The following is a 56,747-nucleotide window of genomic DNA, read 5'->3' on the forward strand; positions in this document are numbered from 1 at the left end:
TCCGCACCTTGGCCTGGGACGCGGGACGCGATGGGGTGCTGGTGAACGCGATCAGCACCGGGCTCACGCTGACCGATGCGACGCTGTCCCGGCTGGACGAGGCGGCGCTCGAAGGAATCGCCCGCCAGCTTCCCCAGCAACGGATCTCGCGGCCGGAGGATGTCGCCCGCCTGGCGGTGTTCCTGGGCTCGGCCGCGAACACGAGCGTGACCGGCGAAGTGATCCGCGACGGCACGTCGAACGCCAGGACCTCGCTGGTGGTCATGAACACCGATGACCTACGCGAGCAGTAATGACTGTGCCGCCAACGAATGCGAAGGAGATGACAGGATGTCCCAGACGACGGACCCGGTGAGCTACGACTGGCTCCCCGAAGGCTTCCAGGTACGGGAAATCCAGACCAACGGCGTGACGATTTCCTGCGCCTGGGGCGGTAGCGGGGCGCCCATGGTGCTGCTCCACGGGTGGCCCCAGACCGGCCGGATCTGGCGTCATGTCATGCCCGAACTGGCTGAGAACTACACCGTCGTCGTGCCCGATCTTCGCGGGTCGGGCGCCAGTGAGCGGCCCGCGGACGGTTATCAGAAAACCAACCAGGCCAGGGATATGCGCGGTGTGCTCGCCGCGCTCGGGCTCACCGGCCCGGCGGTCGTCGTCGGGCACGACATCGGTGCGATGGTCGCCAGCGCCTGGGCGGCGAAGTACCCGGAGGACGTGGCCGCGCTCGTCCTGCTCGACTGCCCGTTACTGGGCGAGGGGCTACGCGGGCTGATGGACGTGACCTCGGGTGGCATGTGGCACTTCGGGTTCTTCGCGGCGCCCGAAATCCCGGAAATGCTTTTCGACGGGCACGAGCTCGAATTCTTCCGATGGGCATTCCCCGCCATGGCCGGAAAACCGGACGCGTTCTCCGATGACGAGGTCGCGCTCTATGCGAGGGCGTACACTGGACGGGACCGGCTGCGCGGCGGTTTCGGGCATTACCGCACGCTGCTGGAGGACTGCGACGAAGTCGGCAAGTTACTGGAAAACCCGCTGGAAATGCCGGTGCTCGCGGTCGGCGGGGTGCATTGGGAAAACCGTTTCGGAGACGAAATGGAGCCCTACGTCAAGCGGCTCACGAAGATCGTCGCGCCGAGCGGCCATTTCGTCGCGGAAGAGGTTCCCGGGTGGTTCCTCGAGAACATCGCTCGTTTCCTGGCGGCCGAGACCGCGAACTCACACCAGTAAGAATTACGGAGAGGAAGACCAGATGACCCGCGTGCCACAGACCGATCATGAGGGCGCCGAACTCGTACGGATTCTCGCCCACCGGCCCGAGATCATGTCGAAATGGCTGGAATTCGACTCGCAGCTGATGAACACCGGAACCCTTCCGCCGAAGCTGAAGTACAAGGTGCAGATGGCGATGGCGGCCGGCGGTGGCTGCGAATTCTGCCGCTCGATGATCGTGCCGACGGGTGACGACGACCGCAAGGAATCCCTGGCCATCGCGTTCGCGGAATTCTTCCAGGCCGACCCCGGGAGCATCACGGACGGGCATTTCGAGGCCCTGTACGAGGAATTCACGGTGGAGCAGGTGGTCGAGCTGTGCACCGTCGTCACGATGCGCAACGCGGGGCTCCAGCTCGGCCACATCTGGGGCCTGACGCCAGCTCCCGACGAGGTGCGCGACGCCTACGCGGCGGTCATCGACGAGGCACAGAAACGCTGGGAGTCCGGCGACGTCGATAGTGGCACCGCATCACTCTGGCAGCGCCAGACGGCTTGAATCTGGTGTGAAAGCGGCTTGCGTGGCGGTGCGGGTGGCGATGTTCTGTTTCCTGAGCGGCGGAGCCGCTTGCTGTCGGCCGTGCGCTTGCACCGCCACCCTCACCGCTCAGCAAGCCATTTCAAACACTCGTCAGTCCGATCAGGACCTGCGGGAGTGGACCCTGATGGAGAACCCCTAGGCGCTGCGTGGCGCGGGTGAGCGCGACATACAGCTCGGCCGCGCCACGGGGGCCGTCGGCAAGGATTTGGTCCGGTGCCACGACGAGGACGGCGTCGAACTCCAGGCCTTTCGTCTCCGACGGCGCCACCGCACCCGGCACCCCCGGCGGTCCGATCACGACACCGGTGCCTTCGCGCCCCGCCTCGTCGTGGACGAATTCCTCGATGGCAGAAGGAAGTTCATCCTCCGTGACCTGTTTCGACCACGGCCGTACACCGCTCGCGCGCACTGATTCCGGGGGCTGGACGTCCGGTGCGAACTCGGCGAGCAACGCGGCGGCGACGGTCATGATCTCCGCCGGGGTACGGTAGTTCACCGACAGCGACCGGTACACCCAGCGGCTCGGCACATACGGCGCCAGCATCGCGTCCCATGACGTGGCACCGGCCACCGACCGCCGCTGGGCGAGATCGCTGACCACGGTGAACGACCGGCCGGGGCAGCGCCGCATCAGCACCCGCCAGTCCATTTCGGACAGTTCCTGCGCCTCGTCGACCACGACATGCCGGTACGTCCATTCCCGGTCCGCGGCGGCCCGTTCGGCGAGATCCCGGGTGTCGCGCTCGTCGAAGCGTTCCGCGAGATCCTCGGCGTAAAGCAGATCCGTGGCGAACAGGTGGTCCTCGTCGTCCATCGAATCCTTGCGGCTCACCAGGTTGTCCAGCACGTCGGCGGCATAGGCGGCCTGCGCCTTCCGTTCCTTCTCCGCGGCCCGGTCGTCCTGCTTTTCGCGGCCCAGCAGTTCGCTCAGCTCGTCGAGCAGCGGTACGTCCGACACCGTCCAGGCATCCCCATCGGCACGCCACAACGCCTCGCCGGCACCGGCCGCACGCAACCGCCCGGCCGAGGAGAACAGTTGGGCCAGCAGCGTTTCCGGGATCAGGATCGGCCACAGTTCGTCGAGCGCGGCGGTGAACTTCGCCTCGTTCGTCAGGTCCCTCCGCAGCTCCGTGCGCAGTTTCTCCCAGGTTTCCCGGTCTTCCCTGGTCAGCCAGCCCCGGCCGATGCGGGCGATGGCCCGTTCGGTCAGCACATAGCCGACGATATCGGCGAACACCGCGCGGGCCTCGTTGTGCGGCAACCCGCTTTGCCGCGCTTCGTCCCGGGCCCATTCGGCGGTCTCGGCGTCGATCCGCACCGTGACACCACCCACGTCGATCGGCAGCGGCTGTTCGGGAAGCCGTTGCCGGTCCGCGATCGCCGCCGCAAGAACATCCACAATAGACAGCGAGCCCTTGAGCCGCGCGGCTTCCGGGGTGTCCTCGGCGGTGACGCGCAGACCGGGCACGAGATCGCCGGTGGTCATGAACACGACGTCGGACTCGCCGAGCGACGGCAGCACCCGGCTGATGTGGTTCAGGAACGCCGGATTGGGCCCGACCACGAGCACCCCGTGGCGTTCCATCCGCTCCCGCTGCGTGTACAGCAGATACGCGACGCGATGCAGCGCCACCACCGTCTTCCCGGTGCCGGGACCACCCTCGATCACGAGCACCCCAGGGTGGTCGAGCCGGATGATCTCGTCCTGCTCGGCCTGGATGGTCGCCACGATGTCGCGCATACCCTCGCCGCGTGGTGCGCTGACCGCCGCGAGCAGCGCCGCGTCCCCGCGTCCGCCCGCGCCGGGGCGGCCGAACACTTCATCGGTGAAATCGACGACCTGACGGCCGCGGGTGTGGAACTGCCGGCGCCGCAGCATGTTCTCCGGGTTCGCGCCGGTGGCGACATAGAACGGACGCGCCGCCGGGGCACGCCAGTCCAGCAGCATCGGGCGGTAGGAGTCCTCCTCGTCGAACAGTCCGATCCGGCCGACATAGCACCGCTCGCCGGAAACGCCATCCAGCCGCCCGAAACACAGCCCGTTGTCGGCCACGTTGAGCCGCTTCACTTCTCTGCCCAGCGCGCGCACCTCGACGTCGCGTTCCATGGCGGTACCGGCGTCGTCCCGCAACGCCGCCTCGTATTCCCCCTTCACCCGCGCGCGCTCGGCGTCGAGCCGCGCGTACAGCCCGGCCACGTAGCTACGCTCGGACCGCAGTTCCTCTTCGTACCCCTGAGCTGACACATTCCCCTCACACCGGCTGAACCGACCCCGGATTTCCGCTGGTCGTGGCTTCGGCCGGTGATTGTGCGGCATGACCCGGGTCTTGCCGCAAGCCCCCCGTGCGCTATATGTTGAAAGTGGCAGGGGGGTCAGTCCTGACTGTGCCGTTCGTTACCAATCCGACCACAGTCACGGCTATCCGGCTTGCGTGGCGACGGTTACGTGCTGCTCGGGGTCTGGCTACTTTTGGCCGGATTAGTAACCGACGCGCGAAGCGTCGCCACTGCCGCCTCCAGCAGTTCCAGCACCCGCTGATTCGCCGCCCCGGGATGTTCCTTGCCGATTTCGCCTTCGGCGGTCGGGATGATCAGCTCGGTCGAGGGCCCCGTGCCGGCCGGCACGGCGGCGGTGCTCACGGCGCCCGGGTTCCGTCCATTGTCGACGGTCGGGGACACCAGCTCGTGCCCAGGGCCGGTCTGGATCAGGCCGGCGAGGTTGCCGATGAACCCGGGTGTGACCAGGCCGCCGGCGTCGTCGTACGCCGGCATCGACACCAGGCCGTAGGAACCCGGGCCGAACTGGGCGAGCAGAGCGTCCAAACCGGACCCTTGCGGCAGAAAGCTCCATGCGGAGCCGAAACCGTCGGGGTTCGAGCCGCCGCCGGTCCCGTCATCGACCGGCATCCCGGTGCCGCTGTCGTCGGCGACGAGGCACTTGCGCTGGTCCCCGCCTGTCCCGGACGACCCGGTCGAGCCGGCCGGGGCCGTGCCGCCATTGCTCGCGGGAGTCCCCGGCGTGCCCGAAGTCCCGGTGGTCCCGGTCGTTCCCGAAGTGCCCGTGGTCCCCGAGGTGCCTGGGGTGCCTGGGGTACCGGAACTCCCGCTGCTGCCCGAGCCGCTCGGCGCCGGCGTCGACACCTGGTCCTTGACCCAGCCGACGACCCACCCGGCCGCCTCGCCGAGCCGCTCACCGATCGACCCGCCCGCGGACCCGCCGGCGAGCGCTCCGGCTGTCGCGCCCCCGGCCGTCGCGGCCGGGATCACCGGCGCCGCAAGGCCGTCGGTGGCGACGGTCAGCCCGGCACCGGCGAGGAACCCGGTGATGGCACCGGCGCCACCGCCTTCGTAGGTGCCGATCAACGTGCCGGCCACACCACCGATCTTCTTGCCCGCGGCGGCGTATTCGTCGGCCGAACCGGTGATCAGGGACAGCCCGCCGGAAATGTCCACAGAGGACTTTCCGGAACCGTTGCCGAGATCGACCCCGAGACCGGTGAGCAGGGTGCCGAGATTGCCGAACACGTTCGTGGCCGGACCCTTCCCGAGTGCCGCGAGCGCCGGGCTGACGTCACCACCGGCGCCCAGCGCGAACAGGTCACCGGCGACGTCCCCGAACGCCGCGCGAATCGTTGCGGTATTGGGAAAACCGAGCTGGCCGGTGACCGGGTTGAGCACCACGCCGACGTCGGCACCACCGTCGCGAATGGACGGAAGCCCGAGACCGAGGAGCGTGTTCGCGGCGATGTTCAGCGTATCCGTCGCGCCGGTCTGCTGGACGCCGAGCAGCCCGGAGAAGAACAGCCCTTCCAGACCGGCGAGCGAACCCGCGTCGAGCGCCGCGTCACACACGGCACGGGTGATGACGTCGATCCCGCCGTTCGTGGCGATGGTGATCTGGGCGAGCGCGGCTACCGCGGCATTGCTGTACGCGGCGAACGCGGCATCCGGTTCGAGCGCGCTGATCGACGGCGTCGCGAACGCCGAGGACGCGCCGAGCGATTTCGCGTGCAGCGCCGACATGCGCCGCGCACCGGCTTCCGGGGTGGTCCAGTAGACCGTGACGGGTGCCAGTTCGATCTCCCCGGACACGGTGCGGGCCACGGCTCGCGGCGCTTTGAGGCGGATGTCCGCCGTGGCGGCGAGTAGCTCACGAGCGCGGATGGCCGCGCTGTTCCAGTTCCGAGGCATCGCTGGCCCCTTCCGGTCTCCGCTGGTCGCCCCCTAGGTCGCGCAGCCGCCGCGCGTGTATCGCGAATCAGGACATCTTCATCCAAACGGATTACATCTGACATTGCGCCACCAGCCCGTCGAGATAGCCATCCAGCAGGCCGGCCGCGGTGGCCGGGTCACGCAGGTCAGTGGCGTATTCGAGCCACGCCGCGGTGGGCCCGAGCCCGAGCGTCAGTTCCGCCCGCGCCGCGGCGGCGGCGACGTCCTCGATCCGTGTCGCCAACCCGGCGAAGGTCACCTCGGGACCGGGCAGCTGCTGGTAGGCGAACGCGAGCTGCGGTGCGCGGCCTGCGCCGAGTACGTCCTCCAGCGGCAGCGCATTGTCGATGGCGGCAGGCAGATGACGGCCCACCTGCTCGACGAGCTCACCGAACGGAACCCGGCCCGCATCGCGCATCAGCACGCCGAGCCCGATCCGCGAGCAGCTGACGAGGGACTCGAGTTCCCGGTGTTCCCGGTTCGCATAAGACAGCTTGAGCAGGATGTCGCCGCCACCGGAAAGGCCGGCCAGCCACCGGCCCAGCGCCGCGACGGCGACGGCGCAAGGCGTGACCTCGTGCGATCGGGCGAACGCCTCGACCGCGGCCCGTGTCGAGCGGGGGACGGCTCGCCGCACGGTGTCGCCGGCACCCGTGCTCCGGGCCGGGGCCGGCCGGTCGGTGGGCAACTGCGCGAGAGACGCGCCGTCCAGATGCGCCCGCCAGAACGGGAGTTTGCGTTCGGTGCCGGTCTGGCCGCGTTGCCGGCGCGCGTAATCCGCCGGCTGGGCGCTGGGCGCGGCCAGCCTCGGTTCGGTCCCGCCGGCTGCCGCGCGGTAGAGCTCGGCCAGTTCCCGCAACACCACCGACAGTGCCCACCCGTCGGTGGCGATATGGTGCGTCACCAGCATCAACGCCCAGCGGTCATCGTCCACTTGGAACAGACGGCACACCGGAACGGTGCTGCGGCGAAGATCGAACGGGGTGTCGGCCAGCGCCTGGCAAGCCTGCTCGACGTCCTGCGGGGGACGGCCGCGCAGATCCTCGACGGGCAGCGGAACCGGTTGGGGCGCAAGGGCTTGCTGCACCCAGTTGCCAGTGTGGTCGCGGACGAACCGGGACCTGAGCCCCGCATGTCTGCGGACCAGGGCGTCGATCGCGGTCCCGAGCGCGGTGACGTCGAGCCTGCCGGTCAGCCAGATCCTGGTGGGAACATTGAACACTTCGGGCCGCGGCGCCTGCATGACGGCCGACAGCATGGTCTCCTGTTGCGCGGAAACCGGTGCCACACCGAGGATTCCGCTCAGGTGCGCAAGCAGCGCGGGTTTGTGGTGCCTCAGCTCGGTGAGCAGGCCGGGGGACAGGGTGCCGGACGGCGCGTCGTAACGCAGGGCGTCACCGGCCGCGGCGAGCCGCACGTCGAGGGTGCGCAACTTGCCGAGCAGGGCGTCGATCGCGGTCACAGCTCGCCCCTTTCCCGGGCGCCCAGACGAGTCGCCATGCCGCGCACAGTCGGATCGGCGAAGAACTCGGTGAAGGTGTACTCGGCTGCCAGCCGCTCCCGGATCCGGTTGAGCAGCGCCACCACGGTCAGTGAGTGCCCGCCGAGGTCGAAGAACCGGGCGTCGTCCGCGAACCCGTCGACGCCGAGCACTTCGGCCCACAGCTCGCGGATGGTCCCGGCGACCGGTGTGCTCGCGTGCCGGTCCCACTTTCCGTTGCCGGACAACGGAAGTTCATCGACCACCTGCCATCGCTCCGGCACCATCGGCCGGGGCAGCAGCTCGGCCAGCGCCGCCCGCCAGCGCCGGACGAGCTCGGTCTCGTCGGTGTCCCGGTCGGCGAGCACCTGGCACACCAGCAACTCGCGCCCGCTCGCCTCGTCCACCCTCGGCAGCACGCGCGCGTCCCGCACCCCGGGCAGCGTGCGCACGGCGCGGGTCACCTCCGCCGGTTCGACGCGCACACCCCGGATCTGCACCTGATCGTCGACGCGGCCGGCGAAATCCAGTTCGCCGTCGGTGCGCCAGCGCACCAAGTCGCCCGTGCGGTACCAGCGGCGACCGGCGGTGTCGGTGCGGAACCGGCGGTCGGTCGTGTCCCTGTGATAGCCGCGGGCCACCTGCGGACCGCCGACGTGCAGTTCTCCGATCGCACCCGGCGGCAGCAGCCGTCCGGCGGCGTCGCGGACTTCGAACACCAGCCCGGGGTTCGGTGCGCCCAGCGACGGATCGCCGGATCCCTCCGGAGAAACCTTGTTCCAGCAACAGAAAATCGAGCATTCGGTCGGACCGTAGATGTTGTGCACGGTGAACGGAAGGTCCGCCCGTGGCCGGGCGTGCAGCCGCTCGCCACCGACGCACAGCACTCGCAACGCCGCGTCGGGGGGCCACGGCTGGTCCAGGACCGCTTCCCCGACCGCCGTCGGCAGGAAGGCGACCGTGATCCGTTGCCGGACCAGCCAGGTCACCAAGGCCTGCGGGTCGAGCCGCACCTCGTCGGGGACCACGTGCAGCTCGGCGCCGGTCAGCAAGGCCGGCCACAGTTCGAGGTTGCCGGCGTCGAACCCCGGCGCGCTGTACCAGGACAGCCTGTCGTCCGCGGTGAGGCGCATTTCCGCGAGAAACACCGCCAGGGTGGCCGCGACGTTGCCGTGCTCGAGCAGAACCCCCTTCGGGCTCCCGGTCGAGCCGGACGTGTAGAGCAGGCACAGTAAGTCCTCGGCGGCCACGGAGACTGTCCGAAGTGGACCCTCTTTGGGCATCTGGATACGCGGAACCTCGGGTGCCAGCCTGAGATCCGGGGCGCCGATCAGTGCCACCGGTTGGGCATTAGCGACCATTGTGGACAGTCGTGGCAACGGCTGGCTGGGATCCAGCGGGAGGTATGCCGCTCCGGCGGCGACGGTGCCGAGGATGGCGGCGGCGAGTTCGTGGCCTCGGGGCAAGACAATCGCCACTACGTCCCCTCGCCGCGCACCCAGCTCGGTCAGCCGGGCCGCGATCCCGTTCGCCGCGGCGAGTATCGCAGTTCCGGTGTGCCGCCCGGTTTCGTCGATCACGTCACCTGCCGGGCGGATGTCGTCGAGCGTGCGACGGCCGGGCGACGGTGGTTTGCCGCCACTGAGCGCCCGGAGTTGCTCCTCGTCTCCGGGAGTGCACGGCGGCAGATCGCCGATCCGGTCCGTACCGGCGGCCATGGCGTCCAGAACCAGCTGGAGGTGATCGAGGTAGCGGCGCGCGGTCGCCTCGTCGTACAGGCCGGCGTCGTACCGGATGGTCAGGCGCAGCCCGGTTCCGCTGCGCACCGCGGCCAGCGACAGTTCCAGCGGCGCCGATTCCGCGCCGGTCCCGATCGGTTCCGCCCGCAGGCCGGGAAGTTCCATGGCGGGTAAGGCTTCGGTATCCAGGTCCACCGACACCGGCACGAGCGGCTGCCCCGGGGACGCGCCGAGCGCCTCCGGATCGACGTCGAGATGGGCGCTCGCGGCGAGCACCGTGTCCCGTGCCTCCCGCACCGCGTCGCCGATGCCCATCTCGTCGGTCAGCCTGCCGCGCAACGGCAGCAATGACACGAAAAAGCCCACGGTCGCACCGGTTTCCTCGCCGCGACGGCCGAAGGTGGTGCCCACGACGAACTCGTCCTGCCCGGAAAAGCGCCGCAGCACCACGCGCCAGGCGGTGAGCAGCCCGGCGTGCAGCGTGGCACCTTGGTCGCTGCACCACCGGCGCAGCGCCGCCGTCTGATCCGCGGTGAACCACGCGGTCACCGACGCGCCCTTTCCTTGCATGGCGCCGTCGCGGGGCCGGTCGGTGGGCTGGCGGGGCATGGGCGGTTCCGCCCCGAGATGCCTGCGCCACCAATCGAGATGAGCCGGATCAGCCTTCGGTTCCGGAGCGTCCAAGGGGGAACCGCCCGGTGCGTCGAACCGGGGCGCGCGCCCGGCCACCGAAGCCCGGTACAGCTCCTGGAGATCGGCGGCGATGAGCCCTGCGGAATGCCCGTCGGTGATCAGGTGGTGGATGCCGAGCACGAAGGCGTGGTCATCGGTGCCCAGCCGCAGCAGGCGAGGCGTGCACAGCGGGCCGTGCGTCAGATCGTAGGCACGACGGCTTTCTTCGTGCACCACAGCGGCGATGGCCGTTTCGGCCTCCTCGCCGTGATGGTCGCTGACCTGCAGCGGCACGTCGATACCGTCCACTTCGAACTGTCGCAGCTCGTGATCACCATCGTCCTGGCGGAACACCATGCGAAGCCCGGGATGCCGTTCGACGAGACCACGCACGGCGGCGTGTAGTGCCTGTTCGTCGAGCTTGCCGCGCAGCCGCACCGCCTGGATCTCGTTGTACGCGGCGGCACCGGTGAACTGACAGGCCAGCCAGATCCGGCGCTGCGCCGCCGTGGCCGGCCCGCTGCGCTCGGGCGTCGGACCACTTACCTTGCGCCGCAGACGATCCAGCCGTTCGAGACTCGCGGAGACCTGTTCGGCGGACAGGCCGAAATCGACGAGTGCCGCGATCTCGTCCACCCCGGCCGCGTCCAGTTTCGCCACCAGGCCCGTGCACGTTTCCGGAGTACCGATCAGGGCGCGTTGATCGCAATAGCGGTCATAGGCGCGGCGGAACAACGTATCCAGATCAGCCGGGCTCGCGGCCGAAAGATCGTCGGCGGTGACTCCGGCGGCGGCCGAGCGCATCAGCAAGGAGGAACGCAGATACCGGATCATCGGCTCCAGCGCGTCGGCGCGGGCGATGGCGTGCTCGTCGGCGAGATACGTGTGCAGCAGCACGGTGACCCGGCCGCCATCGGGGTCAAGCCCGGCGGCTTGCCGTGCGGCGCGGTAATGCCCGATGTTTTCGGCGAGGTCCTCGACCGTCTGGTGCATCAGGTTCGTCAGCACACCCAGCCCGAGCCGGCCGGCATCCACATAGGACTCCACGCGGCCCGTGGTGGCCAGCCACATCGGCGGCTCCTGCTGCACCGGGTAGGGCAGCGCCCGCACCTCGATCTCGGCTCCCGTGCCGGAGCGGCGCCGCACCGGTTCCCCCCGCCACAGGCGTTTGAGTTCGGCAAAGTGGTCGAAGGCGATGTCCCGGCGCCGGTCGAACCGGTCTGGGTGCAACGCGAAATCCTCGCTGTGCCAGCCGGTGCCGAAGCCGAGCCCTACCCGGCCGTCCGAGAGATTGTCCACTATGGACCATTCTTCGGCGACCCGGATCGGATCGTGTAACGGCAACACCACCGAACCGGCGTTGAGCCGGATCCGGCTGGTCCGTTGCGTCAGTGCCGCCGCGAGCACCGACGGGTTGGGGAACAAGCCGCCGAAGGAGTGGAAATGCCGCTCCGGCAACCACAACGCGTGGAAACCGTGTTCGTCGGCGAACCGCGCGGTGTCCAGGACAAGGCGGTACTTGTCCGATGTGGACCCGTCCGAGTCGCCGAAGAAGTAGATGCTGAACTCCGGCGCGGGCCGGGCCCGCTCGACCGGCACCGGCCTCGGTCGCGGCCGGATGGCCGGGAAGAAGCCGGCCGCACGCAGCTCCCGTAGCGAGTCGCGCACGGCGTCGGCGACGTAGGCCACGTCCGCGTCGGTGTGTGCGGTGGACAGGTAGAAACTGCGCCATTCCCACACGTGCACCCCGCGCAGCAGCAGATGGTGGTAGAGCAGCTCCAGATCCGCGCGGTGGGTGAACCGGAACATCGAGCCGAAGTGGTCCAGGCGCAGCGGGAATTCCTCGTCGGTGAAGAAGCGGTTCAGCTCATCGGCGAGCCGGCCGGTTCTCGCGTTGACCGCCGCCTGCAGGGCCGGCCCCTCCTGCTTGAGGTGGGTGAGCACAGCTCGCGCGGCAGCCATCGACACGGGATGCTGCAGATGGGTACCACCGAAGAACACCGTCTCGCGGTGTGGCCCGCTTTCGTCGCCGTAGCGCCAGAATCCACCGTCCACATAGTCCATCACATCGGCGCGGCCGGCGATCGCCCCGATGGGGAAACCGCTGCCCAGCGCCTTGCCGTAGGTCGCGAGATCGGCCTGGACACCGTAATGCTGCTGCGCGCCGCCGGGGTGCGGGCGCAGCCCGGTGAGCATCTCGTCGAAGATCAGCACGATGCCGTGTTTGCGGGTCAGCTCGCGTAGAGACCGCACGAACTCCTTGGGGCGTAAGGAAGGATTGCGGCATTGCACGGGCTCGACGAGCACGGCCGCGATCGTGCCGGCCTGCCCTTCGATGGTTTCCAGGCTCTGCGGGTCGCCGTATTCCAGCACAATGAGCTCGGCCACCGCGCTGTCCGGGATACCGGCGGAAACCGGCACGGTGCGGCCACCGCCTGCCCGGCCCAGCACCGAATCGAGATGGCCGTGATAGGAACCGCGGAACACGACCACGCGGGTCCGGCCCGTCGCGGCGCGGGCGAGCCGCAACGCCGCCGAATTGGCCTCGGTCCCGGTGGCGGCGAACGCGACGCGCTCCATCCCGGTCAGCTCGGCGAGCAGGGCCGCGGCCTCCCCGGTGTCCGCGCTACGCAGGCCGAAGCGCAGGCCATCGGCCAGATGCCGCCGCACGGCCTCGGTGACGAACTCCGGTTCGTGGCCGAACAGCAGGGCGCCGAACCCCATGGTGATGTCCACGTAGTCGTGGCCGTCGACGTCGGTCAGGTGGGCGCCGTGGGCGGAACGCGCCTGGAGCAGGTAACGCATTTCCTTGGTGGCGGCCCGGAAGCCGACCACCGCGCGGCTGTCGGCGAGCACCGCACGGTGGCGCTGAGTGTCCTTTTTGGAGCTTCTGGTTCGTTCGGTGAGGCGGTTGGTCAGGTCGGTGACATGATCGTGGCCGGTCGTCGTGCCCGAGTCGGTGATGGTGACTCTCGGCCCGTGCACCTCGGGCGGTGGCGGGGTGCGGCGCTGCGCAATGAGCTCCGCCAGCAGCTTGGGGCTGCGTGCCGCCTCCAGCAGCTCGGCCATCGTGATCTCGAGGCCGAACGCGCTTTCCAGTTCCACCTGGACGCTGATCAGCTGCAGCGAATCGGCACCGAGGTCCACAAAGGACCGGTCAGGGTCGATCCCGCCGGGCTCGTAGCCGAGATGTCGCGCCGTCACCTCGATGACGGGGCCGAGCGTGTCCTGGTCCGGCATGGCTGCCTCCGTGGTGTCGTCCTCGGTCAGGTCCAGCGGCGGCGGCCCGGCCCAGTGCCGGGTTCGCCGGAACGGATAGTGCGGCAACGGAATCCGCCCGCCGCCGCTGTCTCGCAACAGCACTGTCCAATCCGGATCGTCTCCGGCGCGCAACGGCGTCTCCCCGGCCAGGTATGCGCCCAGCGCACGGGTCCACTCGGCGACGGTGTGGCCGGGCACCCCGAGGCGGTGTGCGAATCGGCGACGTCCCAACGCGAGTGTCGTGACCAGATCGGCCGGTTCGGTGGCGGGATGCTTTCGCAGAAAGTCGTACACAGCCGAGGCGTACTCGGTCAGTGCGGCGGGATCGCGCGCCGACAGCGGGAGTAAACCCGGGACGGCGCCGGGAGTACGGGCCGCGCGCGCCGGGGCCTGCTCCACGATGACGTGGGCGTTGGTGCCGCCCATGCCGACCGCGTGCACTCCCGCCCGGCGCGGTCCCGAGACCGGCCATTCCCGCGCGTGCGAGGCGAGCGTGAAAGGGCTGGTCGCCAGCGCCAGTGCCGGATTGGGGCGGGTGAAGTTGACCAGCGGCGGGATGATCCCGTGCCGCACCGCGAGCACGGCGGTGATCAGGCCCGCCATCCCGGCGCAGCTGTCGAGATGACCGATCCTCGGTTTCGTGGTGCCGAGCGCGCAGAAACCGATTTCGCCGGTGTGCCGCCGATAAGCGCTCGTGAGGCCGTCGAACTCGATGGGATCTCCTTTGCGGGTACCGGTGCCGTGCGCTTCGAGATAACCGATGGAGGTCACCGGCACGCCGGCCGCCTCGACCGCGCGCAGCACCGCGTCCCGTTGCCCGGCCGCGCTGGGCGCGGCGAACCCGGTCTTGGCGGCGCCGTCGTTGGTCACCCCGGAACCCAGCACGACCGCGTGCACGGTGTCCCCGTCGGCGAGCGCGCGGTCGAGCCGCTTGAGCAGCACGGCGGCGACCCCGTTGCCGGCCACCGTGCCGTCCGCGGCGGCGTCGAAGGCGCGGAGCATTCCGGTCGGGGACATCGTGGAACCCTTGACGTGCCGGTGTCCGGTCACCTGGGGAAAGTGCAATGCGGACGATCCGGCCAGCGCGAGCTCGGCGTCTCCGGACAGCAATCCCTGGCACGCCAGGTGTATCGCGACGAGCGAACTGGAGCACGCGGTCGAGACGGTGATCGCGGGACCGGTCAGCCCGAGCCGATAGGCCACCTGCGTCGCGGCGTAATCGGTGTAGTTGCCCACCTGTGCCTGCTTGGCGGCGATCCACTCGGAACCCGGCCCCACGTCGAGATTGTTCGCGAGATAACTGTGCAGCGAGTGCAGGCGATAACCGGTGCTGGCGTAAACCCCGACTCTGGCACCGGCATCGGGGTACCCGCCGTCCTCCAGCGCGTGATAGCAGCATTCCAGGAACAGCCGGTGCTGCGGATCGGTGATCGCCGCTTCGCGTGCGCTCATCCCGAAGAACTCGGCGTCGAAGTGGTCCACACCAGTGAGCAGTCCGCTCGCCGCGACGAACGTGCCGCGCTCTTCCGCGCCGACGCCGGCGTGGGCCAGTTCCGTGTCGGTGAAATGGTGCACGCGCGAGGTGCCGGCGCTGATGTCGGCCCAGAACCCTTCCGGGGTGTCAGCCCCCGGGAACCTGAGCGACATCCCGATGATCGCGATGCGGTCTGTCCACATACCCCCTCGCCCTCCTGGCTCTTTTCCTTGTGTGCCAAGCAAACCCAGTACACAACAGCAGTACGGCCAGAATGGCGGCACCGTGCGAAGCGGCCACGACGGTCACCGGCGGACAGCGGTCCAGCAAGACCGAGCAGGCGAGCATGCCGAGCCCGAAACCGGTGTTCTCCGCGGTCGCCGAGAGGCCGAACGCCCGGTCACGGGCCGGGCCGGAAAATCTTTGCAGGTAACCGGAATACGACACCTCGGTGAGCCCGTCGGCGCAGCCGGCGGCCACCGCGATCACCGCGGTGAGGACAAGGGGGAGGCCGGTGAACGCGAGGATGAACGCCGCGGACATGAGGACGGTTCCCCCGGCGAAACCCCGGAGACCAGGGCCGTGGCCCCGCCTTTTGCGGTAACCGCGGACGGCCTGCTGCACGATGATGTTACCGATTGCCCACAGGGCAAGGAATCTGCCGGCGAACGCCGCCGGATCCGCGTGATCCGCGGCGGAATATACCGGGAGAGCGGCGTTGTGGGAAGCCGAGCCGAAGGCGTCGAGCGCCCGCAGTCCGATGACCATTACCAGCAGCAGGCCGAGCTTTGGCAGCACCGGTCCAGACCACGTGCGGGCCGGGGTGGGCCGTGGTTCCGGGCGGGTGACTGCCGGGATGGAGAGGCACGCGAACGCGCACACCACGAAAGTTCCGGCGTCGACCAGAAAAGCCACGGGGTAGCCCTGCCAGGAGATCACCGGTGGCGCCGACGCGAAGCCGGCCACCATGCCCAGTGATCGGGCGACAACGATCAGGGAATTGGCCGGGTCACGCTGATCCTGGCCGACGAGGTCCGGTATAGCGCTGCGCAGCGCGACCAGGAACAGCGTGCTGCCGCAACCGCCCACAGTGGCCGAGGCGAACAGCACCGGCAGGCGCGCCGGTGCCGGCACCATGACCAGCACGACGAGTACCGCCGCCTGAACGGTACTGGTCCATACCATAATCCGCCGATGGGGCAGGCGGTACAGAAGGCGGCCGGCCGTGAGCCCGGTGACGGCGCCGGATCCCAGTCGTACCAACAAAAACAGGCCCATGGTGAGAGCGCTGCCGGTCAGCTGGTACACGAACAGGTTCAGTGCCACCATGTTCAGGTAACTGCCGTACGACGAAACGGCATACCCACCGGCCAGTAGCCGGAAACGGCGTGACAGATCGGTCGCTCTCGTAACGGACCTCAGCGTGCACCCCCTGCGCTCGGCGGGATCGGCGCGATCGTGCGTTGATTGTTGCCCAGACGTCACTACGCGTCCAGCCGCCGAAAGGAGTCAGGCGTTGATCACTCTTCGGGAAGCAACGTCCCGAGCGGACCGAGGTCCAGATTCAGGTCTTCCGGTCTCACGTCGAAGTACTCGCACAACTCGCCCATGCGTTGCTCCAGGCGCATGAGTGTTTCGCCGATGGCCTCGACCTGTTCGTCGGTCAGGTCGCCATGGTCCACCCGGCGCAGCGCCTGCCTTTCCATCAGCTGGCGCAGCAGTTCCACCACGGTCAGCACGAGACCGACGAGGCTGCGTTCTGCGTTTTCCGGATCCGCGTTGATCCGCCGCTCCGGCTCATTCATCGGGAGGCCTCAGCGCGGTGACGGAGGACAGCAAGGTACGCAAGGAAATGTGCACCAGATCGACGTCCGCAATGGACAGTACGAGGTCACCGCTCACCACGACACCGCCGGCCAGTACCCGGTCGAGCAGATCGACGAGCGCGACCGGCCGTTCCAGCGGCGCCGGCACCGGTTCGGTCATGTCTCCTCCAGCGACGCGAACGAATACGGCGGCCACGGGCCGGTCACCTGCGCCCGGATCGCGTCGTTGTCCTCCTCGCAGGCTTCGGCGGCGTCGATGAACTTCCGTGCGTCCGCATCGCCGACCAGATACGCGGCGTTGAGGATCATCCGCCCGTTCTCCGCGGCGAGTGCCCGGCTCTGCGGGGGATGGGTCCTGGCGTCGACGGCCAGGGTGGCGAGCCGGGCGTGGATGCGCCGCGCCTGCTCGATCGCGCGTTGTGACCGGTTTTCCCGCGCGGACAGCGCCGCACGACGGCGGGCGAGATACGCCGTCCCGGCGCCACCGCGAGACGAACTGCTCGGTGCGGCAACGGATTCCGGCTCGGCACCGAGGAAAAGCTTGACGCCCCACTCGGTCCGCCCGGTCAGCCGGTCGAGCGTCCGGCGGCAGTCGGCGGCCCGCTGCGCCAGCATTTCGCGGACGCGCTCGTCGTCGTGGTAGACCGTGGCCAGGCGGATCGGCACCACCGGGCGCGCCGCACGCACGGCGGCGATCACCGCGTCATGTGCCTTCGCGACGGCACCGAGCCAGTCGAGGTCTTCGAAGTTGCGCCGCAACGCTTCCTCGCCGAACGCACTCAGCGGCACGTCGCCGACCACCGCCGCCAGCTCCGCGGACTGGAGGACCCGCGGTGTTTCGCCCGCCACCCCGGACACCGCCCCGGGCACGGCAGGATCGAGTTCGCCGGTAATGACGTAGAGCCAGATCCCGTATTCCTCAGCCATCGTCCGCTTCCTCGATCGCCTGGGGTTCCTTGCCTTCGAGCTCCGCGATCCGGGCCTGCAACCGCCGGTTTTCGTTCTGCAGCCGCGAGGTGTCGCCACTGAGCCACGGATCGCTTTCCCACCAGTTGATCCCGACTTCCCGCGCCGTTTCGAGCGAGGCGATGACGAGCCGCAGCTTGATCGTCAGCAGTTCGATGTCGAGCAGGTTGATCTGGATGTCGCCCGCGATCACCAAACCCTTGTCCAGCACTCGTTCCAGGATGTCACCGAGGTTGGCGGCCTGGTGGTTCCCGGTGGTCGCGAGACTGGGCTGGGACGAGTTCGTGGTGAGCGGCTGCTGGGGGGACATCAGCTCACCCCGTTCCCGTTCCCATTCCCGGCGCCCGCCTTGCCACGCGCGTACTGGCTCAGGCGGCGATAGGCCAGCAGTTCGCCGTCGAGATCCAGCTCGACCCGGTAGATCGCCAGAATGTCCGACGACGAGGGGATCCGGCGTTCTTCGAGCACTTCCACCTCCACCAGCCAGCCGTCCTCGGCCGGTTCGACCGACGTGACACCGAGAGGTGAACTCGACACCAGCTCACCGAGGTGTTGGAGTGCCTTGGCCCCCGCCTCCGAGGCCGTCAGCTCTTCGCGGCGTGGCTCCGTACCGTCCCGGGAATTCGCGGCCACCAGTCGTCACCTCTCCTCGTCCGGCGCCGGGTCCGACGGGGTCAGCCGGTCCAGAACCTCTTGTTGCGCCTCACGTTCCTCCTCGGCGGAGATCTCACCCGCCGCCCTTGCCTCGGCAGCAGCCTCCAGCTCGCGCCGTACTGCCGCCGGATCGGTCTGCTCCTCCTCGACCCTGCGCTGGATCAACTCGCCCAGCGAGATGACCCCGTGGACCGGCGCGAGCGGGAGGCCGAAGATCGTCGACAGCAGTCCCATCGGTTACTCCTGCGGCCCTTGGGTGACCACGAAGTCGTACGCGCCGAGCGGACCGAGCAGCCGGACTTCCACCCGGTCTTTCCAGGCCTCGGCCAGCTTGCCCACTGCCTCCTCGAGATCGCCCTGGTGCGCCGTTTCGGCCAGGCACGCCAGATGCACCGCGTCCCGTTCGTGCGTCGGCTCCCGCAGCGCGATCTGCACGTCGAGCGGTTCGAGGGCCTCGACCATGCGCTGGGTGTCGAGCTCCCGCTTGGCCGCGATGCCGTTGTTGATGTTCTCGCCCAGCGCCATCCGTTCGTTGCGGGTGGCGTCCTCGGGCTTGCCGCGGATCGATTCCCGCAACTCGGCCAGTTGCGGGTTCTCGTCGAGGATTTCGTGGAGAATGGCCTGCTCCACATACCGCGCCTTCACGACGTATTGGGCTTTGCCTTCCAGTTCTTGCAGCGCCGTCAGGAAATCATCGTGGTGAGCTTTCAGCAGCTCGTCCTTGACGGCCTCCTCCGTGCTCACCGCGGCGCCGAACCGCAATGGCAGCACCGGAGTTTCTCCGGCGGCGGCGTCGATCAATGCCGCGTGTGCGGTCAGATCTTCCGGCCTGCCCAATGGCTGGTCCCGCGGAATCTCACTCACCAGTGCGGCGATCTGGTCGCACACCAGGGTTTTCACCGGGGCGGGCGGGTCACCGATCCCGCGCGCCTCGGGGTCGGTCTCAACGTCCGCGGGCACGATCCCGTACACGTACACGACGCTTTCCGTGGCCATTTCAGTTGTTCCCTTTCCGGCGGCGTCCGGCGGGTTCCTGCTCGTCCTCGCCGAGAATGTCGCGAAGCTTGTCACCGGCTGCTTCGAGCGCACCCTTGGTCTTGGCTTTCGCTCCGCCTTGGTTCATGTCCTCGAGCAGATCGGGCAGCCCTTTTTGCTCGGTGTCGGAAATGTCGAGCCGGTTCACCGCTTCGGCGAACCGCAGATAAGTGTCCACACTGGCCACCACGACTCGGGCATCGATGGTCAGCAATTCGATACCGACCAGGGAAACCCGGACGTAGGCGTCGATCACCAGTCCTTTGTCGAGAATGGTGTCGATCACGTCCGCGAGGCTGCTCGAGCTCGGGCCGCTGAGCCCGCCCCCGCCGCCACCGGACGGCTGTACGGCTGTGGTCATTGCGCTTCCTGCTCTTCCTCGTCGGATTCGGTTTCCTCGTCCTGCTCGTCTTCCTCGGGCTCGCCTTCCTGGTCCGCCTCGTCGACGACCTGGCCATCACGGATTTCGCCGCGCCATCCGTCGACATCGTCGGGATGCAACAACACGACGGTCATCACGTGACGGCGGAAGTGCTTGAGCTCCAACCGGACCCGGCGGCCCTGGGCACGCCAGATGTTCCCGGTGCGCTCGAAGAAACCCTGCGGGTGATACTCGAGCACCACCAGGACCCTGGTCAGATCCGGGGTGAGTTCGTGGAAGGTGACGGCACCGTCCACATGGCCCTTCTCACCCTCTGACCGCCACACGATCCGCTCGCTGGGCACCTGTTCGAGGATGGTGGCTTTCCAGGACCGGTGCGACCACAAGATCTGCGCCTTCCATTCCAGCTCCTCGTCGCTGACCTGCTCGACGTTTTCCACTTTCTTCATGAACTTGTGGAATTCGCTGAACCGCGTCCACTGGTCGTACACCAGGTCGACCGGGGCGCCGATGTCGATCTCCTCGATGATGTTGGTGACCTTGATCTTGTCGCCGCCAGCGCCGCCGCCACCCGAGAACGCGCCGCCGACCTTTTCCGCAACGCCGGACAGCACGCCCTTGACCGCGCCCATGGCGGCCTTTCCTTTCACACTGGGTTTTCCTCCGGTCACCGCCTCGAGAAGACCGCCGCCACCGCCACTGGCGTAGTCGGTGAGACGGCCCGAGGTCGAGGTGATCCGCTTGGCCAGTGCGGTGGTCGCACGCGTGCTCACGGTCACTGCCAGGTTGCGCAGCGCGTCGGACAGTTCGTCAGGCAAGGGGAGTGCGGTCACCGCTTTCGACGCGGTGTCGGTCGCCTTGGACGCGGTGTCGGTGACCTTGCTCGTCACCCCCGATGCGGCCTGACCGCCTTTGTTCGCGGCTTTCCTCAGTTGCTTGGTGGCCATGGCATTCACCTCCCGGCCCGGCGCACCGGTGTCCGGCGCGACGTGGCGCGGCCGCGACGCGCGGGCTGCCTGCGGGGGCGCTCTTCTTCCTCGTCTTCGCTTTCCTTCTCAGCGCTCTTGGCGCGGGGGGAGGTGCGGCGGCGTGCCGGACGTTCCGGTTCGGGCTCCGGTTCCTCTTCGGCGCTTTCCTCTTCTTCCGAAGATTCGTCGGAGGCTTCCTCCGAGGTTTCTTCCGAGGATTCCTCTGGAGTCTCCTCAGTTTCTTCTGCTTCCGCGGTGTCCTCTGTGTCCTCTGCGGCCTCATCGGACGGCGCGGTCGCCTTCTTGGCTCCCTCGGAAAGCTTGGCTCCCTCGGAAAGCCGTTCGGTGAGCGAGTCGATCCGGCTGCTGGCCGCGGTGACGGCGGCCGCCTTGGCGGCACTCAGCAACTCACCGCGCGCGACGTCGGCCAGCTTCCCCAGTTCGCCCGAAGAACCGAGCTGTTTCAACCCGTTCTGCAGCAGTGCGGCCGGGGAAGTGTTCACTCGCCCGGTCGCTCCGGCGGCGGCGATCATCAACGCCAGCCGCATCTTTTTCGTCCGTCCCAGTAGGTATCCAGTCCCCACCCCAAGGGCGATACGTGTTCCTGCCTTCATCGCTGTCCTCCTTCGCTCAACCGAGCTACCCGGGGTGAGAATCGCGAAACCCCGGAACGGGGATGAAAACAATGTTCGAAGCCTGGTGACGCCGTGAAGATCAATTAACCGGGCGGATTTCACGGCGAGTTCACTGACCAGAATCCGCTCAGCAGCAGGGAAAGTCGGCAAAACTGATCCACAATGGACAGTCTCGTCGTAAATAGCTGCTCCGTTCGGCCCAACTTCCCCGATTGCTCACGCAGTGCACACGATCGAATCCTCCGGGCGCCTCTTTTTCTGATGTGCCAATGGAAATGTCTGACGCATCACATCTTGGACCGAGCTGTCCAAGAATCATGGACTGATCGGTCAAGGAACGCTAGCCTCGTGGCCATGACGACGAAGACAACGCAGGCGCCGCCAAGCCGGCGAGCTTCGACGGGGTTCCGGTCCGTGGCGGCCGTGTATCTCCTGGCCATGCTCGGCGGCACCCTCCCGGTGCCGCTGTACGTGCTGTGGGCGCCAGCCATGGGTTTCGGCCCGTTCACCACCACGTTGATCTTCGCCGTCTACGCGATCGGCGTCGTCGTCTCGCTGATCCTTTTCGCGTCGATGTCGGACCGCTCCGGGCGCCGCCCGCTCATGGTGGCCGCGCTGGTGCTGGTCGCGGCGAGCACCGTGTCGTTCCTGCTTGCCGGCAACGTCGTGATGCTGCTGGTGGCGCGGGTGCTCAGCGGGCTGGCGACCGGCGTGATCACCGCAACGGCCACCGCCTGGCTGGAGGAACTGGGCGGGCCGAGGCGCGCCACCGTGACCGCGACGGCCGCGAACCTCGGGGGGCTCGGTCTGGGGCCGTTGGTCGCGGGTCTGTTCGCACAGCTGGCACCCGCGCCGACCCACCTTGTTTTTGCCGTCTATCTCGCGACGCTGGTGCCGGCCGTGCTGGCGATCGCGCTCGCACCCGAAACCGTGGACGACCGCAGGCCCCCGGTCGTGATCATGCGCCGCCCGACGGTCCCGGCCGGTCGGGCGGACCTGGCCCGGTTCGCGAGCGCGGCGGCCGCGGTCTCCGCGGGGTTCGAGGTGAACGCGTTGTTTTCCTCGCTGGTACCGGGCTTTCTGCACCAGGGCCTCGGCGTGACCAATCAGGCGGTGGCCGGGGGAGTGGTCGCGGTGCTGTTCCTGTCAGCGCTTCTCGCCCAGCTTTTCGCCCCGCCTCGCCGGCTGTCGCAGCACTGGATCGCGGCGGCGTTGCTGATCTCCGGCGTGGCCGTCTTCGTCGCCGGACTGTGGACCCGGTCGCTGGCGGTTTTCGTGATCGGGACGGTGCTGGCCGGTGCGGGCAGTGGTCTGTCGTTCCGCCGCGGCCTGGCCGTCACCGCGCGGCTGGCCGACCCGCGGCGCCGAGCCGATCTGAACGCGTCGTATTTCCTGGCCGCCTATGCCGGAAATATCGTGCCGACCCTGGCACTCGGCGGGCTGGGGCAGCTCCTCCCGCTCAACCTCGCAACCTCGTTGCTCGCCGCGGTCGTCATCGCGGTCACGGCCCTCGCCGGCCGTGCCTGAAAGAACCGAAGGAGAAACTGATGACTGTCACTCTCGACGCCCCGGCCGGTCCCGGCTCGGTGGACGGCACGCCCGGTCTGCCCGAAGGTTTCGGTGACGTCTTCGCCAGCCGCTGGGTCGACATCGGCGAGCTGCGTCTGCACGCCGTGGTCGGTGGGGACGGGCCGCCGCTGCTGTTGCTGGCGGGCTGGCCGCAGACGTGGTACGCGTGGCGGCTGCTGATGCCCGAACTGGCGCGTGACTACACGGTCATCGCCCCCGACCCGCGGGGCGTCGGCCTGTCCGGCAAACCCGCCGGCGGCTACGACATCGGCACCCTCGCCCGGGACATGGTGTCGCTGATGGGGGCGCTGGGCCACGCACGGTTCGCCATGGTCGGCCACGACGTGGGGATGTGGACCGGCTACGCACTGGCCGTCGATCACCCCGACCGGGTCGAGCGGCTGGCGCTGGCCGAGGCGGTCATCCCCGGCCTGGCCCCGTCGCCGCCGATCTTCGGCCCCCAGGATGTGGTGAACCGCTTGTGGCACTTCACTTTCAACCGGCTCGACGAGCTCAACGAACTGCTCGTCGCCGGCCGCGAGGACGTGTTCTTCCGGTGGCAGTTCGCGAACAAGGCGGCGAACCCGCTGGCGGAAACGGCGATCCAGCACTATATCGAGTCCATCGCTCGCAGTCCGGAAGCGCTGCGCGCCTGTTTCGCGTTCTACCGTGCGGTCACCGAAAACATGGCCCAGAACGCGGAACGCGCGGCGACCACGCTGACGTTGCCGGTGCTGACGATCGCGGGGGAGCGCTCCACCGGTGCGCTGGTGGAGCAGACCATCGCGCCCGTGGCGTCGGATGTGCACAGCATCGTCATCCCGGACTGCGGTCATTTCCCGGCGGAGGAAGCCCCCGCGGTGACGCTGGCCGCCGTCAGGGAGTTCCTTGCACCGTACCTGCAGGCCCGCGCGAGTTGAGCGTTGCGTGCGCGCGAGTTGAGCGTTGGGTGCGGGCGAGTTGAGCGTTGCGTGTGGCGGGAACGTGCAACTCGCGGGGCGGGAACGCGCAACTCGCGCGGCAGAAACGTGCAACTCGCGCGGCGGGAACGTGCAACTCGCGTGGCGGGAACGTGCAACTCGCGCGGCTAGGCTAGACCACGGCAGGAAGGAGAGCGGTGTGTCGGGGCGCAAGCAGTTCGACGTCGACGAGGCGCTCGACAAGGCGATGCGGCAGTTCTGGGAGCACGGCTTCGCCGAAACGTCGATCGACACCCTCGGCAAGGCGATGGGGCTCGGGCGCGGGTCCTTGTACGGCACCTTCGGGGACAAGGACGCGCTGTTCCGGCAAGCTCTCGTCCGGTATTCGGCGTCGTACGAGCACCGCTACGATCTGGCGCTGGCCGAGCACCCGGACGATCCGGTCGCCGCGATCGAGGCCTTCTTCGGGGTGATCCTCGACCGCATCGCCGACCCGGACGTGCCCGGCGGATGTCTCGTCATCCAGTCCGCGGCGCAGGGCTCGGCGCTTTCGCCCGAAGCGCGCGACGCCGTCCGCGGTGCGCTGACCGCGCAACGGCGTCGCGTCCGCCGGGCACTCGAACCGGCGTCGGCGACGGTCGATGCCTCGGTGCTCGACGATCTGGCCCTGCTCGTCACCGGCGTCCAGCAGGCGATCGTGGTGCAGAGCCGTTCCGCCGCGTCACCGGAGGAACTGCGTTCCCTCGCCAGGACCGCCGTCGACGCCGTCGCGACGGCGCTGGACAAGGCACACTGAGGCTCAGTACCCCGGCGCGTAGAAACGGTATTCCGCGGAATAGGGCACGGCATCCAGTGCGCCGTCGGTGCAGGCGCCGGCCGGCGCGACACCGCCCACGGTGTCCAGCCGCTGAACGTAGTCGACGGAACCGAAGACGCCGGCCCCACGGTTGCCCGTCGACTTCAGGAGCAGCTGCGGCACCGCACCCGGCGTGGGCACGCTCGCCACGGTGGTGCCGGTGACGGCACTGCCGTCCGCCGTGGCGATCCACTTCGGGCCCGCCGTGTGCAGCACCTGCGTGCTGGTGGCGTCGAGCACCGCGGCGGGCTCCAGCAGTGCCCACGCCTGGTTCGTGCAGCTGTACACCTGGCTGCCCTCATCGACATGCGCGGTGAGGACGAGCCGGTGCCCGTCCGGGACACGAAGTTCGCCCGGTACCGCGACGGCCCCGATCCGCGTGTTCGCGGCCGATGCCGGAGCGGTTGCCGGGCTGCCCCCGGGCAAGCCGGGTAGCGCCAAGGCCCCGACGCCGAGCAGGGCGACGACGGGCAGGACGAACTTCATGCGATTCCCCCAATGGAATAGTGACCCTCGTGTGCGCCCGTTCCTGGACGCACTGACGAGTCTCCTGATGGTGGCCGGTGCGGTCAAATTACCTGATGTGGCAAGAAATCGACGCGCCCGGCCATCAACAGCACTTCATCGTCGGTCCATTGTGGATAATCATCGGGCACGGAGTGTGGTAATGGACAACAAATCCGTCCCGTTCGGGTCGGCGGTTACTTCCCCTGCAACTTGGCAAGGGTGAGCACGGTGTCCGCGATACCCCAGCCGCCGTCGGCGACCTCTTCGACGAGGACCATCGTGTTGGCCCGCGCCTGGTCGCCGTAGATCTCGGCGTACAGGTCGGTCGTGCGGTGGATGATGAGCTCCTTCTGCTCGGCGGACAGCGTACCGGCGGGCACCTTGTAGTTCGCGAACGGCATGATCTTCTCCTTCTTCTCTCTTCTGGTTGCGGTCAGCGGGTGGCGTTGGCGGGCAGCAGTTCGCTGATCCCGATGCGGTGGTAGAACTCGGCCCGGATGCGGTCGTTGACGGTCGACACGACGTCGCTGCCATCACGGCTGGGGTCGATATGGGTGCGGAACGGCCGTTGCCCGGCCGGCAGTTCGATCACTCGCGCGATCTCGTCGGCGACCTCGTCCGCGTCATGGCCCTCCGGGAAGATGTCGGTGAGCCGTTGGGCCATCCCGGCACGCAGCTTCCCGTAGTGCGCGTCGTACGCGTCGGCCCGTGCCTCGTCCGCCGGGGTGCCGGCATGCGCGAAATGGTTGGTACCACTGGGATACGCGCCGGGAACGACGATCACCGTGTCGATACCGAACTTGAGCACTTCGGCCGCGTAGCTCTCGGCGAGCGCGTCCATTCCCGCCTTGGCGGCGAAGTAGGGCGCGAGGAACGGCGGGTGGCCGCCGCGGGTGCTGGAGCTGCCGACCCACACCAGCAGGCCGTTTCCCTGCTCCCGCAGGACGGGCAGCGCCGCCCGGTTCACCCGTTGCGTGCTGAGCACATTGACGTCGTAGAGCTCCGCCAGCTGCTCGGGGGTGAACGCCTCGGTGGGGCCCAGCACCATGTGCCCGGCGTTGTGTACCACCACATCCAGGCGGCCCTGCTCGTCGACGATCCGGGCGATCGCGGCATCCACCGACGCCTGGTCCTGCACGTCCATTTCGATCCCGCGCGCGTCGATCCCTTCGGCCGCCGACAGTTCGGCCAGTTCCTTGACCCGCGGTGCGTTGCGGTCACCGGTCGCGCGCATCCCCGCGTACACCGTGTGCCCGGCCCGCGCCAGGGTGCGGGCGGTGAGGTTGCCGAATCCCGAGGACGCCCCGGTGATCACGATGATTTGCTTGTCACTCATGGAGAATCTCCGCTCAGATGATTCCGCCGTTGGCACGGATGAGCTGGCCGTTGACCCAGCGGCCCTGCGGTCCGGCGAGGAACGCGACGACGCCGGCGATGTCCTCCGGCGTGCCGAGCCGCTCCAGCGGCGGCTGAGCGGCGAGCCGGTCGATCGTGTCCTGGTCCTTGCCCTCGAAGAACAGGTCGGTCGCGGTGGGGCCGGGGGCTACGGAGTTGACGGTGATGTTCCGCCCGCGCAGTTCCCGCGCGAGGATCAGGGTAAGTGCCTCCACGGCCCCCTTTGTCGCGGCGTATCCGCCGTAGCGCGGGAAGGACAGGGCGGTCACCGAGGACGACAGGGTGATCACGGCGCCCCCGTCACGCAGCCGGCGCGCGGCTTGCTGCGCCACGACGAACGTGCCACGGATGTTGGTGCGGACCAGCTCGTCGAATACCGCCAGGTCGAAGTCGGCGACGGTCGCGAGCGGCATCGTGCCCGCGCTGTGCGCCACCACATCGACCCCGCCGAACGTGGTCTCGGCCGCGTCGAACAGCGCGGTCACCGCCTGCTCGTCGCCGACGTCGGCTTGTGCGGACATCGCCTGCCCGCCCGCTGTCTCGATGTCGCCGACGACCTCGTCCGCGAGATCCTTGCGCCCCGCGTAGCCGACGACGACGGCGAAACCGTCGGCCGCCAGCCGGCTCGCGATCGAACGGCCGATTCCGCGGGAGCCGCCGGTGACGATCGCGACCCGGGTGGTGGACTCAGTCATTGTGGACTCCTTCGCTCTGGTTCCTGTCGGACATCACCGACTCTGCCCAGCGCCGCGACGGGGTACCAGGTGGCGTTTACCCGGGGGTTGCCGACCCCTGGCTCAGCGCGGCGAGGAGTGCACACTGGTGGGGTGAACCTCGGTGAACTGGGCCTGTTTCTCAAGTCGCGCCGCGACCGGATCCGGCCGCCGGACGTCGGTCTGCCCACCGGTCCCCGGCGCCGGGTGCCGGGCCTGCGCCGCGACGAAGTGGCTCAACAGGCCGGAATCTCCGTCGACTACTACATCGAGCTGGAACGGGGAAGCGGCGCGCAACCGTCCGAGCAGGTGCTCGCCTCGCTCGCCCGCGCGCTGCGCCTGACCCTGGACGAACGCGATCACATCTACCACCTGGCGGGACGTCCCGTGCCGCCCAGCGGTGGTGCCGCCGCGCATGTCCACCCCGGGATGCTCGACCTGCTCGGCCGGTTACCGGGCACACCGGCGCAGGTCATCACCGATCTGCACGTCACGCTGGTGCAGAACGATCTCGCCGTCGCCCTGCTCGGCCCGGCGCCTGCCACGCGGGGAATCGAGGCCAGCCTGGTCTACCGGTGGTTCACCGACCCGGCGGCTCGCACGATCTACCCGGCCGACGATCACGAACAGCATTCCCGGACGTTCGTGGCGGACCTGCGTGCCGCTGCCGCGCGGCGCGGCGGCGATCAGGAAGTCACCGCGCTCATCACCGAGCTGCTGCGGCGGAGCCAGGAATTCGGTGAGCTGTGGGAAAAACAGGACGTCGCCGTCCGCCGCAACGATCGCAAGCGCATCGTGCACCCCAGCCTCGGTGTCATCGACGTCAACTGCCTCAACCTGGTGAGCGAAGACGGCACGCAACGGCTGCTGTGGTTCACCCCGGCCATCGGCACCGAATCCGTGGACCAGCTGGAACTGCTGGCCGTCGTGGGCACCCAGGACCTCACGCCCGACCGCCGCTGACGGTCAGCCCTCGGCCACGGACTCCGCCAGTTCCCGGTCCAGCGCGACCCGCACGAGGGCGGCGGCCAGGAGTGCCTCGTCGTCAGTGTGCCGGGCGAGCTGCGCCGGGTCCGCCGGCAGCCCGATCCGTTTCGCGCCGTCGAGGGCCTTCTTGTCCAGGTACGGCCGCAGCTCCGGCCACACCGCCTGCGCCTCCCGGCAGAAGATGTCCGCACCGACCGGGCCGACCCGGGCGAACTTCCGCAGCCGCCGCCGGATTCCCTCGGTGCCACCGTCACCGGCCTCGCGCAGTTTCCGCAGATCGCCGGAATAGTCCCGCAGCAGCGTTTCCGCGCTGTCCCCCAACGCCGTGGCGGTCTGCTCGTCGTAGCGCAAGTAGTGCGCCCGGCCCAGCGCGTCCACCCGATCCTGCCACCGGGAATCCGCCATCGCCCGCGGCGTCGTCAGCTTGGCCGCGGCGAGTTCCTTCGCCGCGGCCACCGCGATCCCGGCATTGATCCGGGTGGACAGCAGCGTCGCCAGTACCAGCAGCCGGTACAGCGGCGAAGGCTTGTCGGCGAGCTTGATGCCGGCCTCGTCCGCGTACGTCCGGCCCGCTTTGTCCAGCAGGCGCCGCACGATCACAGCCTGGTCAGACACGGGCACCCGACGGTTGCAGCGCGCGGCGCACCAGGTCGGAGATCTCGGTCGGCTCCGGGTGCACGAGCTCGGGCCAGCTCGCCAGGACCCGGTGCTCCTCCATCCGCTCCGGCTCCAGCGCGAGCGCCCAGCCGTTGTTGCTGTCCCACACCAACATCAACAGCCGGCCGGGATGCCTCGGCGAGGTGTCGGCCAGCGCGATGTAGGCCCACGACGGGGTGCCGTACTCGGTCAGTGACGCGGCGGGTTCCACGCCCAGCGCGACAGCGACGGATTCGACATAGTGCCGCAGTTGGGGGTGCGACCGGAAGGTCGAGGCGGTTTTCACGGATGCTCCTCACCGGCGAGCTGTGTGCTGCCACTGGGAGTTTTCCCACTGTCAGGTGGTTTCAACCGTCCTGTGTGGGCACATCGAGTTCCCCGTGACGGATGGTGAGGGTGCGGGCGATGTCGACGAGTTTGACGTTGAGCGACTGGGAAGTCTTGCGCAGCAGATCGAAGGCTTCCTCGGCGGTGATCCCCTGCCGGTTCATCAAGATGCCCTTGGCCTGCCCGATGACGTCGCGGGTGTCGATCGCCTGTCTCAGCTGGGTTTGGGCCAGCTCGGCGAGTTCCGACGTCTGGGTATTGGCCAGCGCGAGTGACGCGTGGGTGGCCAGCAGCAGGGCGAGATGCCGCTCGGTGTCACTGAACCCGTACGGCTGCCGGCAGTAGATGTTCAGCGCACCGGACGGCCGTCCGCTGCCGGTGGCCTGCAACAGTTCCGTGGCCAGGACGCAGCGATATCCGCGCTGGGTGGCGGCGGCGGCGAACTCGGGCCATCGCCGCTCATGCGCCAGGTCCTCGCTGAGCACATAGCCGGGGCCTTCCGGGCGCGCGGCGTCGACGCACGGCCCTTTCCCCGACTCGTACTGCACCTGGTCGAGCTGGCCGGCGACCACGCTCGTCTCGACGGGTGTGGTGAATTCGCCCTCCGGCGTGCGGATGGTGACGCTGACCAGATCGGCGGCGGGGATGACGATGGTAGCGGCCTTGATGATCTGCTCCAGCGTGGCGGCGACCGAGGTCTCGCCGAGCAGGGTCCGGGTCAGCGACTCGAGCTGCTCCGCGAGCGTGCTGGTGTCCGCTTGCTCGTCGTCGTTGGTCAGTGCCCGGTCGAGGTCGCTGAACAGGGACAGCGCGCCGATGGCGGTGAGTGTCTGCGCCGCCGCGCCGGTGGGATCGACCACGACATGGCAGCGGATCCCTTCCTCGGCACGGAGGCGAATGAAGGCGTGCACGGCCTCTGCGTCCGCCGCGGTGAGCGGCCGCACGTCACGCAAATCCAGCACCACGAGTGGCGTCAGCACACCGGCCGCCGTTGCCGGGAGCTCGCCGAGCTGACCGGAAAGGCGCAGCACCAGCGCCCGGTCCACCCGCAATCCCTTGTCCATCAGGCAACTCTAATGCGGCTTGCCGTGCCAGTGGGTTGTCGACCTGCTTTTTGCCTGCCAGGTGGGAGTCGTTACTGTCTTGCACGTACTCAGGTTGAGCAACCAGCCTGCCGCCCCGGCAAGCGACTCCCGTGGTCGCATTGGAGGGCTTGATGGTTGCTGCGCCTGATTTTCTGGACCCGCCGGGCGATCTGTTGCGGATTCGCCGCGAGCTGGCCGATGGCGCCGTGGTGCTGCGCGTGGCAGGTGATGTGGACCTGTCCACCGCCGGCAAGCTCTCCGAGCAGTTGCGCGGTGCACGGGATTTCGTCGTCCCGCCGGCTCCGGTGATCGCCGATCTGGACGAGGTGGAGTTTCTCGGCTCGGCGGGCCTGATGGCTCTGGTGCAGGAAAACGAGGCCTGCCGGCAGCGTGGGCTGACGCTGCGGATCGTGAGTTCGTCGCGGCTGGTGGTGCGCGCGATCAGCGTCGCCGGTCTGGCCGAGGTGCTGCCCGTGCTGCCCACCGTGCAGGCCGCGCTGACCATGACGTAGCGCAGTGTTTCCCCGCGAGCGATCCGGGTAGTCAACGGATCGGTTGTTCGCGGAAGGGAGGTCATCATGCCTCAGCAGGCGTGGAACGCCAAACGGGAACGGCAGTACAAGCACATCAAGGACAGCCAACGTGAGCGCGGCGCGGGTGAAGGGCGCGCGGAGGAGATCGCGGCACGCGTGGTGAACAAGAACCGCGCGCAGAGCGGCGAATCCCGGCAGGCGAGCAAGACTTCGACGAAGGATGTCTCGCCGCAGCATCGTGGCGGCAAGCGTTCCGGCAAGCGGCAGGGACCAGGCGGGCCGACGCGGGACCAGCTGTACAACGAGGCCAAGAAGCGCGGGATTCCCGGCCGTTCGAAGATGACGAAGAAGCAGCTCCAGCAGGCTTTGGGCCGCTGAGCCCCAGCCGGGCCCTGGCAGGTGATGCCCCGCCTGCCAGGGCTTTACCCTGCCTGGACCTCGATGTATTCGAAGACGGCGCCGTCCGCGTGGCGCGCGATCATGCGTGCGCCGTTGGGTGCGTGCGCGGGGCCTTCCAAGATTTCGCCGCCGGTTCCGGTGATGGTGCCCTGGGCCGCGCCGATATCGGTCACCAGCAGGGTCGCCGTCCGGCGGACGCGTTCGAGGTCCGGCGGCGCGCCCGCCAGCAGCAGGAACGGTCCTACCCAGGCGAGTTCGATGTCGCCGAACCGGAAGCGCCGGACGTCGGTCGTGCCGGCGAGCGAGCAGTAAGTTTCCAGTGCGGTGTCGAGGTTTTCGACCTCGACGCGGGCGAGGACCTCCCGGACGACGGGCATGGTTTCACTGGTTCCCGGCATAGCTCTGCTCGATTCGGTGCGCGGCCTCGAGAAGTGCGGGCCGGATCGTCTCCGCCAGCGCCGAGTGACTGACGCGGTCCGCGTGACTGGAAATCCCGATCGCGGCAACGGTTCCCCCGTCACCGTGCACCGGCACCGCGACCGAGCGGACGCCCGCGTCCGGTTCGTCGCTGGTCAGCCAGCCGTCCCGGCGGATCGACGCGATGTCCGCGCGAAGTGCCGGCCGGTCCAGTCCGTCCCGGGACTCTCCGGTGAGGTAGCCGGCCAGCCACTCGTCCGGCTTTCCCGCCAGCAGGACCCGCCCCAGTGAGCTCCGGTACGCCGGCACGCGGCTGCCGACCGCGACGTTCGCCGCCATCAGGCGGTTGCTGGGCACGTGGGCGACGAACACCGCCTGATCCCCTTCGAGCACCGCCATCGACGCGGGTTCGTTGAACCGCGCGGAAAGCGCGGCCAGCCGGGGCAGCGCGAGACCCGGTAAGCGCAGTGCCGCCAGGTAAGCGTCGCCCAGTTCCAGCACCGCCGGGTGCAACCGGAAGTGCTGGCCCTCGGTGCGGAGATAGCCGCGGGCGAGCAACGTGTGCAGGAAGCGCCGGGCGGCGGCGCGGTCGAGTCCGGTCGCCTTGGCCACGTCGCTCAGCGTCATGGCCGGCTGCTCGGGCCGGAACGCGGCGAGCACGGCGAGCCCGCGCTCGGCGGAGGTCACCAGCTCCGGATCGGCTTCTTTCGCGGTCACGATCACCAGCCTAGCTCTCGATCAGGCGTCCAGCGCACGATGGTGCGAATACCTGCGCAAGGGCATCCCCGCTTGCTTTTTCCGCTGGATCGGCCAATACTCAGGCGCTGTGCGAACGAACGTGCGCAAGGAGCCGAAACAATGAAGGTTGCGGTGACGACCGGGCCACACCGGGTCGAAATCCTCGAACGCCCGCCGTGTGAGGCCGGCGCGGACCAGGTGCTGGTGGCTGTCGAATCGGTGGGCGTCTGCGGCACGGACGCGCATATCTGGGCAGGTGAATACCCCGCGGCCACGTTGCCGCTGGTGCAAGGACACGAGATCACCGGCTGGGCGGACGGCCGGCGCGTCGTCATCGAACCGGCGTTCTCCTGTGGCCACTGCTTCGCGTGTCGAGTCGGCCGTGCGAACGCCTGTGCGCGCAGCGCCGTGCTCGGTGTGCATCTCGACGGCGCGCTGAGCGAGCTGATCGCCGTACCGGCCGCTCGCGTGCACGCCGCCGAGGGGCTGTCGGCCGTGACCGCCGCCATGGTCGAACCGGCCGCCATCGCCATGCAGGCCGTCGCGCGGTCGCAGCCCACGGCGGGGGCGGACGCGCTGGTGCTGGGCTGCGGCCCGATCGGGCTGCTGGCCACCCGCGCGCTGGTGGACCGCGGAGTCCGGGTGGCCGCCCTCGACCGTGTGCCCGCGCGGGCACAACGCGCCCGGCGATTCGGGGCCACCTACGCCGAGCCGGTCGGCGAAACGCTCGAGGCACACCAGCGGGCCGCCATCGTCGAGTGGGCCGGTGGGGAGGGCCCGTCCATCGTCATCGAGGCCACCGGCGCGGCCGGTTCGCTGGCCACCGCGCTCGATCTGGTGGTGAGCGCGGGCCGGATCGTGGCCGTGGGCATCTCCGCGGCGCAGGCCCGGTTGCCGATGAACACGTTGCCGTACAAGGAACTCGACCTCGTCGGCAGCCGTAACAGCCGGGCGCTGTTCCCCGAAGCGATCGAGTTCGCCGGGCGGCACCATGAGCTGGTGGAGGAGCTGGTGACCCACCGCTTCCCGCTGGCGCGGACGCAGGACGCCTTCGCCCTCGCGCACAGCGGCGACCCGGCGCTGGGCAAGACCCTCATCGAGGTGGGCGGCGCATGAGTTCCCTCGCCTCGCCGCTGCGACTCGGGCCCGTCGAGTTGCGCAACCGCGTCGTCGCCGCGCCGATGGAACGCAACTACTGCGATCACCACGGCATCCCCACCGACCACTACGTACGGCGACTGGCGGCGGTCGCCACGGGCGGCACGGCACTCGTCTACGCCGAGGCCGCGTTCGTACGCGCGGACGGCCGGGTGCGTCCCCGGCAGCTCGCCGCGGACGAGGACACCACGATTGCAGGCCTGCGGCGGCTGGCGGACACGGTGCACGAGGCCGGCGCGCTGTTCGGGATGCAACTCGTGCACGGCGGGAGGCTCGCCAAGGCGGCTGTCAGCGGGTATCAGCCGGTGGCGCCCTCGCCGGTCGTCGCGACGGTGATCGACGGCGACCTGCCCGGGCAACTCGAACCCGACGACATCGCCGACCTCGCCGCCCGCTACGCCGATGCGGCCCGCCGCAGCGCCGACGCCGGAGCCGACGTGATCTCACTGCACGCGGCACACGGTTACCTGCTTGCGCAGTTCCTGTCGCCGCGGACGAACCAGCGCACCGACCGCTACGGAGATCCCGCGCTGTTTCTGCGGGAGGTCATCACCGCGGTCCGCGACGCCGTGCCGGGGCTGGCCGTCGGGATTCGCGTCTCGGCACACGAAGGGCTCCCCGACGGACTCGATGTCGAGGCGACCCTCGGCATTCTCCAGCGGGCCGGAGTGTCCGAATTGGACTTCGTCGACGTCTCGGCCGGATGTTACGAGGCAGGCCAGTGGATTACTCCGCCCGGGGAGTTCCCGCGCGGTGTGCATGCGGAGGCGGCCGCGCGGTTCCGTGCGCTCGGACCGCCGGTCGGGGTCGCGGGCCGGATCGTGGACGGGGCGACCGCGCAGGAGATCATTTCCCGTGGGGAAGCGGATTTCGTCACCGTGGCCCGTGCGCTGCACGCCGATCCCGAGTGGACCAGGAAAGTCCTCAATGGACAGAAGCCGCGCCCCTGTATTTCCTGCAACTACTGCACCGACGCGCTGCGCACAGGCGAACCGGTCGGGTGCGCGGTGGCACCCGAGGCCGCCGGGGCCTTGCCCATAGCCGCGCCCGTGACCGGCAAGCCGGGCGTACTCGTCGTCGGCGGGGGACCGGCCGGGCTGGAGGCCGCCCGCGTCGCCGCCGCCCACGGCTATCGCACCCGGTTGGCCGAACGCCGCGAGACACTCGGCGGTGCGCTGGGACTTGCCGCGCAGCTGCACGAATACCCGGAATACCGGCACATCATCGACTGGTACACCGGGGAACTGGCCGAAGCGAAGGTGGCCGTCGAGCTCGGGACTACGTTGTCCGCGGCCGATATCGCCGGCCAGCCCGAAGAGATCATCGTGCTGGCCACCGGAATGCCCCGTGCCGTGCCCCGGTTGCCCGGGGCGTCGCCAGGCCGGGTGCGCGGCCTGCTCGAGTGGCTGGCGGAGGAAACCGTTGCCGAGGACGAATACGTCGTGTGGGGCGCGGACCGCAACGGCACCGCCCTGGCCGACCATCTCGCGACGGCCGGCGCCAGGGTGACGCTCGTCGGCGCGGAACCGGAACTGGCGCACGATGTCGGGCCCAGGGCGAAAATCCTGCCGCTGGCCAGGCTCACCGGCGATCCGAAGGTGCGACTCGTGCTGGGCGCGGTGCTGACCGCGGTGGAACCGGAGCACATCCACGTCCGCCACAGCGGCGGGGAAACGGCGGTGATTCCCGCGTCCGGCCCGGTTCTGGTGTCGGTCGACGCCGCCGACGCCGTCAACCCGGTGGCCGGAATCCGAGCCGTGGCACCGGAAAAGACCGTGGTCGCGGTGGGCGACGCGGCCGGGGAGGGCGGCTGGTCCGCGCTCGCGGTCCGGCACGCCGCCCTCACCATGCACCGACTGGCAGGAGGAGAACGCAGATGAGTGCGCTACCGCGGCTCTCGACGGAGAACACGGTCAGCGTGCCGTCCGTCGAGTTGCCGATGACGACACACGCCGACGTCGTGGTCGCCGGGGGAGGGCCCGCGGGGTTCTGCGCGGCGATCGGGGCGTCCCGTGCAGGCGCGCGGGTGGTCCTCGTCGAACGTGGCCCCTTTCTCGGCGGCACCGCGACGGGGGCGATGGTCGCCAGCTTCATGGGTTTCTACTGGCGCGAGGTGCTGGTCGGCGGCGGCGTCGGGCACGAGATCACGCAGCGGCTCATCGAAGCGGGCGGCGCGACGGAATTCACCCCGTACGTCCTGGCCGAAGCGAGCGAAAACCCGCTTCGCGTGCGTACTTTCCCGTTCGACCCGGAGATCCTCAAGCTGGTCCTCGACGACCTGGCCACGGAGGCGGGGATCGAGGTGCTGTTGCACAGCCAGGCGACCAGTCCCGTGCTGCACGACGGAAAGGTGCACGGGCTGGTCGTGCAAGGCCGGTACGCCGCCGAAGCCATCGGCGCACCGGTGGTCGTGGACGCCACCGCCGACGCGGTGGTCAGCCGGAAATCGGGCTGTGGCACCGAAAACTCGCTCGACGAGCGTCGCGATCGCCAGCCGATGACCATGATGGCCCGGTTGTCCAATGTGGACGTCGGTCGGTTCAGGGCGCTGGACAGGGCGGAGAAGCGGCGGCTGGCCAGGCTCGGCGTCGAGACCGGTCAGCTCGCCCAGCAACTGCTGTCGCTGCTCAGTTCCCCCTCGGGCAACGACGCGTTCATCCTCATGACGAGGGTGACCGGGCTCGACGGGTCCGACAGCCACGACCTGACCAGGGCCGAGATCGCCGGCCGCGCCCAGCTGCGCTCGGTCATCTCGTTCCTGCGCGAGGCCGTGCCCGGTTTCGAAAGCGCTTACCTGTCCTCGATCGCGCCGTGGATCGGGGTGCGCGAGACCTGGCGCATCGCCGGTGACTACGTGCTGACCGAGTCCGATGTCCTTGCGGGACACCAATTTCCCGACGCGATCGCCCAGGCGGGCGGACCACTCGACGTGCACGACAACAAGACGGGGCTCACCCTGCTCGAACCACCCGCGCCGTTCTCGGTGCCCTATCGCAGCCTGCTGCCGAAGGGGGTGGACGGTCTGCTCGTCGCCGGCCGGTGCCTGTCCGCCACCCAGGCGGCCATGGGTGCGGTGCGGCACATGGGCACCGCGATGGCCACCGGCCAGGCCGCCGGTGTCGCGGCGGCGCTGGCCGCCCAGCTCGGCGTGGCCCCGCGTGCGGTGCCGCCCGAGCGGATCCGTGCCGTGCTGCGTACCCAGGGCGCGATCGTCGACCCACCGGCAGCGGTGGCGCCTTCCCTTTCCCGAAACCCCGACCCGGAGGTCAATGATGACCAGTCCCGCTTCACCCACCACGGATAAACGCGGGCGGACCCGCGCCGTCGCCTCGAACCTCATCGGCACCGTCCTGGAATGGTACGACTTCTACGTCTACGGGACGGCGACCTCGCTGGCGCTGGGCACGCTGTTCTTCCCATCCGTCAGTGCGGTGGCCGGGACGCTGGCCGCGTTCGCCACCTATGCGATCGGATTCGTGCTGCGCCCTGTGGCCGGGGTCGTGCTCGCCCGCTGGGGCGACGTCATCGGCCGCAAGAACGTCATGGTGATCTGCCTGATCCTGATGGGCATTGCCACCGGAGGTATCGGACTGCTGCCGACGTATACGAAGGTGGGGGTGCTCGCGCCGATCCTGCTGGTGGTGCTGCGGCTGGTGCAGAGCATCGGTGCCGGCGCCGAATACGGCACCGCGATCACGATGAGCGCCGAGTACTCCACGGCACGCCGCCGGGGACTGCTGGCGAGTATGCCCGCGCTCGGGGTGTCGCTGGGCATCCTGCTCGGCACCGGGGTTTTCGCGACGCTGTCCGGGCTGGGAAAAACGGAGTTTCTCGCGTGGGGCTGGCGGATCCCGTTCCTCATCGGGTTCCTCCTGGTGTTCGTCGGCCTCTACATCCGGCTGCGGGTCGACGAGTCGCCCGAGTTCACCGCCCTCAAGAAGACCGGAACCGTGGTGCGCAACCCGATCCGTGAACTGCTGCGGACCCATCGCAAGCGCGTGGTGCTCGCCGCGCTGGCCCGCTCCACCGACGCCGTCGGCAGCCAGATCTTCAACGTGTTCGCGATCTCCTACTGCACGAGCTCGCTCAAGATGCCCGCGGCGCCCGCATTGACCGGCGTGATGGCCGGAAACCTGGTGGGGCTGCTGGTCATTCCGCTCGCCGGACGCTGCGCGGACCGGTGGGGCCGCCGCCCGGTCTTCCTCACCGGCCTGTTCTCCGTGGCGGTCTTCGGGTTCCCGTTCTTCTGGCTGCTCCAGACCCGCAACCCGCTGCTCGTCGTGGTCGCCCTGGTGCTCGTGTACGGCATCGGAGTGAAGATCGCGCTGTCGGTGTCCGGGGCGTATCTGGCGGAGATGTTCGAGCCCCGGGTCCGCAACAGCGGCGTGAATCTCGCCCGCTCGGCCTCCGATCCGATCGCCGGGTTCACCCCGCTGATCGCCACCGGCCTGCTGGCGGTAGCGGGCTACTGGGCCGTCGGGGTGCTCGTGGTCGGCACCGCCCTGATCTCCGCCGCGGCCGTCATCGCCGGGCCCGAAACCGGTGATCACGGATCGAGCGGGCATGATGAAATGTCGAGCGGGAAGGCACGGAAGGCACCTGCTGAGTGAAGGGCACCGGGGATATGAGCAGCGAGGGGCTCGGCCCGTTCGTGCGGACCTTCGACCGCGGGCTGGACGTGTTGACGTGTTTTTCCGCCGACCGGGCCGAGCTGTCGGCGGCGGAGGTCGCGGCCCGGTGCGGGTTCGACCCGGCCACCGCCCGCCGCCTGCTGCGCACCCTGGAGTCACTCGGATATGTGGACGGCGCCGGGGGCCGGTACCGGCTCACGGCGAAGGTGCTGGACCTGGGCTACCTGACGATCGCGTCGCAGACCTTCCCCGAGATCGTGCAGCCCTATCTGGAGGATGTGGCGCAGGAAGTGGACCATTCCTGCTCGCTGGCCGTCCTCGATGGTGACACCGCGGTGTTCGTCGCGAGGGCCGCGGTGCGGCGGGTCATGTCGATCAGGCTGGCGCCCGGAACCCGGGTGCCGGCCGCGGCGTCGGCGGTGGGGCGTGCCCTGCTGTCCGGGCTCACCGACGAGCAGCTGACGGCGCACTTCACCCGCTTCCCCCCGGTCGCCTACACCGACCGGACCATCACCGACCCGCGGGAGCTGCTCGCCCGTATCGCCGAGGTGCGTGCGCAGGGGTGGGCACTGATCGACCAGGAACTGGAACGAGGTGTGCGCAGCGTTTCGGTCCCGCTGCACGACGCCGCGGGCGCCGTGGTCGCGGCGGTCACCATCGGCACCCACACGGGCCAGATCGATGACGACACACTGTTCCACGCCATCCTCCCCCACCTGCAAACCTGCGCGGCGGCGATCGAACGCACGGTCACCATCGGCCCAGTCTCAGCCACCATGTTCACGGGGCCGCAACCGGTGACCCCGTCATCACGTGTGGCGGATTCCACAATAGACAGCCGGCCCCGATAAGACACCAAAAGGCGGGGCCGCGCACATGAAGGGCAGCGGCCCCGCCGGAAGAGCGGGTGTCAGCTGGGGATCGCGATGGCCGGCAGCGGTTCGCGGGGGGTGTAGCGCAACGTGCTCAGCGTTTCGCCGCGGGCCCAGGAGTTGAACGCCTTCAAGTACAGGGTCAGGTGTTCGCGGGTTTCCCGGCGGCGCTTGACCTGGCCGGCTTCGGAGCGGGCCATCCGCAGCATGGTGTTGCGGAAGGTCAGCCGCGCGTCGTTGCGGCCCAGTCCGGCGCCGTCGACGATGCCGTCGAACCACTCGTCCACGCTGGTCCGCCCGGTGGTGTGGTCCACCAGATAGCTGGCCGCCGAGGCGGCGGACTTGATCATCCCGGTGCCGGCCGCGATACGCTCGCCGAGGCTGATGTAGTCACGGACCTTCGGGTGCTGCTCGAGTGTGTGCAGCACCTGCGGGTTGGTCACCGCGGCGGAACCACCGGCCCACGAGGTGTCCGGGCGGTTTTCGTACAGCCAGATGATGCGCAGCATCGCGGCCAGCGTGGTGGTGGACTTCTCACCTTCGATGGCGAGCACATCGGCCGCATTGCGGCGCTTCCCGGTGTCGAGCACGTCGAACGTGTCCGGCGGGACCTCGGTGAACACCGTCATTTCGATCGGCAGCTCGGCGGCCACGACCGCGGCCAGCCGGTGCTGCCCGTCGACCAGGACACCGTTCGTGTCGAACGCGATTCCCTGGTGTGTGATCTGCCATTCACCGCGCCGCATGGCTTCGGCGAAAGCCCGCACCACGGATTTCGACAGTGGCCGGTTCGCTGTGTTCGATTCCAGCATCGTCGCGGCCTTCTCGGGCGTGATCTTCTGCGTCCTGCTCCGCATCGTCAATCCGATCATTTGGACGGTCGTCGTGCCTACACGATATTCAGTCGCATCCTACGAGTTCAATCGCGTCCGCATACGCACCGTCGGTCTTGGCTCACTCCTTGGTGGTTGACCAAGATAGAGGAAAAGCCCGCGAAATGGATCAGGCCACCCCGTATACGGCGGGGTGGCCTGAGTCGTATCCGGTCAGTTCGCGGCCCGGTATTCCAGCCAGTCCAGGTTGATCGAGCCGCTGTCACCAGCCGCGTAGGACACCGTGATCACCGGGTTCAGACCGCTGACCGGGATATCGCCGAAGGTCACCGTGCCCCAATCATCCCAGCTACTGGACACCCTGGGGAAACTCACCTGCCGCACCGGCGTGCCGTCCACCGACACCGTCATCGTGCGGGCTTCGTTGTTGGCGTTGGCGTACCGCAAGGTGATCGAGCCGGTCCCGGCCGCCGCCGTGGTGCGGTGCACCGTGAATGCCGACGAAGCACCCTGGGCCCACAGGCCGTCGAGGAATGCGCGACCGGAGTAACCGGTGTGGTTCACGTTCGTCTTCACGCCACCGGTGTTGAGCGCGTCCTCCGCCTCGATATGCGCGGGGTCGGGGCAGCCCCGCAACGTGGCGGTGCCCGCCGTGTCCGGGCACAGGTCCCGCGCGTCGGGCACTTGATCGCCGTCCCGGTCACCGGCGGTGGCGCCGGTCAACGTGATGTCGATGGTGTGCTTGCCGCTCAACGACGCCGGGATTTCGCTCCGGAAAGCCCGGCGGCCGTCGATCGTGAACGAACCGATCCGGGTGCCCGCGCCGTGCAACGCGATGGTGAGATCGGCGTTGCGGTAATGCAGATCACGCAAGGTCACGTCACCCCAGCCGGCGGGCAGGTCCGGCGTGAACGACAGACCGGAATCGGTGAAGTCCAATCCGAACAGTCCGGTGTGGATCATGTCGAGGAACGCGGTGGCCGACCAGGTCTGGTCCGGTTGCGAGCCCCAGTGGAACTTCACCGTGTCACCCAGCCGCTGCCAGCCACCGTCGACGACACCGGTGTTCCCGTTGTAGATCTCCCAGAATCCGCTGTTGCCATCGGCGAGCTCGGCCAGCCGTGCCGTCTCGGCGGCGAACCCGTTCTGTTCACCCTGCTGCGCCAGCGCCTTGGCCCAGAAGCCCTGCACGACCGGCCAGACGATCGCGTTGTGCCTGCCGGGCTGGGCGTCGGAATAACGCGCCCAGTTCGGGTAGGTGTCGGGCATACCCCACGTCATCTCGGTGGCATGGGCCAGTATCGAGCGGGCCTGCGCCGGGTTCGCGATACCGAAGATCAGCGCGAACGCCAGCCCGGTGCCTTCCTGATAGGCGCCGGTGGTCCCGTCGGCCAGCACCAGGTAGTTGTACAGCCCGGTCTGCTGGTTCCAGAAATGCTTGTTGATCGCGGACTTGAGCGCGTTGGCCTTCGCCCGGTACGAAGCCGCCTCCTGGCCCGGCCTGCCCAGTTTCTCCGCCATGTTCGCCAGGTTGACGTAGGCGGCGTAGTAGACCTCGTTGGTGCTCAAGAACATTCCGGTCGACACGCCGGGCCACGGCATGCTGCCGGTGCTGACCGATTCGGTGGCGTCGGCGGGTGGTGCCGGATATCCGGCGATGCCGTCGTTGAAGAACGAGGCACCGGTGAACAGCCCGTAGGCGGGGTTGAACCCGGCCGTGCTCGCGTGCTCCCGGATCGTGACCGTGTCGGCCGCGGTGCGATACGCGTTCTCCAGGAAGCTCCGGTCACCGGTGACGAGGTACTGGTTCCACGCCGCCGTCACCCAGATGACCTGGTCCCACTGCTGATCGTCCTGCTGGACCTGGAGATTGCCGCCTGCGTCCTTCTCCACGACCGACCACAGCGTGTTCTTCGCCAGTGCGGGGGACAGCAGGCTGGTGGCGTTCCAGCTGTTCACCGAAGCGTCACGGGTCCACGGCTGTGGGTAACCGCCGCCGGCCCTGACGATGCCGATGTCCGGGTCCAGCAGGCCGCTCTTGTTGTAGTGCGCGGGATCGGCCGTGATCGTGTTGGTCTGGAGCACGTTCTTCAGTGCCGCCTGGTACGCGGTGCCGAACAGGGCCTGGCTGTTGGGGTTCGCGAACTCGATCGAAGGCGTCGACGCCGCGACCGCCGCGGTTCCGGCCGCGGGGGCGGCCCCGTATCCGGTGACGGCGCACAGCGCAGCCGCGGCAAGTATCGCGACACCGGCACGCCTGCCGACTGGTCTGTACCTCATTGTGCACACCTTTCCATGCGCGGTTGCCCGAATGGGCAACGCGCCGAAATCGCCGGGGTCATTTCACCACGGAACCCGCGTTTTTGGCGCTGTTGAGGGAAAAACCTGTCCTGTTCTGTCACTTGCCGTTGTCCGGCAGCACGGTTAGCGTGCGAACGCAGGATTATCGGTTAAGGAGCGACAAAGTTGTTGCGACCACTTCTCAAAGCCTCGCTTTCCGCGGCGGTGGTGGTCTCGACCGCCGTCGCCGCCACCGTGCTGCCCGCCTCCCCGGTCGTGGCCGCCGCCTCCTGCCCGTGGGTCACCTCGACCGCGCCGATCGACCAGCGCGTCGATCAGTTGCTCGCGCAGATGACCCTCGACGAGAAGCTGCAGGAGCTGCACGGCGACAACAGCCACAGCTACTCCGGCACCGTCCCGGCCCAGCCGCGGCTGTGCATCCCGGCACTGACGCTCAACGACGGTCCCGGCGGCGTCGGGCTCGGCATGAGCGGCATCACCCAGCTGCCGTCACCGGTGTCCCTCGCTTCCACCTTCGACAAGCCGCTCGGCAAGCAGTACGGCCAGGTCATCGGAAGTGAGGAATGGGCGAAGGGCGCCGCGGTGGCGCTCGGTCCGACGGTGAACATCGTGCGGGATCCGCGCTGGGGCCGTGCGTTCGAAAGTTACGGCGAGGACCCGTATCTGGCCGGGCAGATCGGCGTGGCCGACGTGCAGGGCATCCAGAGCACCGGTGAGCTGGCGCAGGTCAAGCACTGGGCGCTCTACAACCAGGAGACCAACCGCGGCAACTCCACCGACGACGTGATCATCGATTCGCGGACCGAGCAGGAGATCTACCTGTCGCAGTTCAAGGCGATCGTGGAGCAGGCCCAGCCCGCATCGCTCATGTGCTCGTACGCCTTCATCAACGGCCAGGCCGCCTGCCAGGACCCGTACATCATGAACCAGGTGCTGCGCGAGCAGTGGCACTATCCGGGGTTCGTCACGACCGACTGGGGTGGCGCGAAATCCACCCTCGGCTCGGTCGAGGCCGGGCTGAACATGGAGATGCCCGACGATGCCCGCTACGGCGCCGCGCTCAAGCAGGCCGTCGAATCCGGACAGGTGCCGCTCGGCACGATCGATTCCCTGCTGCGGCCGACGCTGACCCAGATGTTCCGGTTCAACCTGTTCACGAAGACGCCGGCCGGCACCCCGGACGCGGTCGTCACCACACCGGCGAACCAGGCGGTCGGCTCGCAGGTGGCCAAGGACGGCACCGTGCTGCTGAAGAACGCCGACGGCATCCTGCCGTTGTCGCCGGACAAGAAATCCTCGATCGCGGTCATCGGGGACGCCGCCGGTGCCAACGCGATGACCAGTGGCGGCGGCTCGGCCGCGGTGCGCGCCGACCAGATCGTGACGCCGTACCAAGGGATTTCCGCCCGCGCGGGCAAGGACGTCACGGTCAACTACGCGCAGGGCAACAGCAGCCTCGGCGGGCTGCCGCTGGTGCCGAAAACGGTGCTCACGCCGAGCAGCGGCACCGGTAACGGGCTCACCGGCACCTACTACAACGGCATGACCCTCTCCGGCGCGCCGCTCGCCACCCGCGACACCGACCAGATCGCCTTCGACTGGAAGGGCGGTGCCCCGGTACCGGGTGTGCCGCGCACCCAGTGGTCCGCCAAGTACACCGGCACCCTGAACCCGCCCACGTCGGGGACCTACACGTTCTCCATCACCAGCGACGACGGCAGCCGGTTGTTCGTCGACGGCAAGCAGGTCATCGACAACTGGCACGACCAGGGCGGTGTCACGCAGACCGGGCAGGTCACCCTCACCGCGGGGAAGCCGGTGTCCGTCGAAGTCGACTACTACCAGGACGGCGGCGGGTCGCTCGTGCAGTTCGGCTGGCAGCCACCGGGCGGGACGGCCAGCCCCGAACAGCAGGCCGTCGATCTCGCCAGGTCCTCGGACGTGGCGGTCGTTTTCGCCGCGAAGAACGAAGCGGAAGGCAGCGACCTGAGCGACCTCGAGCTGCCGGCCGATGAGACCTCGCTGATCGAGCACGTCGCCGCGGCCAACCCGAACACGATCGTCGTGCTCAACACCGGCTCGGCCGTGACCATGCCGTGGCTGGACAAGGTGAAGGGCGTGTTCGAGGCGTGGTATCCGGGCCAAGATTACGGAAACGCCATCGCCGCGCTGTTGTTCGGTGACGTCAACCCGTCGGGCAAGCTACCGGTCACGTTCCCGAAGAGCCTGGCCGATGTGCCGGCCTCGACCCCGCAGCAATTCCCGGGTGTCGACGGCAAGGTGAACTACTCCGAAGGCCTCAAGGTCGGCTATCGCTGGTACGACGCGCAGCGCATCGCGCCGCTGTTCCCCTTCGGCTCCGGCCTGTCCTACACCTCGTTCCGCTTCGGCAATCTGCGGGTCGACCCGCCGCAGACCACGTCGCTGGGCACGGTGCACGCGAGCGTCGACGTCACCAACACCGGCAGCCGCGCCGGCGCCGACGTCGCCCAGCTCTACGTCGGGAACCCGGCCGAGAGCGGAGAGCCGCCGCATCAGCTCAAAGGGTTCGAGAAGGTGTTCCTCCAGCCGGGCGAAACGAAGCGGGTCACCTTCACCGTTTCGCCGGACTCGCTGGCCACGTTCGACTCCACCACGCAGGCCTGGCAGGTCGCGAGCGGCACCTACCAGCTGTTCGCCGGCGACTCGTCGGCCAACCTGCCACTGCAGGGCGGCCTCCGGGTGACGCGCAGCTTCGGCCCGCAAGGCGTCACCGTGCAGGCACCGGACATCGTGACACCGGGCAAGCCGAGCCAGGTCACCGCCACCTTCGTCAACAGGGCGGACGTCGCGGTCACGGGGGCGACGGTCAGCCCGGCCGTGCCGCCGGGCTGGACGATCACCCCGGCGACGGCCACGGCCCGGCGGGTCGGCGCACACAGCAGTCAGAGCTTCGCCTTCACGCTCACCCCGCCGGCCACCGCGGCGCCGGGCCACGCGAAGGTCACCGTGAACGGGGTCTTCACCGGGCCCGGGGTGGGCCGGTCCACGGTCAACCCGGCGAGCCAGAACGTGTCCGTGCCGTACGCCGGTTTCGCCGCGGCCCGCAACAACGTCGGGATCAGCGACAACGCCGACCCGGGCGCGGCGGATTTCGACGGCTCCGGCTACAGCTATTCGGCGCAGGAACTGGCGAAGCTCGGCATCACGCCAGGTGGCACCGTGACGGCGGACGGCGCGACGTTCACCTGGCCGGACGTTCCGGCGGGCCGGCCGGACAACGTCGCCACCGCAGGACAGCTGGTCACCATGACCGGCAGCGGGACGTCGCTGCATCTGCTCGGCGCCGGCGCACCGGGCAACCAGAGCGGTGACCTCACCATCCGCTACACCGACGGGACCACGTCGACGGCCACCGTCTCGTTCGCCGACTGGTGGAGCAACACCCCGCTGCCGGCCGACACGCTGGTGGCCACCGCACAGAACTGGAACCAGCCCCCGGACGGCACCGGGCCGCACAAGGTGAGCCTGTACGCCACCAAGGTTCCGCTGACTCCTGGCAAGACGATCGCGTACCTGCTGCTGCCGCAACTGCCGGGTCTGCACGTGTTCGCGACCGCGACCACCGGCTGACAACCGGACAAAAGACCGGACAAGCTCGGCGCGAGCTGTTCATTTCTTGATCGGTGCCGAAGTAGCGTCACCGAGGATTCAGGCGAGGAGGCAAAGGTGGCGACTCGGGCGAGACGGTTGCGGCGGCGCGGTCTGGTGGCGCTGCTCGCGGTAGCGGGCATGGTGGCCGCCCTGCTGACCGCGGTGGCGTCGGTGGACGCGGCGGCGGTGCCGCGTCCTCAGGTGGTGACCGCCGGGCAAGCCCGGTTCGAGGTGCTGTCACCGACGCTGATCCGGACCGAATATGCGGGTGACTCGGCGTTCGTCGACGCCGGCACGCACAACGTGGTCGGTCGTGACAGCTTCGGCCGGACCCCTTACACCACAACGACTCGCGACGGCTGGCTGACGGTCCAGACCAGTGCCGTCCAGCTGCGCTACAAGCTCGGATCGGGCCCCTTCGGCGACAGCAACCTGACCGTTCAGCTGCGCACCGGCGGGCAGACCGTCAACGCCTCGCCGTGGGCCGGGCGAGGGATACCGGTGTGCGCGTTCGGCGTGTTGTGCGAAGCCGAGGACCTGGGGCTGACCGGCCCGGGTGTGGCGAGCGATCACCGCGGCTACACCGGCGGTGGGTTCGCCGCCGGCTTCATCAACACCGGCGACGCGCTGACGTTCCGCACCGAAGCCCCGGCAGCCGGTGCCTACCAGCTGGATCTGCGCTATGCCAACGGGTTCGGCGGCGACGGGCAGCACACCACCCGCTCGCTGACCGTGCGGGTGGACGGCGGCGACGCGCACACCATCTCGTTGCCGCCCACGACCGACTGGGACAACTGGGCAGTGGCAACGGTGCCGGTCACTTTGGGCGCCGGGCAGCACGAGGTGCGGGTCGAGCATGCGGTCACCGACTCCGGCAACGTCAACATCGACAGCCTCGCCGTGGTGCAGCAGGGTGCCGCCTTCCCACAGCCCATCCCGCCCGCGCCGGTGCCCTGCGCGTACGGCGCGATCTGCGAGGCCGAGCTGGGTGCGCAGGCCGGCGGCGCACGGACCGCCGACAACCACGACGGCTACTCCGGCAAGGGTTTCCTCGCCGGCCTGGAGCAGGCGGGCGCATCGGACGCGCTGACCGTCACCGGTGTCCCCGCAGCCGGTAAGTACGACCTGCAGGTGCGCTACGCCAACGCGGCCGCCGACCCGGCACCGATCCAGCCGCGCACCGTCACGGTCGAGGTGGGCAATGCCGCACCGGCCACCGTGACCCTCGCCCCGACGAGCAGCTGGAACTCGTGGCGCACCATCGCCGTGCCGGTCCAGCTGGCCGCGGGCACCAACACCGTGACCCTCGGCTGCCCCGACGCGGCGAGCTGCCACCTCAACGTCGACACGTTCGCGGTCACCGCACCGGGGTCGCCGCTGCTCGCCCCGCACGCGGCGCTCGGTGGCTACCGGCGCGGGCTCGACGGCGTCAACGGCACCGCCGTCACCGTCCCGGGCATCCTGTACCAGGACGGCTGGTCGCTGCTGGACGACACGGCATCGGCGCTGTACGACCCGCGCACCAAGGCGGTGACCCAGCGGCCCGCGCACGGTGGCAAGCCATACCAGGACGGCTACGTGTTCGCCTACGGGCAGAACTACAACCAGGCGTTGCAGGAGCTGTCCACGTTGACCGGACCGCCGATGCTGCTACCGCGCTGGGCCTACGGCGTCTGGTACTCCGAGTACTACGACCGCACCGCGGCGGACTTCCAGCAGAACATCGTGCCCCGCTTCCGGTCCGAGCAGGTGCCGCTGGACGCGCTGGTCGTCGACACCGACTTCAAGTCGCCGAACCAGTGGAACGGCTGGGAAATCGACAAGAACAAGTTCCCCGACCCGGCCGCGTTCTTCTCCTGGGCGCACGATCAGGGTCTGCACACGACACTGAACATCCACCCGAGCATCGTGGGTTCCGACCCGCAGTTCGCGGCGGCGCAGGCCACCGCGAAGGGCAAGCTCAAGGCCGGCGGGTGCGGCACCGACTGCTACGTGTTCGACTTCGGTGACCCGGACCAGTTGCAGGCCTACCTCCAGCTGCACCGCACGATGGCGCCGCAGGGGGTGGACTTCTGGTGGCTGGACTGGTGCTGCGACGGTTCGTATTCGAGCCTGTCCGGAGTCACCCCGGACGCCTGGATCAACCAGCAGTACGCCGCCGAGTCGGCCAACGCCATCGACCGCGGGTTCGCGTTCTCCCGTGCGTACGGTTCGCTGCAGGCCGGTGGTTACAGCTCACCGAACGCCGTGCCGACCGGGCCGTGGGCGGACAAGCGCACGACGTTGCACTTCACCGGTGACGCCATTTCCAACTGGCCGACGCTGGCCTACGAGGTCGGCTACACCCCTGGCGAGTCGGTCGCGACCGGCATGGCGTCGGTGAGCCACGACATCGGCGGCCACACGATGGGGCTGCAGGAACCGGGGACCGAACCGGGCAGCACCAAGCTGCCGGACGATCTGTACGCGCGCTGGGTGCAGCTCGGCACGTTCCAGCCGATCGACCGGCTGCACTCCAACCACAGTGACCGGCTGCCCTGGCAGTACGGTCCGGCCGCGGAGGCTTCGGCGAAGAAGTTCCTGAACCTGCGCGAAGATCTGGTGCCCTACACCTATTCGCTCGCCCAGCAGGCGAGCACCACGGGCCTGCCCATCACGCAGCCGCTGTACCTGCAGTACCCGGGTGAGCAGGAGGCCTACGCGCAGTCGGGTTCGGAGTACCTGTACGGCCCCGACGTCCTGGTGGCGCCGGCGACCAGCCCGGGTACCACCGCGACCACGTCGGTGTGGTTCCCGCCGGGCAGCGACTGGACGGACTACTTCACCGGCCAGACCTACCACGGCGGCAGCACGGCGCAGATCACCACGGGCTGGGACACCATGCCGGTGTTCCTGCGCGCGGGTGCCGTCCTGCCGACCCGGAGCGAGAACGTCAGCGGGGACGTGAAGAACCCGCTGACCGACGTGACGGTCACCGTCGCGGGCGGCCACAACGGCTCGTTCACCCTGTACGAGGACGACGGCCAGTCGGCCCAGCCGAGGAGCACGAGCACCCGGATCAGCTACACCGAGGACGCGCGCTCCGCGACGGTGTCGATCGATTCGCCGCGGGGCACGTATCCGGGGATGCCCGCGCAGCGCACCTGGACCGTCCGGGTCGCGGGCAAATCGGCACCGGCGGGCGTGCTCGTCAACGGCCGTCGCGGGGCGGACGGCACCTGGACCTGGGACCCGGCAACGAAAACCGTCACGGTGAAGGCCCCGGCGCAACCCACCGGGCGCCCGCTCACCGTGCGGTTGCTGGATCGGTAACGGGGCAGACGTGAGCCGCCGCGGCGATCCCGCGGCGGCTCACGTGTCCAGGTATCGCAGGACACCACCGGTCCAGACGGGGAAACCGGCGGCGAGCGTGGAGGCGATGTTCGCATCGGCAGCCGTGATGACGAGCCCGTCCGCGAGCGCCTGCCGCGCGGCTTTGGCGATGGATTCGACATCGCCCGAGGCGTCGAGAAGCGCCTGGGTGAAGGGTCCGGCGCCGCCTCGGCTGACGATCGGGATACCGCCGTCCGCGACGGCATTGTCGTAAGCCGCGGCGATCGCCGCTTCGTCGGCGTCGGCGTCGGCGTGGATCTCGATGACGGGTGCGTTTTCGGCGAAGAACGCGTCGGCCATGCGCAGTTCGCCGCGCCGGGGGAACGCCGTGGACGTCGTGCCGGCGGTCGAATCCGACGCTGCTCCCTCGGGACGCGAAGCGCCGGCGGTGACGGCCTTGATGTCGAAGTAGTTGTGGCGCATGTCCGCCGTCACCGGCGCGGACAGCAGCTCGAGAAATGCTTGTGTCTCAAGGGGAAACGCCTCGTCCACCGGCATCTCGGCGGTGCGCGCCGACACGTCCAGCACGGCCGGGTAGGTGAGTAGCGGGGTGCCTTCGGTGAGCCGCCGGACCTGCTCGCGCACATCCGCGATGTCCGACCCGGGGATGCGGTATCCGGGCTGTTCCCAGCGCTGCCCGAACGGTTCGCGCTGGGCCAGTACCCAGTCGCGGGCGGCGGTCACGACCGCGTCCCTGGTCGGCGCCACGTCGTCGATGAGCCCGGCCCGCAGCGCCGCCGTGGGCCGGTAGGCGGTGCCCGGACCGACGATGTCGAGCACCGTGGCGGCGACGCCGGCCATGCGCGTCACCCGGACCACACCGCCGCCACCGGGCATGATGCCCATCTGCGTTTCGGCCAGCGCCCATACCACGTCCGGCTGCTCGAGGCCGACACGGTAGTGGCAGGCCAGTGCCAGTTCGAAGCCACCGCCCAGTGCCGATCCGACCAGCGCCGCGGCGACCGGGCGGCCGATCGTCTCCAGCCGCCGCAACTGGTCGCGGAAGCGCTCCAGCACGTCGTAGGTGCCGGCGGCCTCTTCGGCGGGGATCTCGGCGTGCACGACATCCGGACCGGAGAAGAACGAGCGCTTCGCCGACGTCAGGACCACGCCGCGCAGCTCGCCGGGCCGAGCTTCGAGCTCGTCGAGGCAGGCATCCAAGCCGGCGAGATGCCGCGCGTTGGCCATGTTCGAAGTACGCCCGGGATCGTCCAGCGTGATCGTGACGATCCCGTCGCTGTCCCACGACCACCGCACCGCACCGGACTGTTTGATGTTCGTCATACCGTCAAGCTAGATGATAGTTTGAGAACGGTCAAACAGTCCGCGAGAAGCAAGGAGTGGCGTGGTTTCCGCCGAACACCCGGACCTGTCGGAGGTCGAGCTGGTCGACATCCTCCGCGCGATCGCCGACCCCATCCGGTTGCGCATCGTCCAGGTTCTCGCTGACGGCGCGGCGCACTTTAAGAGCGAGGACGAGTGGGGCTGCACCGTGCACAAGTCGACGATGAGCCACCACTTCAAAACCCTCGAACAGGCCGGGCTCACGCGGACCATCACCATCGGCCGGCAGCACACCATCCAGCTGCGCCGTGAGGAGCTCGACGCCCGGTTCCCCGGCCTGATCGACGCACTGGCGCCGCGACACTAGGGGTGTTCAGGAGCGGCTCGCGCCGCGGTGCGGTGCGCGAGTTGCGCGTTCCTGGTGCGCGAGTTGCGCGTTCCCGCTACGCGAGTTGCGCGTTCCCGCCACTCGCAACGCTCAACTCGCGTGCTCGCAACGTTCAACTCGCGCGCACGCAAGGCTCAACTCGCGTGCTCGCAACGCTCAACTCGCGCCTAGCCGTGGAAGTAGGACACCGACTCGGCGCCGATACCGTCGAGTTCGGCGATGGTGTCCGCGTCCAGTTCGAGGTCGCCGGCGGCGATGTTCTCGGCCAGGTGGTCCGGGTTGGCGGTGCCCGCGATGAGCAGCGTGCGCTCGTAGCGGGCGAGTAGCCAGGCGAGGGCGATCTGCGTGGGAGTCACCCCGATGGCGTCGGCCGCGGCACGCACCGCGGGCTGGTCGGCGACGTTGGGCGCGCCTGGAAACGCGGAACCGAGCGGGAAGTACGGCACCCACGCCACATCGTGTTTCCGGCACAGTTCGAGCACCGGCTCGGCGCCGCGATCCAGGACGCTGTAGGCGTTCTGCACGCAGGCGATACCGGCCGGCAGCGCGTGCTCCAGCTGCGCCGCGTTGACCGCGCTCAGCCCGATCGCCCCGATCTTGCCCTCGTCCCGCAGCGCGATGAGCTCCGCCAGCTGGCTGTCGATATCGACGAGCTGGTCGCCCTCGGCAACGACGCCCGGCGGGTTGTCGGCCCGGCGCAGGTTGACCACCGCCAGCTGCTCGGCACCCAGAGTGGCGAGGTTGGCCTCCACGCTCGCGCGCAGCTCTTCCGGCCGCTGGGCGAGGGCGGGCGCGCCGTTCTCGCCGTGCTTCGCGCCGACCTTGCTCACCAGCAGCAGATCGTCCGGATAAGGGTGCAGTGCCGCGCGGATCCGGGCGTTCGCGGTGCCGTCGCCGTAGAACTGAGCGGTGTCGATGTGGTTGATGCCCCGCTCGACCGCGAGGCGCAGGATTCGCACCGCGACCTGTTCGTCGACGGCCTGGCGCCCCGGTGCTTCGGCGAGCTGCATCGCGCCGAAGCCGATGCGGGCGACCGAACGTCCGGCCAGTGTCGTTGTGCTCATTTCGATCCCCTTGGCTGGGCTGGCATAGTGGTCGTACCGGAGGAGCCTCCGGTACGACTCAGTCTAGCAGAATCGGAGGGCCCTCCGTTTTGGTCCGTGCGGATGCGAAACGCAACCGGCAACGCCTCATCGAGGTCGCACGCCGGGCGTTCGGTGCGAGCGAGGGCAAGGTGTCCCTGGAGGCGATCGCGCGGGAAGCCGGAGTGGGCATCGGCACGCTCTACCGGCATTTCCCGACCCGGGAGGCACTCGTCGAAGCCCTGTACGGCGCGGAGCGGGCCCAGCTGTGCGACAGCGCGGACGAGTTGCTGGCCGCGGCGCCGCCGGACCGCGCACTGCGGGCTTGGATGGACCGGTTCGGCGAGTACTTCGCGAGCAAGCGTGAGATGGCCGGTGTCCTGCGGGCGATGGCCGCTTCCGGAGCGGTCGACCCGGACGGCGTACGTGCCGAGCTGGCCGCCGCCGCGGCACGGCTGCTCGACGCCGGGGCTGCCGCCGGCACCCTCCGCGACGACGTCCGCGCCGAGGATGTGGTGGCCGCTCTCGTCGGGACTTTCCTCGTGTGCGACGAGCCGGGCCGGCGGGAGCAGGCGGGTCGCCTGCTCGATCTGCTGATGGACAGCCTGCGCCCCCGCTGACGGTCAGGCGCCGGGAACCGGCACCCGGATCGCCAGCAGTCTCGCCTCGCGCGCGGCCGAACGCGCGTGTTCGTCGAAGTCCGGTGCGGCACAGGCGAACAGCGTCTTCCCATCGGACCCACCGAGCGCGCAAGCGAAAACGGGCGTGCCGGGCCGCACCTCGTCGGTGATCTTGCCGCCCTCGGTGACCCGCACCAGCCGGGCGTGGGCACCGTCCGCGATCCACAGCGCGCCTTCCGCATCGAGGCAGCAGCCGTCGGGCGCGATTTCCAGCTGTGGCAAGGCTTTTCCGACAGCCCGCTCGGTGGGCACCGGGCCGAACTCCGCCCAGATCCGGCGGTTGACGAGCGCGCCGTCACCCGTCACGTCGAAGGCCGTGACCCGGTTGCCGAAGGTCTCGCCGACGAGCAGCGCGCCGTCGTTCGTGAGGACGCTCCCGTTGGGGAACCACAGGTCGGTGGCGACTTCGGTGACAGTGCCGTCGGGATCGACGCGATGTAGCGCGGCCGTTTCCAGTGGAGCCGCGCCCATCAGGTCGAAGCCGAAGTTCCCGACATAGGCCCGGCCTCGTCCGTCGACGACCATGTCGTTGAGATGCCCTGTCGCGTGCCCGTTCAGCTCCGCGTGGGTGACCAGTTCGCCGTCAGGTTCGCGTCGCAGGATCCGGCGGTCACGCATGGACACGATGAGCAGCCGGCCGTCGGGTAGCCAGCCCAGCCCGGAAGGCTGCTGCGGGACGGTCGCTTCGACGCGGAGGTCCGAACCATCCTCGCGGGCGGAAAATACCTGGTACTGATAGAAATCCGCGAACCAGATGCGGCTTTGGCGCCAGCGGGGCGCTTCCAGGAACGAGAAGCCTTCGAGCACCGTGGTCGCGGTCATGGCCGCCATGGTCATATCCGGTCCCGGCGCTGTCAAGGAATCCGGACGCGGCGGCCGGGAAGCGCAGTGCGGTCACCCGCGATGAGGGATGCCGCTGCGGGCCGGGAGCCGCCATGCTGACCAGGCGCCGGCCCCAGGCGCACCGGTGGCCGTGCCGGCCTGAAGCGGCCACCGGTTTCCCGCCCATGGGTCGTGGGGACGGACATGTCGCGGACGGACGAGGAAATCCTGCTGCTGGGCCGGTTGCGGCCGGGTGCGGCCCGGGAGGCGCACAGAACCGTCCACCTGTTCGTGCTGCCGCCCCAGGGCGCTTCGTGCGTCACGACGCTGTGCGGGCTGTGCCTGCGCTGCGCCGACCTCCAGTTGCTCGCCGAACCGGCGGGAATGCCCTGCGAAGGGTGTCTCGTTGGGGCCCCGGGACCACCGCCGCCGCACCGTGACGATTGACGGACGTGTGTCACCGGGTCGGGTGAAGTCACCCGGCTCTCTGTGCTGAGTGGTACCGGCTGTTCTCCTGCGCTCTTAACGTCTCGGAGACGGATCATCGTTTTCCGGGAAGGGGAGCCACGTGACGAGTGCCGGCAATGGGGGTGCGGCGCAGCTTTCCCTGCTCCTGGTGACGGCCGCCGAACTGGTTTCCTCACGTGCGGACGGTGCGCAGTATCGTGGGCGTTTCGCGGAGCTGATCGCGTCCGTGCCCGGGGTACGGTCCGTGCGCCTGGCGGCAGCGGACGAAACACCCGCGGGGCAAGGGATTTTCCGGATCCCCCTGCCACCTCGTGCCGGCCACCCCGGGGAACGGGACGTCCTGCTGGTCCAGCCGGCGGGCATGGGGGACCGGCACTGGATCGGGCGGGCACAGCGGGAGCGGGTGGAATCGGTGCTCGTCTTCCTTTCCCGCGCGCTGGCCGTGCCCACGTTGCTCGGCAGCGTGTCGGGCGCGCCGGTGCTGCTGGTACGCCTCACCGCGGACGGCTGGTTCCCGTGCTCGGCGCACACCGCCGAGCTGATCGGTGGCCCAGGGGACCCCGACCGGGCGGCCGGTCCGCTCACGATGGTCCACCCGCGTGACCGGATCGTCGCGCTCCGGGCCTTCGGAACCGTCCACAGTGGACTGAGCCGGAGCGCGAGCGCGCGGCTGCGGGTGAGCGGCAGGGCCGGCGGTGAGCTGAGTCTCGACGTGCTTTTCCTGGACCTGAGGTCGGTGCCCGGTATCGACGGGATCGTCGTGGCCGGTCACGACGTGACACAGGCGCGAGCGGACCATTCCGCGGTGCGGGAGTTGCTGTTCCGGCTGCCGCAGGCGGCGTTCATCGCCGGGAATGGCGGCACCGTGGCCATCGCGAACGCGGCCCTCGCGCAGCTGACCGGCACGCGTGCCCAGGACTGGACCGGGGCGAGCGAGGAACGAGTACTGCGCACCGTGTCCGCCTCCTGCCTCGATGAGCGGGACGCCTACAACAGGCTGCTTTCCGTGCTCGGTGCGCGCCGGGGCGAGACCGGAGCCGGACTGGGCGGCGGCCGGACGCTGACCGCCGAGCGCAGGCCGCTCGTCGAGTCCGGGGTGGAGACCGGTGCATTGTGGACATTCGACGTGCGCGACAACCGGGCCGCCACCGAGGAACCCGTGCCGAACCGCGACCGGAACAAGGCACTTTCCGCTGTGGCGCACGAAATCCGCACTCCGATGACGGCCCTGCTGAGCTTCGCCGGGCTGCTCGCCGACTCGCGGCTGGGCGCGCTGAGCGTGGAGCAGCGCTCGGCCGCGGAGGTGATCAACCGCAACGCCGGGCAACTGGTGCGGCTTGCCGATGATCTCCAGTTGCTCAACCGGCTCGAGAGCGGCGAGGTACGGGTGCGGTTCGCCGCGACGGACGTGCCCGCTCTGGTGCGCGAACTGGTCGCCGAGCACCGCGGTGACATCACCTATGTCACAGGGCAGGGGCCGCGGGCACATGCCGATCCCGTGCTGGTGCGCCAGATTCTGCGTTACGTGCTCGACAACGCGGTGCGTTACGGCGGCGCGCGGATCCGTGCCGGTGCGTCGTTCGCCCAGGGCTGGTGGACGATCGAGATCGCGGACTCGGGCATCGGCATCCCCAACGGTGAGCTCGACCGGGTACTGCGCCCGTTCGAGCGCGGCACCAACGTCACCGGCAGCGGGCTTGCCGGCGCGGGACTGGGACTGGCGATCGCCGGGGAACTGGTGAAGCTGCACGGCGGGACCCTGCGCCTGGCCAGTGTCGCCGGCACCGGCACGACTGTCTCCATTGGACTCCCGGTCAACGGCGCGAAAACGGGGAACTGGTGAGGATCTCGCCGGATTGGCCCGGAAATCACAGTCGTTCGCGGGCCGCCACGCGGTCGCGAAGCCGGTCCACCGCCTGTGTCGAAAGCTGGAACACGCGCGAATCGCTGATGCCCAGTTCCGCCGCCAGGTCCGCGATGTGCCGGTGCTGCAGGAAGCGGCCGGTGAGGATTTTCCGCAGCCGCACGGGGAGGCGGTCGATCTCGGCCCGTACCGTGCGCAGCCTTTCCCTGCCCAGCACGATTTCCTCCGTGCTGGGCGTGGCATCGGGCAGCCGGTTGTCGATGGCCTGTGAGCTCTGTGGGACAACGTACACTTTGTACGGTGGCGGTGCTTTCGGTCTCGCGTCGGTCATGAACCGCCCGCGTTCGGCTGCCGCCGCGGCGAGAATCGCCTTCTCCAGTCTCGGTTTCGCGAAGCGCCAGAACGAGTACCCGTCGTGTTCTTTGCACGCCTCGGCCGAAACCACGAGGGCGTACACGCCCGCGGCGGTGATCTCGTCGACGTCCACATAGGCGGGGAGCCCGGCCGTGATCCCGCGGACCCTCTCGTGGACCAGCGGAAGGTACGCGCCGATCAGCTCATGCCAGTCGTCCATCCTCGCCGGTCACCTCGCCGTGGACTTCGGCTCCACCGTCAGCAACGGCGCGACCGTCTCCGCATGCGCGATCACCGCCCGCGCCACGTCGTCGAGCCGCTTCCGGCCCTGCCGCGCGAACCGTCGCATCAGCTCGAACGCCTCGTCGGGGGTCCGCTCATGCCGTTCCGCGAGCACACCCTTGGCCTGCTCGATGACGATCCTGGTCCGCAGCGCGGTCTGCAACTGTCCGGTGAGGACTCCGGCCGCGTCCAGTGCGCGCCGGTCCAGGATGAAGCTGGTGACCATTGTGGACAGTGCGACGGCGATCGTGGTGTCCTCCCGGCTCAGCGCGCCCGGCCGGCGCCGGAACAGGGTCAGCGCGCCGAGCCCCTCCGCGTGCCGGCGCAGCGGCAGCGCGTGCACGGCCGAGTATCCGGCCCGCAACGCGGTGGTGCGGAAGCTCTCCCACTGTTTCGCCTCGTGCAGATCCGGTACGTGCACGGGGATCCGGGTGCGGAAGCTGATCACCCCCGGCCCGTCGGAAAAGCGCATCTGCAGAAGTTGCAGCAGCCGCGCGGTTTCG

At 69.1% G+C, this 56,747-nt stretch carries 51 protein-coding genes (2 of these 51 cut by a window edge); 20 read left to right on the forward strand and 31 right to left on the reverse strand.

Annotated elements, in window-relative coordinates:
* The 3 genes in view from GKO32_RS10775 to GKO32_RS10785 are tightly spaced (at most 37 nt apart) and all read left to right on the forward strand, a layout consistent with a single transcriptional unit that may run on beyond the window.
* Positions 1-293 carry the end of an SDR family NAD(P)-dependent oxidoreductase gene (locus GKO32_RS10775; RefSeq protein ID WP_312867788.1) on the forward strand. The gene continues 484 nt to the left of window position 1, outside the view, so the window shows 293 of its 777 coding nt (coding positions 485-777); the start codon falls outside the window, past its left edge; it ends in the stop codon at positions 291-293.
* A 37-nt stretch (positions 294-330) separates the two neighbouring features.
* Complete coding sequence (locus tag GKO32_RS10780) at positions 331-1,230, forward strand: alpha/beta fold hydrolase (RefSeq protein ID WP_154756674.1); 900 nt, start codon at positions 331-333, stop codon at positions 1,228-1,230.
* Between the two features lie 22 nt (positions 1,231-1,252).
* Positions 1,253-1,771, forward strand: a complete 519-nt coding sequence (locus GKO32_RS10785) for a carboxymuconolactone decarboxylase family protein (protein ID WP_154756675.1) — start codon at positions 1,253-1,255, stop codon at positions 1,769-1,771.
* 121 nt (positions 1,772-1,892) lie between these two features.
* Here the strand turns inward: GKO32_RS10785 and helR are convergent, their stop codons facing one another.
* The 15 genes from helR to GKO32_RS10860 all read right to left on the reverse strand — a co-directional run bounded on the left by helR (position 1,893) and on the right by GKO32_RS10860 (position 21,096).
* Positions 1,893-4,058 (reverse strand): RNA polymerase recycling motor ATPase HelR, encoded by a 2,166-nt coding sequence (helR, locus tag GKO32_RS10790; RefSeq protein ID WP_312867789.1) that lies wholly within the window; start codon positions 4,056-4,058, stop codon positions 1,893-1,895.
* A gap of 197 nt (positions 4,059-4,255) precedes the next feature.
* On the reverse strand, positions 4,256-6,004 hold the full coding sequence (locus GKO32_RS10795; RefSeq protein ID WP_154756676.1) for a hypothetical protein: 1,749 nt from the start codon (positions 6,002-6,004) through the stop codon (positions 4,256-4,258).
* A 91-nt stretch (positions 6,005-6,095) separates the two neighbouring features.
* Positions 6,096-7,487 carry a condensation domain-containing protein gene (locus GKO32_RS10800; RefSeq protein ID WP_154756677.1) on the reverse strand — a complete coding sequence of 464 codons (1,392 nt, stop codon included), beginning with the start codon at positions 7,485-7,487 and terminating at the stop codon, positions 6,096-6,098.
* Positions 7,484-14,854: a non-ribosomal peptide synthetase gene (locus tag GKO32_RS10805; RefSeq protein ID WP_154756678.1), complete on the reverse strand. Its 7,371-nt coding sequence runs from the start codon at positions 14,852-14,854 to the stop codon at positions 7,484-7,486. Before GKO32_RS10805 ends, GKO32_RS10800 begins: the two co-directional genes overlap by 4 nt.
* Positions 14,799-16,136 carry an MFS transporter gene (locus GKO32_RS10810; RefSeq protein WP_208024365.1) on the reverse strand — a complete coding sequence of 446 codons (1,338 nt, stop codon included), beginning with the start codon at positions 16,134-16,136 and terminating at the stop codon, positions 14,799-14,801. Before GKO32_RS10810 ends, GKO32_RS10805 begins: the two co-directional genes overlap by 56 nt.
* 35 nt (positions 16,137-16,171) lie before the next feature.
* Complete coding sequence (locus tag GKO32_RS10815) at positions 16,172-16,456, reverse strand: gas vesicle protein K (protein ID WP_154756680.1); 285 nt, start codon at positions 16,454-16,456, stop codon at positions 16,172-16,174.
* On the reverse strand, positions 16,449-16,637 hold the full coding sequence (locus GKO32_RS10820; protein ID WP_154756681.1) for a gas vesicle protein: 189 nt from the start codon (positions 16,635-16,637) through the stop codon (positions 16,449-16,451). Before GKO32_RS10820 ends, GKO32_RS10815 begins: the two co-directional genes overlap by 8 nt.
* On the reverse strand, positions 16,634-17,404 hold the full coding sequence (locus tag GKO32_RS10825) for a GvpL/GvpF family gas vesicle protein (protein ID WP_154756682.1): 771 nt from the start codon (positions 17,402-17,404) through the stop codon (positions 16,634-16,636). The genes GKO32_RS10820 and GKO32_RS10825 overlap by 4 nt, the downstream gene beginning before the upstream one ends.
* Positions 17,397-17,753 carry a gas vesicle protein gene (locus GKO32_RS10830; RefSeq protein ID WP_154756683.1) on the reverse strand — a complete coding sequence of 119 codons (357 nt, stop codon included), beginning with the start codon at positions 17,751-17,753 and terminating at the stop codon, positions 17,397-17,399. Before GKO32_RS10830 ends, GKO32_RS10825 begins: the two co-directional genes overlap by 8 nt.
* Positions 17,753-18,076 carry a gas vesicle protein GvpO gene (gene gvpO / locus GKO32_RS10835; protein ID WP_312867790.1) on the reverse strand — a complete coding sequence of 108 codons (324 nt, stop codon included), beginning with the start codon at positions 18,074-18,076 and terminating at the stop codon, positions 17,753-17,755. The genes GKO32_RS10830 and gvpO overlap by 1 nt, the downstream gene beginning before the upstream one ends.
* Before the next feature lie 6 nt (positions 18,077-18,082).
* Positions 18,083-18,331: a gas vesicle protein GvpG gene (locus GKO32_RS10840; RefSeq protein ID WP_154756685.1), complete on the reverse strand. Its 249-nt coding sequence runs from the start codon at positions 18,329-18,331 to the stop codon at positions 18,083-18,085.
* Between the two features lie 3 nt (positions 18,332-18,334).
* On the reverse strand, positions 18,335-19,093 hold the full coding sequence (locus GKO32_RS10845) for a GvpL/GvpF family gas vesicle protein (RefSeq protein WP_154756686.1): 759 nt from the start codon (positions 19,091-19,093) through the stop codon (positions 18,335-18,337).
* Position 19,094: 1 nt separating this feature from the next.
* Complete coding sequence (gvpJ, locus tag GKO32_RS10850; protein WP_154756687.1) at positions 19,095-19,493, reverse strand: gas vesicle protein GvpJ; 399 nt, start codon at positions 19,491-19,493, stop codon at positions 19,095-19,097.
* A complete protein-coding gene (locus GKO32_RS10855; protein ID WP_154756688.1) occupies positions 19,490-20,461 on the reverse strand; it encodes an SRPBCC family protein in 972 nt (323 codons plus the stop codon). The genes gvpJ and GKO32_RS10855 overlap by 4 nt, the downstream gene beginning before the upstream one ends.
* A 5-nt stretch (positions 20,462-20,466) precedes the next feature.
* Positions 20,467-21,096, reverse strand: a complete 630-nt coding sequence (locus GKO32_RS10860; RefSeq protein ID WP_154756689.1) for a hypothetical protein — start codon at positions 21,094-21,096, stop codon at positions 20,467-20,469.
* A 375-nt stretch (positions 21,097-21,471) separates the two neighbouring features.
* Between GKO32_RS10860 and GKO32_RS10865 the strand changes: the two genes are divergently transcribed.
* From GKO32_RS10865 to GKO32_RS10875, 3 genes are all read left to right on the forward strand, one after another.
* Positions 21,472-22,644, forward strand: a complete 1,173-nt coding sequence (locus GKO32_RS10865; protein WP_154756690.1) for an MFS transporter — start codon at positions 21,472-21,474, stop codon at positions 22,642-22,644.
* A 20-nt stretch (positions 22,645-22,664) separates the two neighbouring features.
* The gene (locus GKO32_RS10870; protein WP_154756691.1) at positions 22,665-23,606 is read left to right on the forward strand and encodes an alpha/beta fold hydrolase; all 942 of its coding nucleotides are present in this window, start codon (positions 22,665-22,667) and stop codon (positions 23,604-23,606) included.
* A gap of 199 nt (positions 23,607-23,805) precedes the next feature.
* Entirely contained in the window at positions 23,806-24,402 is a 597-nt protein-coding gene (locus GKO32_RS10875; RefSeq protein ID WP_312867791.1) for a TetR/AcrR family transcriptional regulator, read from the forward strand.
* Positions 24,403-24,405: 3 nt separating this feature from the next.
* Here GKO32_RS10875 and GKO32_RS10880 read toward each other — a convergent pair whose 3' ends face one another.
* The 4 genes from GKO32_RS10880 to GKO32_RS10895 form a co-directional block, all read right to left on the reverse strand.
* On the reverse strand, positions 24,406-24,948 hold the full coding sequence (locus tag GKO32_RS10880; RefSeq protein WP_154756692.1) for a DUF3455 domain-containing protein: 543 nt from the start codon (positions 24,946-24,948) through the stop codon (positions 24,406-24,408).
* A 215-nt stretch (positions 24,949-25,163) separates the two neighbouring features.
* The gene (locus GKO32_RS10885) at positions 25,164-25,370 is read right to left on the reverse strand and encodes a tautomerase family protein (RefSeq protein WP_154756693.1); all 207 of its coding nucleotides are present in this window, start codon (positions 25,368-25,370) and stop codon (positions 25,164-25,166) included.
* Positions 25,371-25,402: 32 nt separating this feature from the next.
* Positions 25,403-26,305, reverse strand: a complete 903-nt coding sequence (locus GKO32_RS10890; protein WP_154756694.1) for an SDR family oxidoreductase — start codon at positions 26,303-26,305, stop codon at positions 25,403-25,405.
* Between the two features lie 13 nt (positions 26,306-26,318).
* The gene (locus tag GKO32_RS10895; protein WP_154756695.1) at positions 26,319-27,059 is read right to left on the reverse strand and encodes an SDR family oxidoreductase; all 741 of its coding nucleotides are present in this window, start codon (positions 27,057-27,059) and stop codon (positions 26,319-26,321) included.
* Between the two features lie 132 nt (positions 27,060-27,191).
* Here GKO32_RS10895 and GKO32_RS10900 point away from each other — a divergent pair, with 132 nt between their 5' ends.
* Entirely contained in the window at positions 27,192-28,040 is an 849-nt protein-coding gene (locus GKO32_RS10900) for a helix-turn-helix domain-containing protein (RefSeq protein ID WP_312867792.1), read from the forward strand.
* 3 nt (positions 28,041-28,043) lie between these two features.
* Here the strand turns inward: GKO32_RS10900 and GKO32_RS10905 are convergent, their stop codons facing one another.
* From GKO32_RS10905 to GKO32_RS10915, 3 genes are all read right to left on the reverse strand, one after another.
* Positions 28,044-28,679, reverse strand: a complete 636-nt coding sequence (locus GKO32_RS10905; protein WP_312867793.1) for an endonuclease — start codon at positions 28,677-28,679, stop codon at positions 28,044-28,046.
* Positions 28,672-29,007, reverse strand: coding sequence for a DUF6292 family protein (locus GKO32_RS10910; protein WP_154756696.1), 336 nt, complete (start codon positions 29,005-29,007; stop codon positions 28,672-28,674). Before GKO32_RS10910 ends, GKO32_RS10905 begins: the two co-directional genes overlap by 8 nt.
* A 61-nt stretch (positions 29,008-29,068) precedes the next feature.
* Positions 29,069-30,112 (reverse strand): GAF and ANTAR domain-containing protein, encoded by a 1,044-nt coding sequence (locus GKO32_RS10915; protein WP_154756697.1) that lies wholly within the window; start codon positions 30,110-30,112, stop codon positions 29,069-29,071.
* A gap of 152 nt (positions 30,113-30,264) precedes the next feature.
* On the opposite strand from GKO32_RS10915, the gene GKO32_RS10920 reads away from it, so the two are divergent.
* Both GKO32_RS10920 and GKO32_RS10925 read left to right on the forward strand, forming a co-directional pair.
* On the forward strand, positions 30,265-30,645 hold the full coding sequence (locus GKO32_RS10920) for an anti-sigma factor antagonist (protein ID WP_154756698.1): 381 nt from the start codon (positions 30,265-30,267) through the stop codon (positions 30,643-30,645).
* A gap of 66 nt (positions 30,646-30,711) precedes the next feature.
* Positions 30,712-31,044, forward strand: a complete 333-nt coding sequence (locus GKO32_RS10925) for a plasmid stabilization protein (RefSeq protein ID WP_154756699.1) — start codon at positions 30,712-30,714, stop codon at positions 31,042-31,044.
* 44 nt (positions 31,045-31,088) lie between these two features.
* Here GKO32_RS10925 and GKO32_RS10930 read toward each other — a convergent pair whose 3' ends face one another.
* A complete protein-coding gene (locus GKO32_RS10930; protein ID WP_208024366.1) occupies positions 31,089-31,463 on the reverse strand; it encodes a hypothetical protein in 375 nt (124 codons plus the stop codon).
* Positions 31,447-32,199 carry an IclR family transcriptional regulator domain-containing protein gene (locus GKO32_RS10935; protein WP_208024367.1) on the reverse strand — a complete coding sequence of 251 codons (753 nt, stop codon included), beginning with the start codon at positions 32,197-32,199 and terminating at the stop codon, positions 31,447-31,449. The genes GKO32_RS10930 and GKO32_RS10935 overlap by 17 nt, the downstream gene beginning before the upstream one ends.
* A 141-nt stretch (positions 32,200-32,340) precedes the next feature.
* Here GKO32_RS10935 and GKO32_RS10940 point away from each other — a divergent pair, with 141 nt between their 5' ends.
* Genes GKO32_RS10940 through GKO32_RS10960 form a run of 5 tightly spaced genes read left to right on the forward strand, consistent with a single transcriptional unit; the run spans position 32,341 to position 38,860 of the window.
* Positions 32,341-33,336 carry an alcohol dehydrogenase catalytic domain-containing protein gene (locus tag GKO32_RS10940; RefSeq protein WP_166459484.1) on the forward strand — a complete coding sequence of 332 codons (996 nt, stop codon included), beginning with the start codon at positions 32,341-32,343 and terminating at the stop codon, positions 33,334-33,336.
* The gene (locus tag GKO32_RS10945) at positions 33,333-35,258 is read left to right on the forward strand and encodes an oxidoreductase (RefSeq protein WP_154756701.1); all 1,926 of its coding nucleotides are present in this window, start codon (positions 33,333-33,335) and stop codon (positions 35,256-35,258) included. Before GKO32_RS10940 ends, GKO32_RS10945 begins: the two co-directional genes overlap by 4 nt.
* Positions 35,255-36,682: an FAD-dependent oxidoreductase gene (locus tag GKO32_RS10950; RefSeq protein WP_154756702.1), complete on the forward strand. Its 1,428-nt coding sequence runs from the start codon at positions 35,255-35,257 to the stop codon at positions 36,680-36,682. Before GKO32_RS10945 ends, GKO32_RS10950 begins: the two co-directional genes overlap by 4 nt.
* Entirely contained in the window at positions 36,651-37,988 is a 1,338-nt protein-coding gene (locus tag GKO32_RS10955) for an MFS transporter (protein WP_154756703.1), read from the forward strand. Before GKO32_RS10950 ends, GKO32_RS10955 begins: the two co-directional genes overlap by 32 nt.
* A gap of 14 nt (positions 37,989-38,002) precedes the next feature.
* The gene (locus GKO32_RS10960) at positions 38,003-38,860 is read left to right on the forward strand and encodes an IclR family transcriptional regulator domain-containing protein (protein ID WP_154756704.1); all 858 of its coding nucleotides are present in this window, start codon (positions 38,003-38,005) and stop codon (positions 38,858-38,860) included.
* A 59-nt stretch (positions 38,861-38,919) separates the two neighbouring features.
* Here the strand turns inward: GKO32_RS10960 and GKO32_RS10965 are convergent, their stop codons facing one another.
* Together GKO32_RS10965 and GKO32_RS10970 are read right to left on the reverse strand one after the other, a co-directional pair.
* Complete coding sequence (locus tag GKO32_RS10965; RefSeq protein WP_154756705.1) at positions 38,920-39,738, reverse strand: hypothetical protein; 819 nt, start codon at positions 39,736-39,738, stop codon at positions 38,920-38,922.
* A 189-nt stretch (positions 39,739-39,927) separates the two neighbouring features.
* A complete protein-coding gene (locus GKO32_RS10970; RefSeq protein WP_154756706.1) occupies positions 39,928-41,994 on the reverse strand; it encodes an MGH1-like glycoside hydrolase domain-containing protein in 2,067 nt (688 codons plus the stop codon).
* 186 nt (positions 41,995-42,180) lie between these two features.
* On the opposite strand from GKO32_RS10970, the gene GKO32_RS10975 reads away from it, so the two are divergent.
* On the forward strand, positions 42,181-45,627 hold the full coding sequence (locus GKO32_RS10975; protein WP_154756707.1) for a glycoside hydrolase family 3 C-terminal domain-containing protein: 3,447 nt from the start codon (positions 42,181-42,183) through the stop codon (positions 45,625-45,627).
* A 96-nt stretch (positions 45,628-45,723) separates the two neighbouring features.
* On the forward strand, positions 45,724-48,960 hold the full coding sequence (locus GKO32_RS10980; RefSeq protein ID WP_312867794.1) for a TIM-barrel domain-containing protein: 3,237 nt from the start codon (positions 45,724-45,726) through the stop codon (positions 48,958-48,960).
* A gap of 39 nt (positions 48,961-48,999) precedes the next feature.
* Here GKO32_RS10980 and GKO32_RS10985 read toward each other — a convergent pair whose 3' ends face one another.
* Positions 49,000-50,304: an enoyl-CoA hydratase-related protein gene (locus GKO32_RS10985; protein ID WP_154756708.1), complete on the reverse strand. Its 1,305-nt coding sequence runs from the start codon at positions 50,302-50,304 to the stop codon at positions 49,000-49,002.
* Between the two features lie 61 nt (positions 50,305-50,365).
* Here GKO32_RS10985 and GKO32_RS10990 point away from each other — a divergent pair, with 61 nt between their 5' ends.
* Complete coding sequence (locus GKO32_RS10990; protein WP_208024368.1) at positions 50,366-50,671, forward strand: ArsR/SmtB family transcription factor; 306 nt, start codon at positions 50,366-50,368, stop codon at positions 50,669-50,671.
* Between the two features lie 188 nt (positions 50,672-50,859).
* Here the strand turns inward: GKO32_RS10990 and GKO32_RS10995 are convergent, their stop codons facing one another.
* A complete protein-coding gene (locus tag GKO32_RS10995; protein WP_154756709.1) occupies positions 50,860-51,756 on the reverse strand; it encodes an aldo/keto reductase in 897 nt (298 codons plus the stop codon).
* A gap of 89 nt (positions 51,757-51,845) precedes the next feature.
* On the opposite strand from GKO32_RS10995, the gene GKO32_RS11000 reads away from it, so the two are divergent.
* On the forward strand, positions 51,846-52,394 hold the full coding sequence (locus GKO32_RS11000; RefSeq protein WP_154756710.1) for a TetR/AcrR family transcriptional regulator: 549 nt from the start codon (positions 51,846-51,848) through the stop codon (positions 52,392-52,394).
* A gap of 3 nt (positions 52,395-52,397) precedes the next feature.
* Here GKO32_RS11000 and GKO32_RS11005 read toward each other — a convergent pair whose 3' ends face one another.
* On the reverse strand, positions 52,398-53,276 hold the full coding sequence (locus GKO32_RS11005) for an SMP-30/gluconolactonase/LRE family protein (RefSeq protein ID WP_154756711.1): 879 nt from the start codon (positions 53,274-53,276) through the stop codon (positions 52,398-52,400).
* 204 nt (positions 53,277-53,480) lie between these two features.
* Here GKO32_RS11005 and GKO32_RS11010 point away from each other — a divergent pair, with 204 nt between their 5' ends.
* Together GKO32_RS11010 and GKO32_RS39720 are read left to right on the forward strand one after the other, a co-directional pair.
* Positions 53,481-53,723 (forward strand): hypothetical protein, encoded by a 243-nt coding sequence (locus tag GKO32_RS11010; RefSeq protein ID WP_154756712.1) that lies wholly within the window; start codon positions 53,481-53,483, stop codon positions 53,721-53,723.
* A 121-nt stretch (positions 53,724-53,844) separates the two neighbouring features.
* Positions 53,845-55,587 (forward strand): sensor histidine kinase, encoded by a 1,743-nt coding sequence (locus tag GKO32_RS39720; RefSeq protein WP_154756713.1) that lies wholly within the window; start codon positions 53,845-53,847, stop codon positions 55,585-55,587.
* Positions 55,588-55,612: 25 nt separating this feature from the next.
* Here GKO32_RS39720 and GKO32_RS11020 read toward each other — a convergent pair whose 3' ends face one another.
* Entirely contained in the window at positions 55,613-56,182 is a 570-nt protein-coding gene (locus GKO32_RS11020) for a sigma-70 family RNA polymerase sigma factor (protein ID WP_154756714.1), read from the reverse strand.
* A gap of 9 nt (positions 56,183-56,191) precedes the next feature.
* A protein-coding gene (locus GKO32_RS11025; protein ID WP_154756715.1) for a GAF and ANTAR domain-containing protein crosses the window boundary here: on the reverse strand, positions 56,192-56,747 show its 3' portion. Its footprint extends 212 nt past the window's final position; the window shows 556 of its 768 coding nt (coding positions 213-768); its start codon lies off the right edge, out of view; its stop codon occupies positions 56,192-56,194.

This window comes from Amycolatopsis pithecellobii (assembly GCF_009707865.1).
In the GTDB taxonomy this organism is placed as follows: Bacteria; Actinomycetota; Actinomycetes; order Mycobacteriales; family Pseudonocardiaceae; genus Amycolatopsis_E; species Amycolatopsis_E pithecellobii.

What these genes read in the sequence shown, in the direction of transcription:
- GKO32_RS10780 (WP_154756674.1), top strand. Translation starts at nt 331, where the DNA reads ATGTCCCAGACGACGGACCCGGTGAGCTACGACTGGCTCCCCGAAGGC.
- GKO32_RS10785 (WP_154756675.1), top strand. Translation starts at nt 1,253, where the DNA reads ATGACCCGCGTGCCACAGACCGATCATGAGGGCGCCGAACTCGTACGG.
- GKO32_RS10795 (WP_154756676.1), bottom strand. Translation starts at nt 6,004, where the DNA reads ATGCCTCGGAACTGGAACAGCGCGGCCATCCGCGCTCGTGAGCTACTC.
- GKO32_RS10805 (WP_154756678.1), bottom strand. Translation starts at nt 14,854, where the DNA reads ATGTGGACAGACCGCATCGCGATCATCGGGATGTCGCTCAGGTTCCCG.
- GKO32_RS10815 (WP_154756680.1), bottom strand. Translation starts at nt 16,456, where the DNA reads ATGAATGAGCCGGAGCGGCGGATCAACGCGGATCCGGAAAACGCAGAA.
- GKO32_RS10820 (WP_154756681.1), bottom strand. Translation starts at nt 16,637, where the DNA reads ATGACCGAACCGGTGCCGGCGCCGCTGGAACGGCCGGTCGCGCTCGTC.
- GKO32_RS10825 (WP_154756682.1), bottom strand. Translation starts at nt 17,404, where the DNA reads ATGGCTGAGGAATACGGGATCTGGCTCTACGTCATTACCGGCGAACTC.
- GKO32_RS10830 (WP_154756683.1), bottom strand. Translation starts at nt 17,753, where the DNA reads ATGTCCCCCCAGCAGCCGCTCACCACGAACTCGTCCCAGCCCAGTCTC.
- GKO32_RS10840 (WP_154756685.1), bottom strand. Translation starts at nt 18,331, where the DNA reads ATGGGACTGCTGTCGACGATCTTCGGCCTCCCGCTCGCGCCGGTCCAC.
- GKO32_RS10845 (WP_154756686.1), bottom strand. Translation starts at nt 19,093, where the DNA reads ATGGCCACGGAAAGCGTCGTGTACGTGTACGGGATCGTGCCCGCGGAC.
- gvpJ (WP_154756687.1), bottom strand. Translation starts at nt 19,493, where the DNA reads ATGACCACAGCCGTACAGCCGTCCGGTGGCGGCGGGGGCGGGCTCAGC.
- GKO32_RS10855 (WP_154756688.1), bottom strand. Translation starts at nt 20,461, where the DNA reads ATGGCCACCAAGCAACTGAGGAAAGCCGCGAACAAAGGCGGTCAGGCC.
- GKO32_RS10860 (WP_154756689.1), bottom strand. Translation starts at nt 21,096, where the DNA reads ATGAAGGCAGGAACACGTATCGCCCTTGGGGTGGGGACTGGATACCTA.
- GKO32_RS10865 (WP_154756690.1), top strand. Translation starts at nt 21,472, where the DNA reads ATGACGACGAAGACAACGCAGGCGCCGCCAAGCCGGCGAGCTTCGACG.
- GKO32_RS10870 (WP_154756691.1), top strand. Translation starts at nt 22,665, where the DNA reads ATGACTGTCACTCTCGACGCCCCGGCCGGTCCCGGCTCGGTGGACGGC.
- GKO32_RS10880 (WP_154756692.1), bottom strand. Translation starts at nt 24,948, where the DNA reads ATGAAGTTCGTCCTGCCCGTCGTCGCCCTGCTCGGCGTCGGGGCCTTG.
- GKO32_RS10885 (WP_154756693.1), bottom strand. Translation starts at nt 25,370, where the DNA reads ATGCCGTTCGCGAACTACAAGGTGCCCGCCGGTACGCTGTCCGCCGAG.
- GKO32_RS10890 (WP_154756694.1), bottom strand. Translation starts at nt 26,305, where the DNA reads ATGAGTGACAAGCAAATCATCGTGATCACCGGGGCGTCCTCGGGATTC.
- GKO32_RS10895 (WP_154756695.1), bottom strand. Translation starts at nt 27,059, where the DNA reads ATGACTGAGTCCACCACCCGGGTCGCGATCGTCACCGGCGGCTCCCGC.
- GKO32_RS10915 (WP_154756697.1), bottom strand. Translation starts at nt 30,112, where the DNA reads ATGGACAAGGGATTGCGGGTGGACCGGGCGCTGGTGCTGCGCCTTTCC.
- GKO32_RS10920 (WP_154756698.1), top strand. Translation starts at nt 30,265, where the DNA reads ATGGTTGCTGCGCCTGATTTTCTGGACCCGCCGGGCGATCTGTTGCGG.
- GKO32_RS10925 (WP_154756699.1), top strand. Translation starts at nt 30,712, where the DNA reads ATGCCTCAGCAGGCGTGGAACGCCAAACGGGAACGGCAGTACAAGCAC.
- GKO32_RS10930 (WP_208024366.1), bottom strand. Translation starts at nt 31,463, where the DNA reads ATGCCGGGAACCAGTGAAACCATGCCCGTCGTCCGGGAGGTCCTCGCC.
- GKO32_RS10940 (WP_166459484.1), top strand. Translation starts at nt 32,341, where the DNA reads ATGAAGGTTGCGGTGACGACCGGGCCACACCGGGTCGAAATCCTCGAA.
- GKO32_RS10945 (WP_154756701.1), top strand. Translation starts at nt 33,333, where the DNA reads ATGAGTTCCCTCGCCTCGCCGCTGCGACTCGGGCCCGTCGAGTTGCGC.
- GKO32_RS10950 (WP_154756702.1), top strand. Translation starts at nt 35,255, where the DNA reads ATGAGTGCGCTACCGCGGCTCTCGACGGAGAACACGGTCAGCGTGCCG.
- GKO32_RS10955 (WP_154756703.1), top strand. Translation starts at nt 36,651, where the DNA reads ATGACCAGTCCCGCTTCACCCACCACGGATAAACGCGGGCGGACCCGC.
- GKO32_RS10960 (WP_154756704.1), top strand. Translation starts at nt 38,003, where the DNA reads ATGAGCAGCGAGGGGCTCGGCCCGTTCGTGCGGACCTTCGACCGCGGG.
- GKO32_RS10965 (WP_154756705.1), bottom strand. Translation starts at nt 39,738, where the DNA reads ATGCGGAGCAGGACGCAGAAGATCACGCCCGAGAAGGCCGCGACGATG.
- GKO32_RS10970 (WP_154756706.1), bottom strand. Translation starts at nt 41,994, where the DNA reads ATGAGGTACAGACCAGTCGGCAGGCGTGCCGGTGTCGCGATACTTGCC.
- GKO32_RS10985 (WP_154756708.1), bottom strand. Translation starts at nt 50,304, where the DNA reads ATGACGAACATCAAACAGTCCGGTGCGGTGCGGTGGTCGTGGGACAGC.
- GKO32_RS10995 (WP_154756709.1), bottom strand. Translation starts at nt 51,756, where the DNA reads ATGAGCACAACGACACTGGCCGGACGTTCGGTCGCCCGCATCGGCTTC.
- GKO32_RS11005 (WP_154756711.1), bottom strand. Translation starts at nt 53,276, where the DNA reads ATGACCGCGACCACGGTGCTCGAAGGCTTCTCGTTCCTGGAAGCGCCC.
- GKO32_RS11010 (WP_154756712.1), top strand. Translation starts at nt 53,481, where the DNA reads ATGTCGCGGACGGACGAGGAAATCCTGCTGCTGGGCCGGTTGCGGCCG.
- GKO32_RS11020 (WP_154756714.1), bottom strand. Translation starts at nt 56,182, where the DNA reads ATGGACGACTGGCATGAGCTGATCGGCGCGTACCTTCCGCTGGTCCAC.